Annotated in this window: 59 protein-coding genes (1 of these 59 running past the window's edge); 13 read left to right on the forward strand and 46 right to left on the reverse strand. The window is 31.3% G+C overall.

Features of this window, described 5'->3' with window-relative positions; translation table 11 throughout:
* Positions 1–684 precede the first annotated feature (684 nt).
* From G0Q09_RS04160 to G0Q09_RS04190, 7 genes are all read right to left on the reverse strand, one after another.
* Positions 685–1,692 (reverse strand): homoserine O-acetyltransferase family protein, encoded by a 1,008-nt coding sequence (locus G0Q09_RS04160; RefSeq protein WP_219034068.1) that lies wholly within the window; start codon positions 1,690–1,692, stop codon positions 685–687.
* A gap of 30 nt (positions 1,693–1,722) precedes the next feature.
* Positions 1,723–3,030, reverse strand: coding sequence for an O-acetylhomoserine aminocarboxypropyltransferase/cysteine synthase family protein (locus G0Q09_RS04165; protein WP_219034069.1), 1,308 nt, complete (start codon positions 3,028–3,030; stop codon positions 1,723–1,725).
* 446 nt (positions 3,031–3,476) lie between these two features.
* Positions 3,477–3,770, reverse strand: a complete 294-nt coding sequence (locus tag G0Q09_RS04170) for a F0F1 ATP synthase subunit delta/epsilon (RefSeq protein ID WP_038336143.1) — start codon at positions 3,768–3,770, stop codon at positions 3,477–3,479.
* 85 nt (positions 3,771–3,855) lie between these two features.
* Positions 3,856–5,364, reverse strand: coding sequence for a F0F1 ATP synthase subunit beta (gene atpD, locus G0Q09_RS04175; protein ID WP_114998651.1), 1,509 nt, complete (start codon positions 5,362–5,364; stop codon positions 3,856–3,858).
* 145 nt (positions 5,365–5,509) lie between these two features.
* Positions 5,510–6,226: a GLPGLI family protein gene (locus G0Q09_RS04180; protein ID WP_114998649.1), complete on the reverse strand. Its 717-nt coding sequence runs from the start codon at positions 6,224–6,226 to the stop codon at positions 5,510–5,512.
* Between the two features lie 5 nt (positions 6,227–6,231).
* Positions 6,232–6,987: a GLPGLI family protein gene (locus G0Q09_RS04185; protein ID WP_114998647.1), complete on the reverse strand. Its 756-nt coding sequence runs from the start codon at positions 6,985–6,987 to the stop codon at positions 6,232–6,234.
* A 69-nt stretch (positions 6,988–7,056) separates the two neighbouring features.
* Entirely contained in the window at positions 7,057–7,302 is a 246-nt protein-coding gene (locus G0Q09_RS04190) for a hypothetical protein (RefSeq protein ID WP_114998645.1), read from the reverse strand.
* A gap of 170 nt (positions 7,303–7,472) precedes the next feature.
* Here G0Q09_RS04190 and G0Q09_RS04195 point away from each other — a divergent pair, with 170 nt between their 5' ends.
* Positions 7,473–8,402, forward strand: coding sequence for a bifunctional riboflavin kinase/FAD synthetase (locus G0Q09_RS04195; protein ID WP_219034070.1), 930 nt, complete (start codon positions 7,473–7,475; stop codon positions 8,400–8,402).
* Between the two features lie 36 nt (positions 8,403–8,438).
* On the opposite strand, the gene G0Q09_RS04200 is transcribed toward G0Q09_RS04195, so the two are convergent.
* From G0Q09_RS04200 to G0Q09_RS04215, 4 genes are all read right to left on the reverse strand, one after another.
* Positions 8,439–9,476 (reverse strand): hypothetical protein, encoded by a 1,038-nt coding sequence (locus tag G0Q09_RS04200; RefSeq protein ID WP_219034071.1) that lies wholly within the window; start codon positions 9,474–9,476, stop codon positions 8,439–8,441.
* On the reverse strand, positions 9,473–10,015 hold the full coding sequence (locus G0Q09_RS04205) for an RNA polymerase sigma factor (RefSeq protein WP_038336150.1): 543 nt from the start codon (positions 10,013–10,015) through the stop codon (positions 9,473–9,475). The genes G0Q09_RS04200 and G0Q09_RS04205 overlap by 4 nt, the downstream gene beginning before the upstream one ends.
* A 153-nt stretch (positions 10,016–10,168) precedes the next feature.
* Complete coding sequence (locus G0Q09_RS04210; RefSeq protein WP_219034072.1) at positions 10,169–11,164, reverse strand: aspartate-semialdehyde dehydrogenase; 996 nt, start codon at positions 11,162–11,164, stop codon at positions 10,169–10,171.
* A gap of 257 nt (positions 11,165–11,421) precedes the next feature.
* Entirely contained in the window at positions 11,422–11,832 is a 411-nt protein-coding gene (locus tag G0Q09_RS04215) for a BrxA/BrxB family bacilliredoxin (protein ID WP_038336154.1), read from the reverse strand.
* A 112-nt stretch (positions 11,833–11,944) separates the two neighbouring features.
* Between G0Q09_RS04215 and rnpA the strand changes: the two genes are divergently transcribed.
* A complete protein-coding gene (gene rnpA / locus G0Q09_RS04220; RefSeq protein WP_125350577.1) occupies positions 11,945–12,325 on the forward strand; it encodes a ribonuclease P protein component in 381 nt (126 codons plus the stop codon).
* Between the two features lie 44 nt (positions 12,326–12,369).
* On the opposite strand, the gene G0Q09_RS04225 is transcribed toward rnpA, so the two are convergent.
* The 14 genes from G0Q09_RS04225 to G0Q09_RS04285 form a co-directional block, all read right to left on the reverse strand.
* A complete protein-coding gene (locus G0Q09_RS04225) occupies positions 12,370–12,570 on the reverse strand; it encodes a hypothetical protein (protein ID WP_125350576.1) in 201 nt (66 codons plus the stop codon).
* Between the two features lie 14 nt (positions 12,571–12,584).
* On the reverse strand, positions 12,585–13,199 hold the full coding sequence (locus G0Q09_RS04230) for a MarC family protein (RefSeq protein WP_125350575.1): 615 nt from the start codon (positions 13,197–13,199) through the stop codon (positions 12,585–12,587).
* An 84-nt stretch (positions 13,200–13,283) separates the two neighbouring features.
* Positions 13,284–14,036: a LytR/AlgR family response regulator transcription factor gene (locus tag G0Q09_RS04235; RefSeq protein ID WP_219034073.1), complete on the reverse strand. Its 753-nt coding sequence runs from the start codon at positions 14,034–14,036 to the stop codon at positions 13,284–13,286.
* 8 nt (positions 14,037–14,044) lie between these two features.
* Entirely contained in the window at positions 14,045–14,365 is a 321-nt protein-coding gene (locus G0Q09_RS14950; RefSeq protein WP_257468054.1) for a CPBP family glutamic-type intramembrane protease, read from the reverse strand.
* A 9-nt stretch (positions 14,366–14,374) separates the two neighbouring features.
* A complete protein-coding gene (locus G0Q09_RS14955; RefSeq protein ID WP_257468055.1) occupies positions 14,375–14,767 on the reverse strand; it encodes a hypothetical protein in 393 nt (130 codons plus the stop codon).
* Positions 14,768–16,237 carry a histidine kinase gene (locus G0Q09_RS04245; RefSeq protein ID WP_181816268.1) on the reverse strand — a complete coding sequence of 490 codons (1,470 nt, stop codon included), beginning with the start codon at positions 16,235–16,237 and terminating at the stop codon, positions 14,768–14,770.
* A 117-nt stretch (positions 16,238–16,354) separates the two neighbouring features.
* A complete protein-coding gene (locus G0Q09_RS04250; protein ID WP_052217862.1) occupies positions 16,355–16,984 on the reverse strand; it encodes a hypothetical protein in 630 nt (209 codons plus the stop codon).
* 162 nt (positions 16,985–17,146) lie between these two features.
* A complete protein-coding gene (locus G0Q09_RS04255) occupies positions 17,147–18,940 on the reverse strand; it encodes a BatD family protein (RefSeq protein WP_125350571.1) in 1,794 nt (597 codons plus the stop codon).
* Complete coding sequence (locus G0Q09_RS04260; protein ID WP_219034074.1) at positions 18,940–19,803, reverse strand: tetratricopeptide repeat protein; 864 nt, start codon at positions 19,801–19,803, stop codon at positions 18,940–18,942. Before G0Q09_RS04260 ends, G0Q09_RS04255 begins: the two co-directional genes overlap by 1 nt.
* A gap of 17 nt (positions 19,804–19,820) precedes the next feature.
* The gene (locus tag G0Q09_RS04265; RefSeq protein WP_219034075.1) at positions 19,821–20,831 is read right to left on the reverse strand and encodes a vWA domain-containing protein; all 1,011 of its coding nucleotides are present in this window, start codon (positions 20,829–20,831) and stop codon (positions 19,821–19,823) included.
* On the reverse strand, positions 20,831–21,847 hold the full coding sequence (locus G0Q09_RS04270; protein WP_219034076.1) for a vWA domain-containing protein: 1,017 nt from the start codon (positions 21,845–21,847) through the stop codon (positions 20,831–20,833). Before G0Q09_RS04270 ends, G0Q09_RS04265 begins: the two co-directional genes overlap by 1 nt.
* Before the next feature lie 2 nt (positions 21,848–21,849).
* On the reverse strand, positions 21,850–22,815 hold the full coding sequence (locus tag G0Q09_RS04275) for a BatD family protein (RefSeq protein WP_219034077.1): 966 nt from the start codon (positions 22,813–22,815) through the stop codon (positions 21,850–21,852).
* Positions 22,815–23,687, reverse strand: a complete 873-nt coding sequence (locus G0Q09_RS04280) for a DUF58 domain-containing protein (RefSeq protein WP_125350567.1) — start codon at positions 23,685–23,687, stop codon at positions 22,815–22,817. Before G0Q09_RS04280 ends, G0Q09_RS04275 begins: the two co-directional genes overlap by 1 nt.
* 25 nt (positions 23,688–23,712) lie before the next feature.
* Positions 23,713–24,714: an AAA family ATPase gene (locus G0Q09_RS04285; protein WP_038336178.1), complete on the reverse strand. Its 1,002-nt coding sequence runs from the start codon at positions 24,712–24,714 to the stop codon at positions 23,713–23,715.
* Positions 24,715–24,938: 224 nt separating this feature from the next.
* Between G0Q09_RS04285 and G0Q09_RS04290 the strand changes: the two genes are divergently transcribed.
* Together G0Q09_RS04290 and G0Q09_RS04295 are read left to right on the forward strand one after the other, a co-directional pair.
* Complete coding sequence (locus G0Q09_RS04290) at positions 24,939–25,544, forward strand: hypothetical protein (RefSeq protein ID WP_257468056.1); 606 nt, start codon at positions 24,939–24,941, stop codon at positions 25,542–25,544.
* Between the two features lie 225 nt (positions 25,545–25,769).
* The gene (locus G0Q09_RS04295) at positions 25,770–26,210 is read left to right on the forward strand and encodes a hypothetical protein (RefSeq protein ID WP_219034078.1); all 441 of its coding nucleotides are present in this window, start codon (positions 25,770–25,772) and stop codon (positions 26,208–26,210) included.
* Positions 26,211–26,433: 223 nt separating this feature from the next.
* Here G0Q09_RS04295 and G0Q09_RS04300 read toward each other — a convergent pair whose 3' ends face one another.
* The 5 genes from G0Q09_RS04300 to G0Q09_RS04320 form a co-directional block, all read right to left on the reverse strand.
* Positions 26,434–26,745: a hypothetical protein gene (locus G0Q09_RS04300; RefSeq protein WP_219034079.1), complete on the reverse strand. Its 312-nt coding sequence runs from the start codon at positions 26,743–26,745 to the stop codon at positions 26,434–26,436.
* Between the two features lie 12 nt (positions 26,746–26,757).
* Positions 26,758–27,843, reverse strand: coding sequence for a hypothetical protein (locus G0Q09_RS04305; RefSeq protein ID WP_219034080.1), 1,086 nt, complete (start codon positions 27,841–27,843; stop codon positions 26,758–26,760).
* A complete protein-coding gene (locus G0Q09_RS04310) occupies positions 27,806–28,180 on the reverse strand; it encodes a hypothetical protein (RefSeq protein ID WP_219034081.1) in 375 nt (124 codons plus the stop codon). Before G0Q09_RS04310 ends, G0Q09_RS04305 begins: the two co-directional genes overlap by 38 nt.
* A 12-nt stretch (positions 28,181–28,192) precedes the next feature.
* Complete coding sequence (locus tag G0Q09_RS04315; protein ID WP_219034082.1) at positions 28,193–29,344, reverse strand: ABC transporter ATP-binding protein; 1,152 nt, start codon at positions 29,342–29,344, stop codon at positions 28,193–28,195.
* A gap of 562 nt (positions 29,345–29,906) precedes the next feature.
* Positions 29,907–31,097, reverse strand: coding sequence for a phosphoglycerate kinase (locus tag G0Q09_RS04320; protein ID WP_219034083.1), 1,191 nt, complete (start codon positions 31,095–31,097; stop codon positions 29,907–29,909).
* Positions 31,098–31,639: 542 nt separating this feature from the next.
* Between G0Q09_RS04320 and rpiB the strand changes: the two genes are divergently transcribed.
* Both rpiB and asnA read left to right on the forward strand, forming a co-directional pair.
* A complete protein-coding gene (rpiB, locus tag G0Q09_RS04325) occupies positions 31,640–32,080 on the forward strand; it encodes a ribose 5-phosphate isomerase B (RefSeq protein WP_038336192.1) in 441 nt (146 codons plus the stop codon).
* Between the two features lie 233 nt (positions 32,081–32,313).
* Positions 32,314–33,318, forward strand: coding sequence for an aspartate--ammonia ligase (gene asnA, locus G0Q09_RS04330; protein ID WP_038336194.1), 1,005 nt, complete (start codon positions 32,314–32,316; stop codon positions 33,316–33,318).
* A 133-nt stretch (positions 33,319–33,451) separates the two neighbouring features.
* On the opposite strand, the gene G0Q09_RS04335 is transcribed toward asnA, so the two are convergent.
* Both G0Q09_RS04335 and G0Q09_RS04340 read right to left on the reverse strand, forming a co-directional pair.
* Positions 33,452–33,916: a glycosyltransferase family protein gene (locus tag G0Q09_RS04335; RefSeq protein ID WP_219034084.1), complete on the reverse strand. Its 465-nt coding sequence runs from the start codon at positions 33,914–33,916 to the stop codon at positions 33,452–33,454.
* Positions 33,870–34,250 (reverse strand): glycosyltransferase family 25 protein, encoded by a 381-nt coding sequence (locus G0Q09_RS04340; RefSeq protein WP_219034085.1) that lies wholly within the window; start codon positions 34,248–34,250, stop codon positions 33,870–33,872. The genes G0Q09_RS04335 and G0Q09_RS04340 overlap by 47 nt, the downstream gene beginning before the upstream one ends.
* A gap of 278 nt (positions 34,251–34,528) precedes the next feature.
* On the opposite strand from G0Q09_RS04340, the gene rnr reads away from it, so the two are divergent.
* Both rnr and G0Q09_RS04350 read left to right on the forward strand, forming a co-directional pair.
* Positions 34,529–36,688, forward strand: a complete 2,160-nt coding sequence (gene rnr / locus G0Q09_RS04345) for a ribonuclease R (RefSeq protein ID WP_219034086.1) — start codon at positions 34,529–34,531, stop codon at positions 36,686–36,688.
* A gap of 41 nt (positions 36,689–36,729) precedes the next feature.
* Positions 36,730–37,413, forward strand: a complete 684-nt coding sequence (locus G0Q09_RS04350) for a LysE family translocator (RefSeq protein ID WP_219034087.1) — start codon at positions 36,730–36,732, stop codon at positions 37,411–37,413.
* A gap of 153 nt (positions 37,414–37,566) precedes the next feature.
* On the opposite strand, the gene G0Q09_RS04355 is transcribed toward G0Q09_RS04350, so the two are convergent.
* From G0Q09_RS04355 to G0Q09_RS04375, 5 genes are all read right to left on the reverse strand, one after another.
* Entirely contained in the window at positions 37,567–37,866 is a 300-nt protein-coding gene (locus G0Q09_RS04355) for a hypothetical protein (RefSeq protein ID WP_219034088.1), read from the reverse strand.
* 123 nt (positions 37,867–37,989) lie between these two features.
* Entirely contained in the window at positions 37,990–39,042 is a 1,053-nt protein-coding gene (locus G0Q09_RS04360) for an alkaline phosphatase family protein (RefSeq protein ID WP_219034089.1), read from the reverse strand.
* Positions 39,043–39,099: 57 nt separating this feature from the next.
* Positions 39,100–40,131 carry a glycosyltransferase family 9 protein gene (locus G0Q09_RS04365; RefSeq protein ID WP_257468057.1) on the reverse strand — a complete coding sequence of 344 codons (1,032 nt, stop codon included), beginning with the start codon at positions 40,129–40,131 and terminating at the stop codon, positions 39,100–39,102.
* Positions 40,085–41,935: a monovalent cation:proton antiporter-2 (CPA2) family protein gene (locus G0Q09_RS04370; RefSeq protein WP_219034090.1), complete on the reverse strand. Its 1,851-nt coding sequence runs from the start codon at positions 41,933–41,935 to the stop codon at positions 40,085–40,087. Before G0Q09_RS04370 ends, G0Q09_RS04365 begins: the two co-directional genes overlap by 47 nt.
* A 29-nt stretch (positions 41,936–41,964) precedes the next feature.
* Positions 41,965–42,393, reverse strand: coding sequence for a SufE family protein (locus G0Q09_RS04375; protein ID WP_219034091.1), 429 nt, complete (start codon positions 42,391–42,393; stop codon positions 41,965–41,967).
* A gap of 111 nt (positions 42,394–42,504) precedes the next feature.
* Here G0Q09_RS04375 and G0Q09_RS04380 point away from each other — a divergent pair, with 111 nt between their 5' ends.
* The 4 genes from G0Q09_RS04380 (at position 42,505) to G0Q09_RS04395 (ending at position 46,787) form a co-directional block, all read left to right on the forward strand.
* Positions 42,505–43,377 (forward strand): diacylglycerol/lipid kinase family protein, encoded by an 873-nt coding sequence (locus G0Q09_RS04380; RefSeq protein ID WP_219034092.1) that lies wholly within the window; start codon positions 42,505–42,507, stop codon positions 43,375–43,377.
* A gap of 155 nt (positions 43,378–43,532) precedes the next feature.
* Positions 43,533–44,486 (forward strand): 2-hydroxyacid dehydrogenase, encoded by a 954-nt coding sequence (locus G0Q09_RS04385; protein WP_219034093.1) that lies wholly within the window; start codon positions 43,533–43,535, stop codon positions 44,484–44,486.
* Positions 44,487–44,826: 340 nt separating this feature from the next.
* Complete coding sequence (locus tag G0Q09_RS04390) at positions 44,827–45,540, forward strand: pirin family protein (RefSeq protein ID WP_114998600.1); 714 nt, start codon at positions 44,827–44,829, stop codon at positions 45,538–45,540.
* Between the two features lie 155 nt (positions 45,541–45,695).
* Positions 45,696–46,787: a hypothetical protein gene (locus G0Q09_RS04395; protein ID WP_219034094.1), complete on the forward strand. Its 1,092-nt coding sequence runs from the start codon at positions 45,696–45,698 to the stop codon at positions 46,785–46,787.
* Positions 46,788–46,858: 71 nt separating this feature from the next.
* Here the strand turns inward: G0Q09_RS04395 and G0Q09_RS04400 are convergent, their stop codons facing one another.
* The 9 genes from G0Q09_RS04400 to G0Q09_RS04440 form a co-directional block, all read right to left on the reverse strand.
* Positions 46,859–47,539 (reverse strand): YiaD family glycine zipper/OmpA-like lipoprotein, encoded by a 681-nt coding sequence (locus G0Q09_RS04400; RefSeq protein WP_125349117.1) that lies wholly within the window; start codon positions 47,537–47,539, stop codon positions 46,859–46,861.
* A gap of 26 nt (positions 47,540–47,565) precedes the next feature.
* Entirely contained in the window at positions 47,566–48,081 is a 516-nt protein-coding gene (locus G0Q09_RS04405) for a lipocalin family protein (RefSeq protein ID WP_038336217.1), read from the reverse strand.
* Between the two features lie 126 nt (positions 48,082–48,207).
* Complete coding sequence (locus tag G0Q09_RS04410; RefSeq protein ID WP_125349119.1) at positions 48,208–49,101, reverse strand: class I SAM-dependent methyltransferase; 894 nt, start codon at positions 49,099–49,101, stop codon at positions 48,208–48,210.
* A gap of 1 nt (position 49,102) precedes the next feature.
* Positions 49,103–50,974, reverse strand: coding sequence for a tRNA uridine-5-carboxymethylaminomethyl(34) synthesis enzyme MnmG (mnmG, locus tag G0Q09_RS04415; RefSeq protein ID WP_219034095.1), 1,872 nt, complete (start codon positions 50,972–50,974; stop codon positions 49,103–49,105).
* 54 nt (positions 50,975–51,028) lie between these two features.
* Entirely contained in the window at positions 51,029–51,454 is a 426-nt protein-coding gene (gene ybeY, locus G0Q09_RS04420) for an rRNA maturation RNase YbeY (protein ID WP_219034096.1), read from the reverse strand.
* 4 nt (positions 51,455–51,458) lie between these two features.
* Complete coding sequence (locus G0Q09_RS04425; protein ID WP_219034097.1) at positions 51,459–53,663, reverse strand: patatin-like phospholipase family protein; 2,205 nt, start codon at positions 53,661–53,663, stop codon at positions 51,459–51,461.
* Between the two features lie 66 nt (positions 53,664–53,729).
* The gene (locus tag G0Q09_RS04430; protein WP_114998585.1) at positions 53,730–54,008 is read right to left on the reverse strand and encodes a DUF7683 domain-containing protein; all 279 of its coding nucleotides are present in this window, start codon (positions 54,006–54,008) and stop codon (positions 53,730–53,732) included.
* A gap of 56 nt (positions 54,009–54,064) precedes the next feature.
* Complete coding sequence (locus G0Q09_RS04435) at positions 54,065–56,530, reverse strand: bifunctional UDP-N-acetylmuramoyl-tripeptide:D-alanyl-D-alanine ligase/alanine racemase (protein WP_219034098.1); 2,466 nt, start codon at positions 56,528–56,530, stop codon at positions 54,065–54,067.
* The gene (locus tag G0Q09_RS04440; protein ID WP_219034099.1) at positions 56,517–57,113 is read right to left on the reverse strand and encodes a thymidine kinase; all 597 of its coding nucleotides are present in this window, start codon (positions 57,111–57,113) and stop codon (positions 56,517–56,519) included. The genes G0Q09_RS04435 and G0Q09_RS04440 overlap by 14 nt, the downstream gene beginning before the upstream one ends.
* A 147-nt stretch (positions 57,114–57,260) precedes the next feature.
* Between G0Q09_RS04440 and G0Q09_RS04445 the strand changes: the two genes are divergently transcribed.
* Positions 57,261–57,671, forward strand: partial view of a hypothetical protein gene (locus G0Q09_RS04445; protein ID WP_219034100.1) — the 5' portion only. The gene runs 156 nt beyond the window's last position; 411 of the gene's 567 nt are visible here — the first part of the coding sequence; the start codon lies at positions 57,261–57,263; the stop codon falls past the right edge of the window.

Consider the following 57,671-nt stretch of genomic DNA (forward strand, 5'->3'; position numbering starts at 1 on the left):
GTAGTACCTGTTTTTTACAACTTCGAATTTCCTATAGCTCCATTATTCAAGGATTGACTTCGTTTTATTCGGCTATTTTTTCTTCTGTATATTTTATAATTTCAAATGAACTTCTCATCTTAGCAAAACCTCTCGGTATTTGCGGTTGCAAAGGTAATACTTATTTTTTAACTAACAAATTTTATTTCAAAATTTTTTAAAATTTTTATTTCAACAAGTCAATTTACTTTCACTTTCAAACTCCTTTCGGAATCGGTTTGCAAAGGTAAAACTTATTTCTAAACTCGCAAATTTATTTTAAATAAATTTTATCGCTATATAAGTCCTTATGTCAATTTCAATACTACTCGTCTTTCGTATTGAGATTGCAAATATACGCCTGCATTATTCGTTTTTCCAAACATAATTTACATTTATTTTACATTCTGTTCTTAAGTGATTGGTATGATGCAAAATATTTTTTGATTTTTTTTGATATGAGATGCTAGATAAGAGATTTTAGACGAGAAAAGCCCGTTTTTACCGCACAAAATGATTAGACGTTTTGCTTTTCTTGAACAAAAGAAAAGTAAAATGGATACTTTTGAAGGAACGACTCGGGAGAAATTCTACGAAGTAGAATCTATTTATAAATAAAAAAAGCTAGAATAAATCGAGCTTCATATAATTATTCATTTCATAATATTATACGAGATGTTCCAAAATTGTATTTAATTCTTGTAATTCTACCAAGAAACCATCGTGTCCAAAAATAGAATCTATTTCGATGAATTTTGCATTTGGAATATGATTCGCTATAAATTTTTGCTCACTTGGCGGAAATAATATATCCGAAGAAATTCCAATCACTAAAGTGTTCGAAGAAATCTGAGACAAAGATTTCTCTAAAGATTTTCTATTTCGAGCCAGATTTTGTGAATCCATGGCTTTCGAAAGTGTCCAATAAGAATGAGCATTGAATCTGTTTGCTAATTTTTCACCTTGATATTTTTGATAAGAAGACGCTTTGAAATCATTGTAAACAGAATCCTCGTCTTTTTGCTTCTGTTCATATATAATATAGGTACGATAAGACAACATCGCAATTGTACGAGCTGCAATCAATCCATTTCTTCCTCCAATCTCAGTTTTATCGTTAAAAGTTGCATCTGCCTCGATAGCTAAACGCTGCGATTCGTTGAACGCAATTCCCCATGGAGAATGTACCGCATTTGTCGCCAACAAAACCAAATTATCCACTTTAACTTGATCAAGTAACGTAAATTCTAACGCTTGTTGACCACCGAGTGAACCACCTATTAATAAATGAATAGTTGAAATTCCTAAATGATCTGCCAACAATTGGTGCGCATTTGCCATATCTTTTATCGTAATTGTAGGAAAATCTCGATAATAAGGCGAATTTGTTTCAGGATTTGTAGACAACGGATTTGTCGTTCCATAATTAGAACCAATCACATTGGCGCAAATAATAAAATGATCTTTTGGATTGAATAATTCATTTTCTCCAAAAAGACCAGCCCACCAATCAAAAACATCCGAGTTTGCCGTTAAAGCATGACAAACCCAGATGATATTATTTTTTTCGGGATTCAACGTTCCCGCTGTATGATAAGCAATGGTTAAATTTTCGAGAATTTGACCATTTTCTAATTGAAATGGCTTTGTATAATTATATTGATAAAAATTCACTGAATTAATTTATAGCTAATAATACTTTGTTTACTTAATTTTATCAAAAGCTCGTTGAAGATCATTTTTGATATCATCAATATATTCAATTCCGACAGAAAGACGCAATAAACCAGGAAAAACTCCAGCAGATTTTTGTTCATCATCGCTCAGTTGTTGATGAGTTGTTGCAGAAGGATGAATAATTAACGATTTTGCATCGCCAACATTTGCCAAATGACTAATCAATTCTAAACTATCAATAAATTGATTCGCTTTGTCTGCATCACCTTTAATTTGGAATGATAAAACAGCTCCGAAACCATTTTTCAAATATTTTTTTGCCAAATGATGACTTGGAGAAGTAATTAATCCAGGATAATTCACTTTTTCAACTTGCGGATGAAGTTCTAACCAACGCGCAATTTCTAACGTATTGTCCAAATGTTTCTGAACTCTTAACGACAACGTCTCTAAACCTTGTAACAATAAAAAAGAATTGAACGGTGAAATTGCTGGACCAAAATCGCGCAAACCTTCGACGCGGGCACGAATAATAAACTGAATATTACCAAAAGGACCATTCACTCCGAAAACATCGGAAAAAACTAAACCATGATAACCTTCTGATGGTTCAGAAAATTGTGGAAATCTACCATTACCCCAATCATAGTTTCCGCCATCCACGATAACTCCACCGATAGAAGTTCCGTGTCCTCCGATCCATTTTGTTGCAGATTCTACGACAACATTTGCTCCATGTTCTAAAGGTTTGAAAATATAACCGCCCGCACCAAACGTATTATCCACAATAAATGGAATGTTGTGTTTTTGTGCAATTGCAGCGATTGCTTCAAAATCTGGAACATTAAAACTCGGATTTCCTATCGTTTCTGCATAAATCGCTTTTGTATTTTCATCAATTAATGATTCAATTTTTGCTGGATCTGCATCTTCAGCAAAGCGAACATCAACACCTAAACGCTTAAAACCAACTCTGAATTGATTATATGTTCCGCCATAAAGATTAGAAGCCGAAACAAAATTATCTCCTGATTCTAAAATATTATTTAAAGCAATAAATTGTGCCGCTTGTCCCGATGAAACAGCTAATGCCGCAACACCACCTTCCAGCGCAGCAATACGTTTTTCGAAAACGTCGGTTGTTGGATTTTGAATTCTTGTGTAAATGTTACCAAATTCTTTCAAAGCAAATAAATTTGCTCCGTGTTCGGCATCATTAAATACATAAGAAGATGTTTGATAAATTGGAACAGCTCGAGAGCCTGTTGTTGGGTCTACTTCTTGACCTGCGTGTACTTGTAAAGTATCGAAATGTAATTGTTTTTCTGTTGACATAATAAAATTGTTTTGAATGTGACTACGATTAATAAATAGTAGGTAGGTTAGTTAGCTAAAATTAGCAGCTGCACATTCGAATTTTACTATTGATACAATTATAGATGCTGTGAAGCAGGACGCCGTGTCCAAAAGAATGTTTTTTAGAATTGTACTTCATCTTTAAAAATTATTCATTTCTAACTACACTTTGTAGTTTTATATTTTATGTGAAATTAGAATAATTTTCTAAATAATAAAATTTATAATTAGTTTTTAGAAAATAAATCTATAAAATTGATTTAAAAAGAATATTCATGCCAAAAAGTTAAAAATATTTCTTTCGAAATCTATAAAAAGGATTTAAACAGAATAAAATTTGAAGTAAAAAAGAGAATATTAAGTAGAAAACATAAAAAAAGGAGATCAAAATTGATCTCCTTTTAAGTTTTATGATAAAAAAGTAATTAGTTTGCTAAAACGATTACTTTATTATTGTTCATTTCTATTGTTCCTCCTTTGATATCTAACAATAATGTAGATTCATTAGATGGAGAACTATAAACTTTTCCAGATTGATTATCGAAATCTTCGAAAGTTTTTGTGTGAACTTTAATTTTGATTGTTCCTTCACCTAAAGTTGCAACGATAGGAGCGTGGTTATTTAATAACTGAAATTCACCATCTTTACCTGGTAAAGTAACAGCATCTACTTCTGCATCGAAAACTACGAATTCTGGCGTAATAATTTGTAAGTGCATAATCCTATTGTTTTTAAAAAAAAGAGTACTTAGCAACTTTCAAAAAGAAAAGAAACGTAAGCACTCTTTATATGGTTAAATTATATTATTTAGCTTCTGCTAACATTTTTTCTCCAGCTTCAATCGCTTCTTCGATTGTACCACGTAAGTTGAATGCAGCCTCAGGATATTGGTCAACTTCACCATCTAAGATCATGTTGAATCCTTTGATTGTATCTTTGATGTCTACTAAAACACCTGGGATACCTGTAAACTGTTCTGCAACGTGGAATGGTTGAGATAAGAAACGTTGGATACGACGTGCACGGTGTACAACTAATTTATCCTCTTCTGATAACTCTTCCATACCTAGAATCGCGATGATATCTTGTAAAGCATTGTAACGTTGTAAGATTTCTTTTACACGTTGTGCTGTTTCGTAATGTTCTTTACCAATAATTGCTGGTGATAAGATACGAGATGTAGAGTTCAATGGATCTACCGCTGGGTAAATACCTAATGAAGCAATTTTACGATCTAATACCGTTGTAGCATCTAAGTGCGCGAAAGTCGTAGCTGGCGCAGGGTCAGTTAAATCATCGGCAGGTACATATACTGCTTGTACAGATGTAATAGATCCGTTTTTAGTAGATGTAATACGCTCTTGCATAGCACCCATTTCAGTTGCTAATGTTGGCTGATAACCTACGGCTGATGGCATACGTCCTAATAAGGCAGAAACCTCAGAACCTGCTTGTGTAAAACGGAAGATATTATCTACGAAGAATAATACGTCACGTCCTTGACCTTGTCCATCTCCGTCACGGAAATATTCAGCTAATGTTAAACCTGTTAAAGCAACACGAGCACGTGCACCTGGAGGTTCATTCATTTGTCCGAAAACGAAAGCTGCTTTAGACTCTTTCATGTTTTCACTGTTTACTTTAGATAAATCCCAAGATCCACCTTCCATAGAGTGCATGAAATCTTCACCGTAATTAATTAATCCAGCTTCAATCATCTCACGCATTAAGTCATTACCTTCACGAGTACGCTCACCAACACCAGCGAATACAGATAAACCTCCGTGTCCTTTTGCGATGTTGTTCATCAACTCCTGAATTAATACTGTTTTACCTACTCCGGCACCACCAAATAAACCAATTTTACCACCTTTTACGTATGGCTCTACTAAGTCAATTACTTTAATACCTGTAAATAAAACTTCTGCAGATGTTGATAATTCTTCGAATTTTGGAGCTGGACGGTGAATTGGTAAACCGTTTTCTTTGTCTAAATTCCCTAAACCATCAATAGCATCTCCAACTACATTAAATACACGTCCTTTGATGTTTTCTCCGATAGGAACCATAATTGGTTTTCCTAAAGCGATAACTTCTTGACCTCTTTGTAAACCATCAGAACTATCCATTGCGATACAACGTACAGTATCTTCACCGATGTGTTGCTCGACTTCAAGAATTAATGTTTCTTTTCCTTGACGAGGAACCTCTAATGCATCATAAATATTTGGAAGGCCTTCTGCGTTATCAAAAATAACGTCAATTACAGGTCCAATAACCTGTGCAATCTTACCTTTCTTTTGATTTGCCATTATATGAAATGATTTAGTTTATTTTATTTGGGTGCAAAGGTAAGTTAAAAACATTGTATAATTTATATACTTTTTAAGATTTTTGTCATAATATTTTGATTAGTAATCAGAATATTATAAACAACGAACTTCTAAAACAAAAATATCAATCCTTATCAACTCCATTTCCGCCATACATTTCTTGTACTTTTTTCTGATAATCTTCATAAATCTTATCAAATTGTCCTCTCGAAATTGTTTTATCAGAAATATTATTGAAATAAGATTTTATTATTGAATCATCTTTAAGTGTTTCAATACTTTTCATTCTAACAATTCCTGTTGCTTCATTTTCATCTTTAGGTTTTATCAATATTTCTAATACTAATCCAGGAAAACCTACAAAATTACTAGGTCCGCATTTTGATTTTATACTTTTGGCAAACCACACTTCTGTATTATTTTTAGAAGTCTCCATCGTTGCTTTTGTCGCTTCAATACCATTTATCATTTTAGTTTCTCTATGCATCACCCATCTTTCACTTAACTTCAAAGGAGATTTTACTTTGTAATTTCTATTTTCGATATTCATATCTTGATAGACAGTCTTCTCTTTAGGATTCGTAACCACAAAATTTTGAATATAATTACCTATAGTCTCCACATTAGAATTACGCAAATTTTCTTTTTGTTTATAAACACACAAATCTTCTGTATTGATGAATAAATCATATAATTTTGGAGATTCGTAATCTTCTATAATCATCTCTGATAAATTTTTCTTATATTTTTCTGGTAAAAAACTTCTATTTTCATATTCAACTTTATAATTTTGACTGAAAACAGATGAAATCGGAATTAACAACATTAAGAGAGTCTTCATAATTATTAAAATATTTCTAAACTTTTATTACATGTATCACAGTTTTTGTCTAACTTAATATTTGGATTAGTTTTTCTAAGTTGATTTAGGATTTCTTCACTCTTCTGATTCTGTTTTACTTTATATTCTTGCATTGTAATACTTGAATTTAAATTAGTATTTTTAACAAAATCATCAAAATCAAAATGATCTTTTGATATTTTAACTGCATCTATTTTGAAAAAATTCTGATCATCATATACTTCTAAAATTATACCTGGTAAACCATTCATTTTCCATGGTCCAAAAGGATATTTTATTTTAGTAGAAAACCATGCTGTATAATTTCGTCCTCTAAAACTTGTTGATGCTTTTTGACATTTTTGATTTAAAATCATTTTTGTTTCATTTTCAATCTTCCAATTATGTTCAAAAACATCTCTAACTAAATAATTATCTTCATTGCTAATATAACTATTGATATAAAAATCTGTATTATTTTTATTAAAATAAAAAAGTTTTTGAGTTGCAGTTCTTTCCTTTGTAAGATTTATTTCACCATCAACTTTTTTAAGTTTAATAGTATCTTTTAATTCTTTATTTTCAATATATAGAGACTCTTTGTTATTAACATACAAATCATAATACTTAGCATTTACATTTTCAAAATTAAAGTTATCAAAATTTATTTTTTGAGTATATATAACATGATAATTCTGAGCATTTATCAAACTAAAACCTAAAAGAAAAATCAGAAAAAAATTATTTAATTTATTATTCATTTTTATTTTTTTTTATAAAAAAAACTCATTTTTAAAATGAGTTTTTTATTTTAAAATTTTATTTGATATCTAATGTTCTTCTTTTATTTCAACTATAACTTTTACAGCATCACATGGAATTTCTTGCCATTCAGTACATTCTTTTCTTTCATCAGAAACTAACCAACAAGTTCTTGTATAACAAGTTTTGTCTACAAGTTTATACTCAATTATATAAGTTTTTTCAAAAGTTTCGCTTGACTCTTTCTTTTCTAAATTATTTGCCAGAGTAAAAGAGCTTACTAATAAAGTAGCTAATAAGAATAAGTTTTTCATAATTAATGTTTTTAATGTTAATACTTACTCGAATTTAATAATTGAATTTAATAATTCCAAATTTATTTTAATCTTTTTATCTAATAATCAATAAATTAGAACTAACCTTGTTAAAAAATAAAATTGTCAATCGATTTGAAAGCCTTAAATTTGTAGCAAATCATATATTAGTGAACGTTTATCAATCCTTAGAAGAAATCAAACCTATCAAACGTCCCGTCCTTACTTTGGGCATGTTTGATGGTGTACACATTGGACATCAATCTATTCTAAAACAACTCAATACAATTGCAAAGGAAATTGATGGAGAAAGCGTTTTGATTACTTTTAATCCACATCCCAGAATGGTTTTACAGCCAAATTGTGATCTTAAATTTTTGAACACTTTAGAGGAAAAAGAAAATGTTTTACGTCAATTTGGATTAGAACATTTGATTATTCAAGCGTTTACAAAAGATTTTTCACAAGTAACTTCTGTCGAATTTGTCAAGAATTTATTGGTTGATAAAATCAATATTGATACGTTAGTCATTGGTTACGATCATCATTTCGGGAAAAATAGAGAAGGAAATTTCGAGCAATTACAAGTTTTTTCGAAAGAATATGGTTTCAATTTGATTCAATTGCAAGCTGTCGAAGAAAATGATGTGGCGGTGAGTTCTACAAAAATTAGAAATGCACTTATCGAAGGAAATATCGCATATGCGAACAAAGCGTTAAACTATCATTATCCACTTTCTGGAGAAGTTGTTCATGGTGATAAAATTGGGCGTACACTTGGTTTTCCTACCGCTAATTTACAAGTTGATCCTAATAAATTGATTCCAAAAGATGGCGTTTATGCGGTTGATGTTTTTGTAGATAATCAAAAATATTTAGGTTTATTAAGTATCGGATTTCGAGAAACGGTTACCAATTCTCGCGAACATCGAGTAGAAGTGAATATATTGGATTTTGATCGAGAAATTTATGGAGAAACAATTTGCCTTGAATTTTTAGGACATTTGCGAGATGAAAAGAAATTTGACTCGTTAGATGATTTAATCATCGCGATGAATCAAGACAAAGAAAATGCAATAAAATTATATGGAAATAATTAAAAAAAGGTTCGCTAAAAGCGAACCTTTTTTTAATCTCTATTTATTATAATATTTAAATATTTCTTTTTTATTTTTTTCCAAAACTCCCAAAAGCGTTGCATCAACCTTTGGTTCGTTTGTTGTTAAAACAATTTTATCATTTACTTTTTCGAATGTAATGACAAGATTATTCGTTGTACTTTCAAACGAAATTTTATTTTTTGATTTCTTTTGTAATTTAAAATTAGTACGTAGAATATCCGATTTTACTGTAAACTTTAAAGGTTTATAAACAATTGCATATTTGTCAATTTCAGATTTTTTTGGCGAAACTTCCACCACTGAAGCTGTTTCTAATGATGCATTCGCAGTACGTTCTTCTGCAACAACTTTCATTTTCATCACATCAGAAGTGTCTTTTAATTTAGCATTTTGTCTACTTACACCATTTGTCACCACCACTCCATAAGTTTTTCCAGCTAACTTATCCGAAATGACTGAATCTTTTGTATAGCCAAAATTTTGACTACTTGCTTTAGTATATTGTCCTTCTTTTTCTATCGAATCTAAAACCTTAGAACGAGCTTCCATGGCTTGCGGTGCTGATAAAGTAACTGGAGCATTTGGAGCAGAAGCTTTAGATAGTTGAGGAAAATATCCTTCGTCATCAATTGCGCCAGCAGAATGTCCTTCAATTACTTTATAAACAGGCTCTTTTTTAACTTTATCATTCTTTACTATTTCTAGAGGTTTTTCCAAATCTTTATCTTTCGATTCTAAAATAACTATTTCTTCTTGTTCAGTAGGTGATTGCTCAATAACTGGGGCATTTGTTTTGACAATTTCAAGTAAATTTTCTCTATTTTCAGTATTAATATTCTCGATAAAAAGTACAAAGTAAGGAATCGCAATCAACGCGAAAACTGCAGCAGAAAACCATACACTTGAAACAAATTCGCGAATAGGTTTCTTTTTCTTTTCCTCGTTCTGCAAACCAGATTCAATACGTTTCCACACCAAATCTCTCGGCTTTTCGCCGACAGTTTCGGTACTTCTTGATCGAAATAAATCTTCTATTGGATCGTTTGTGTTCACGATAAACTTGATTTTATATTTTCATTCTTACTTAACATTTCCTTCAATTTCGTCTTCGCTAAATTAAGTTGCGATTTCGATGTTCCTTCTGTAATGCCCAAGCTTTCGGCAATTTCTTTGTGTTTATACCCCTCAATAACGTAGAGGGTAAACACGAGACGACAGCCTTCGGGTAAATAATCGAGGAGTTTCATCACATCATCTTCTTCGATTTGTTGTGAAGCTTCTTGGTTAGATGAAATGGAAGAGGAGTAATCGTCAACATTGAGATGAAAAATTTTATTTTTCCGCAACTCCATCAAACATTCATTAATCATAATTCTTCGCATCCATCCTTCAAAACTTCCTTCGAACGAATAATTCTCAAGATTCTGAAAAATTTTCAAGAATCCTTTTACCAACGCATCTTCCGCTTGTTGTATATCGGTAAAATAACGTTTACAAACCGCAAAAAATCGCGCATCATATTTTTCATAAAGCAGCCGCTGTGCTTTCGAATCATTGCTGATACAAGCTTTTATGAGTTGTTTTTCGTCCAAAATACTTTTTCTTTCTTATTATTTAGATGCGAAAATTACGCTTATGGTTGCTTTGATAGCGTAAAATATTTGTTAAAGTTCTGAAAACTTATTCATTAAACATAAAAAAAGTCGCTACAAGAGCGACTTTATATTCATTTTTAATTGAATTTTTTATCCTACTAAATTATGTTTTACTAGATATTCAGCAATTTGAACTGCATTTGTAGCTGCACCTTTGCGTAAATTATCTGCAACAATCCAACAATTTAATGCATTTTGTTGAGACAAATCACGACGTATACGTCCTACAAAAACATCGTCTTTTCCTTCTGAATAGAAAGCCATTGGATAAGTATTTGTGTCTGGATTATCTTGTACTGTTACACCTTCCTGTTCTGCTAATAATTTGCGAACTTCGGCTAAATCAAAATCATTCTCAAATTCAATATTCACCGACTCCGAATGTCCTCCTTGCACAGGAACACGAACCGCAGTAGCAGTGATATTCATTTCGTCCACACGCATAATTTTACGAGGCTCACGCGTTAATTTCAATTCTTCTTTTGTATAACCTGTTTCTTCATCAAAAACATCACAATGAGGCAATGCATTTTTGAAGATTTGATATGGATAAACTTTCGCAACATCACGTCCTTCAATTTCTCCATTCAATTGTTCAACTGCATCTTTACCAGTTCCTGTAACCGATTGATACGTAGAAACAACAACACGTTTAATTCCATATTTTTTATGCAAAGGATTTAACACCATTACCAACTGAATTGTAGAACAGTTAGGATTTGCGATAATTTTATCATTTGTTGTTAAAATATCTGCATTGATTTCTGGTACAATCAACGGACGATCTGGATCCATTCTCCAAGCCGATGAATTGTCAATTACAGTTGTTCCGACTTCTGCAAACTTAGGCGCCCACTGTTTGGAAGTTTCTCCACCTGCTGAAAAGATTGCGATATCAGCTCGCATTTCTACAGCATCCTGCATTGATACAATTTTGTATTCTTTTCCTTTGTATTCAATAGTTTTTCCTATTGATCTTTCTGATGCTACTGGTATAATTTCAGTGATTGGAAAATTTCTTTCTTCCAAAACTTGGAGCATAACTCTGCCGACCATTCCGGTAGCGCCTACGACTGCTATTCTCATTTGTTTATTAAATAATATATTAAAAAATTTCGAATTGCTAATTTACAGATTATTTTGATACATTTTTCTCTATTTCATAGGTTTAGCAATCAATTTGATATGATATATTTTATGTTATGATGTTAATTCAGGTTTTTAAACTTTTCCTCGAATTAAAATTTATAAAACTCTTTTTTATAAGAATTTTGAACACAAAAAAAGTGGAACAAATTGCTCCACTTTTTAAAATATTTTTGAAATAACCTTCAAATTTAGTCTTAAGCAAACTCGTTGTAAGCTGCTTTTAAGTTTTCTGCGATAGCTGCTGCAGAGTGTCCTTCGATGTGGTGACGCTCTAACATATGTACTAATTCACCATCTTTGAATAAAGCAACAGCTGGAGAACTTGGAGGAAATGGAGCAAAAAACTCACGTGCTTTTGCTACAGCATCTTTATCAAATCCTGCGAAAACTGTTGTTAAATGTGTAGGAACTTTATCATTATCTAATGACATTACAACTCCTGGTCTTGCAGCACCTGCAGCACAACCACAAACACTATTTACCATTACCAAAGTTGTTCCTTCTTGTTTGATTGCTGCTTCTACTTGTTCTGGAGTAGTTAAATCTTCAAAACCATTAGAAGTCAACTGAGCCTTCATCGGCATTACTATTTCTGCTGGATACATATTGTTCTTTTTTTGTTTTAAATAAAAATAAATTATTTTCAAAGTTACATAATTCTAAAACTTTTTAGAATACTTACTTTTGCAGTTACAAATTTACGTAGAATTTAGCAATATGAAATTGACTTTTGGTAAGAATGAGAAACTTAAAAGCAGAAAAGCATTCGATGAATTGTTTTCTGATGGAAAAACATTTGTTTCTCATCCGATTAGATTTGTCTACAAAATCAAACCGAAAGCGGATTACAATATAAGAGTAGGAGTAAGTGTTGGAAAGAAAAAATTCAAACACGCGGTTGATCGAAATTTATTGAAACGTCGTGCTAAAGAAGCTTACAGATTGAATAAATTGTTACTTGAACCTAATGAAAATTATTCGGTTGATTTGGTGATGATTTATACTTCTACAAAACATCAACCTTTTGAGGTGATAGAACAATCTGTCAAAACTTTATTAGAAAAATTAAACGAAGCGATACAAACAAAAAAAGATTAATCCTAGGATTAATCTTTTTCATTTATTATAAGTTGTAAAACTGTTTATTTCTTAAGATTTGCTTGCAATCTGAAAAAACTAAAGTATACAGATACTAAAATTAATCCACAAACTGATGCTCCAATTCCTAAAACGCTACGAAAGTTTTCTTCAGCCATAAAACCAGCTTTATAATCCATCTCATATAGGTTGTAACCTAAACCTATCAACAAAACGATTGTCGCGATATAAATATATGTTTTCATTAGATAATGAATTTTTAAATTTTAATTTCATTCATAAACAATGCACCGATATTTGACGTAAATAATTTGATTGCGATTGACAATAAAATTACTCCAAATACTTTTTTCAGTACCGATAAAACGCCAGGTCCCATCCATTTTTCGAGTTTTCCTGCGAATTTCAGCACCAAATATACGATTAACATATTTAATATAATCGCTATCACAATGTTAATATCTGCAAACTGCGAACGAAGCGAAAGTACAGTTGTCAACGATCCCGCACCCGCAACTAACGGAAACGCAATAGGAACGATGGATGCAGAGTTAGATTCGACTCCTTTCTGGATCTCAATTCCTAAAATCATTTCAATAGCGATGATAAAAATCACAAATGCACCAGCCACAGCAAATGACTGAACATCAACACCAACTAATTTCAAAATTTTTGTTCCGAAAAACAAAAACGAAATCATCATAATTCCTGCTGCAATCGAGGCTTTTTCGGACTGAATATGTCCAACTTTGCTCCGAATTCCTACAATAATTGGAATACTTCCTAAAATATCGATAACTGCAAAAAGTACGGCGAAAGTTGTTCCGATTTGATTGAAAGAGAATTTCTGAAAAAATGATATTATATTTTCCATTCGTATTTAGTTATAATTAATTGGTTGATGCAAAAATAGAAGTTTTTATGAACAATTTTTCATAAAAAAGCAATAAATCAATTCTTAATCCAACCAATTCTTAAAATCTGCCACTTTTTCGCGACTCACAATCATATCTTGTTCGTTGTAAGTATTTAAAATTATTTTTAATCTAGAATTAGAATACATTGTAATTTCTTTAATCGAATCGATTTGGATGATTTGACTACGATTAATTCTAAAAAACTTTTTCGGGTCGATTTGTTCTTCCACTTTATCCAACGAAAAATCTACCAAATAATTTCGGTTTTCTTTTGTATGAATATACGTTGCTTTGTTTTCGCTAAAAAAACATTCGATATTATCGATTTCTATAATTTTGATTGATGTTCCTATTTTAATCGAAAAACGTTCTTTAAATTTTTCTGTTTGATTATTCGAAAAAAGACTTTTCAATTCATTTAGATTGAAACTTGAAGATGCTTGCTGAAATTGTCTTTCAAATTTTTCAATAGCAAACTTCAATTCCTCTTCATCAACAGGTTTCAACAAATAATCAACCGAGTTTAGTTTAAACGCTTTCAATACATATTCGTCATAAGCAGTCGTAAAAATAATCGCAGACGAAACATCTACTTGATTAAAAATCTCAAATGATAACCCATCTGATAACTGAATATCCAGAAAAATTAAATCAGGATTTGGATTCGTTTTCAACCACGCTACACTTTCTTCTACAGAGTGCAACATTTCGTGTATTTGATAACCCAATTTTTCTACACGTCGCTTTAATAAACGCGCTGCAGGCTTTTCATCTTCTATAATTAGTATTTTCATAGTTTTTTTTAAGTTAATTCACGAATCGGTTTTCTTTCAAAAATTTTGTTCCAAACAAATAATAAAGCAAGTATAATGACAAAAATGATCAATGTTGCAAGATTTGTCTTAGCCATTAAAGCGTGAATTGTAGCTGGAACGATAATCGATTTTGTTCGAATTGTTGAAAAAGTTAATACAAAAGAAAAAACAATGCACAATAACATAAAAATTCCAAAACCTCCAAACTGATCGAAATCTTTAAAAATAAATAAGTGCCAAACTGCCCAAAATATTCCCGTTATAATGCTTTTTATTATCCAAAATATATTGCCTAAAGCATCATTCAAATAACCTCGTCAAGTATATTCTTCCATTATATCATAAAGCAACGTCACAGAAATAAAAATCGCTGCCCACAAATGTTTATTAATTCCATAATCATTACTTATCCCATAAATTGAATAACCAATGATTAGTATAAATGGAAAAATCAATGTTTTTAAACTTTCTTTTCCCAAAAGAGAAACTTCTTTTTTAATCTTAGAGAATTTATAGAAAAGTAAACTAATCAAAAAAATAATCAACCCATGATTCATATTCCAAGGCAGTTGAAAATCTACTAAACCTCCAAAAATCAATTGTAAAAAATTAGGACATTTACGAATCAGAAAAGTTCCTATCAATATCAATCCATAAAAAATGATTATTCTAATCCAATTTGTTTGCTTTATTTGACTTATAAAATTCATTTACTGCCACTTTTTATTTTGCTCTTTTTCCAAGATTTCTTTGGCTTTATTTTCTTCCCAACCAGAACCATACGCAAAAACTTTGACAGCATTTAATGCAACTCCCAATCCCCAACCTAAAACTGGCCAATAAAACCACCAATGTCCATTACTTGTAACTAAATTCAGAATAAAAAAGAATAAACTCATTACAACATAAGTTCCTAAATGTGCATAAAACTTTTTCAATTCTTTTGCGCGTTCTATTGCACGTAAATAAGCCTGTTGTTCGTCAAAATTTTGTGTGTTCATAGTTGTATTTTTTTGTGTTAATATGGGAAGTTCTACACGAAATAGTTGTTCATTTTTTTCGATGTTCACTTCTCGGTTAGAAATTAATTGATAACGATTAATAATATTTTTCAGCCCAATTCCTATCGAATCTTTAATGGTTTCTTTTGGTTGGAAAGAATTTTCAATTATCAAATAATTATCTTTTTTATAAATTTTAATTTTCAAAGGTTTTTGATCAGATACAATATTGTGTTTAATCGTATTTTCTAATAAAATCTGCAAAGAAAGTGGTACAATAAATTCGGTTTCAGAGAAAGTTATTTGTTCAATTTCGAAATCGATGCTATTTTCAAATCTTAATTTTAGAAGGTTGACATAGGTTTTTGCAAAATTTATTTCTTCTTGAATCGACACAACTTCTTTGTCTTTTTGTTCTAAAACATATCGATAAATCTTAGAAAGCGATGTTGTAAAATCTATCGCATTATCTGGATTTTCTTCAATCAAACCAGTTAAAACATTCAAACTATTGAATAAAAAATGTGGGTCTAATTGATTTTTTAAAGTTTCGAATTGTGCCGTTGCTGTTTCTGCTTTTGTTGATTCTATGACAATTTTACGTTCTAATTTATTTTTTTTTCGATCGATAATAAAGAATAAAAACAAAAAGAAAACCGTGATAACTGCAACTAAAAGATAATTGATCGATTGATCGTAAAAAATATATTTCTGCAAAAGGAGATTCGCAAACTCCACGAATACATAATACAATACCAACGTATAAATAATAGAACGTAAAAAATACTTTCTTAAAACTTTTTCTGGTTTAGGCGAATCTGGTACATCTGTTCTATATTCATTAAAAACGCTTGTATTCACAAAAGATGCTGCAACACTGAACGAAAAATATCCGATAAAATATTTGATAGCTTCTGGATGAAAAAATTGATTGAATGATACATTTGGAGATGTAAAAAATATCACGCTATAAATCAAAACATTGATTACAAATAGAATCAAAATATTACGAACAATTAACTTTTTGTCAGAAACAATAATTCCCTCAATGAATTTGTAAACAATAAATCCTAAGGCTATAAATTTCGTAGAATGACCAACTAATTTACCTAACTCAAAAGATGATGTTATAGGATATACCGATTCACTTTCATTTAAAATATATATAAATAATATCAATGAAATTAGAATAGAAAAAATTGTTATTAATCTTTTATTATATGGTTCCATATCAAGCAATCAAATTAATTAACCAAAAAATAATTTCGTGAATAAATTGTGCAACTAAAGCTATCATTATAGTACGTTTTTACATTCGTTATTCAACAAGGCTTCGGCACGATCTTTTCCCCATATCGGTTCATTATTCTTTGGCTTTTCAGTATCGAATAAAGCTAAAGATTTTTTTACATTTTTACAATCTTGTGTAATATCCATTCCGCTATATTTTGCAGCATTGATATTGAACTCAGCCAAACCTAAAACAGAACGCGGATTAGTAGGGTTTAACATCAACGATTTTTGATAGATTTGTACTACTTCTGGATAATAAATTGCTCCATTTTGCATTGGATTCTGCACAATTTCTGCTGTTAAATACAAGGCTTTTAAATTGAGAATTTCTACATTTAATGGATTATTTCTGACTAAATCATCGATTTGAGTTTTTACATTCAAAAGAATTTCTTCATTTTTAGTAATATCTTTTGATTCGAACGTTTTCAAAACTTCAGAAAAAGTCAAGTAATATTTAGGCAACCATTCATTTGGATAATCATTTATTAATTGCTTAAAATTAGCTTCAGAAGAATGATTTCCTTTGTTCCATTCCGTTAAAGTTTTATTCATATCTGATTCAAAATTCTTTTGTGCAAAAGTTGATACAGTGAATAAAATTGCGATTGTTAAGAAAACTGTTTTTATCATTTATGTTTTTTTATTTGTTGAGTCAAAGTTCTTACAAACACTTCTTGTTTGAAATTATATGTTACCGAATTGTCAATTTTTGAGGATGAGTTGTAAGAGCAAAAATAAAAGGGACAACTCAAAACTGAGATTGTCCCTTTTACTATCTAAAAAACTTGAAATTTATTTTCGTAATAATTCTTCGGAAATATTTTGCGTAGCTTCGAAAACTTCTTCTAAATTTTGATGCAAACCACCAAAGGCATATTTAGCTTGTCGTGCGTTGTTCAGCAACAATTTCCATTGTTCTACGGCTAATTCACTCACACCATTTTCAATCAATTTATTTGCAATCACCTCGTCAGAAAAATGAGCTAAATCTGTATTCGTTTTTAATAGCGCGGCATTACACAAAATATTTTCTTGTAATTGATAAAAATCTTTTTGGTCTTCAACGTTTATTTTTTGCTTCAACTCATCTAATTCAGCAGAAATTTGACTCGAATTTATCGTTGGTTTTTCAACCAAAGTAAACTTTTGGGTTTCTGTTTTTGGTTGGTATGATTCAAAATTATTTTGCTCGTTAAGAGGTTTTATTTTTGGTTCAATTTTTTGTTTTTGTGTCGGGTTATTTTTCTTTCTCATCAAAAATAAACTTCCAGCACTCAATGCAATTACACCACCAGTTAACCACAACCAACCGCTTTTTCCTTCTTTCACATCGTTCGTCATTTCTTCTATTTTATCAGAAATTGTCGAATCTGGTGAATTAGAAGCCACAGCCGTTGCAGAAGAAGTTTTAGAACCTGAAACAGACAAATTAATCGAATCTGATTTCAAGGTTACATATTTCTCTTTAACAGGATCGAAATAACAAAATTCTACAGGCGAAATCGTATATTCTCCTCCAAAATTTGGGACAAGAACTGTTTGCTCAGCAACTTTTCCTTTCATTCCTGTATCATAGGTTTTATATGCATCGCGTTTTTTCGGTGCGAATTTTTCTAAATTTTTTGGCGTCGTAATTTCAGGTAAATTAATCGTATTAAAGTTTCCTGTTCCAATAATTTCAACATCAAAATTTACACTTTCATTGGTTGTAACTTCTTTTTTATCAACCGAAGCGTTCATTTTAAATTGACCAACTGCACCGCTAAAATTCTTTGGCTTTCCTTCTTCTGGAAGTGCTTTTGCATTAATCACAACTGGATTACTACGCACTTCTACAGGCTCCGCTCCATACGTTGTTGGCAACACCACATCTACCGAAAACGGATCGATTTCTATCTTTCCTGGTTTTTGAGGAAAAACATAATAACGTGCAATTTCTTCGGAGAAATATTGTTTTCCTCCAACAATTTCTTGCTTGATATTTTCGGGAGAGCTTTTTACAATTTTTGGGCTTAATCCGTCTAAATTTCCTTGACGAAAGTTTTGTTTACGATTAAGATAAGATAAATCTTTTACGTATAATTTTACTGATAAACCAACTTGTTCGTTTACATAAGGATTCGTTTTCGAAACTTTACTTTGTAGAAAAACAGGCTGCGAAGTATTACTTCTAAAATTATTGTGCGTCAATCCTGTTCCTTTCACTACAACATCGACAGGTTTTGATGTATAGGTTTTTCCATTAATCACAATCTTAGCAGCTCCAATGCGATATTTACCCTCTTTTTCAGCAACAAAAGCAAGGATAATTCCTTCTTCTATCACTCCTTTTCCATTCACATAAGAAACATTTTGCGAGTGTTGTTCACCTACAATTTGTAATCCATTATGTGGAGGATATTTCATTGGTTGATCAATCGAATAACTATCTGTATTAGATTCGATAAAAAAGCCCACGCTAAATGCTTCTCCTAAACTGACCTGTGTTTTATCTGCATCAGATTTAAAAGAAATTTGTTGTGCTAACGCTGTGATAGACGTTAAGGCAAACACTAAAAAGCTATTTAAAACGCTTGTCGTTGTCATTACCAATCCTTAGATGTTGTTGTTCGTTGTTTTTCTGCTTTTTGTTGAATAATTTTTCGTTGGGTTTTGGCTTCCTGATTTTGCAATGCTTTTAGCAAACCGTCTCCCAAATTATTCTTTGCATTATCTTGTTCTTTTCCGTCTCCATTATTTCCTTGTTTGATTTCTGGAGATTGATTATTTCCTTGTCCTTTATTGTTTCCATTTTCACCACCAACTTTCGGGTTTCCTCCTTGATTTTGCTGTTTCTGCTGATCAGATTGTTGTTGTTGAGATTGATTCTGATTCTGATTTTGCTTTTGGTTATTTTGGTTTTGTTGATTCTGTTTATTTTGCTGCTGTTGTTGTTTTTGCTGATTATTTTGATCTTGTTTGTTTTGATCTTTATTATCCTTATTATTTTGATCTTTTTGTTTCTCACGTTCTTTTTCTAACATTTTTTTTGCTAATGCATAGTTGTAACGTGTTGCATCATCTTTTGGATCATTTCGTAAGGCTTGTTTGTAATTATCAACAGCATTTTGATAATCTTTTTCCTGCATAAAAGCATTTCCTAAATTGTGATAAGCCAAATGTTTATCATTATTCGTTTTAGATACTTCAGCAGAACGTTTGTAATGCGCTATACTTTCTTTGTAACGTTTTTGTTGAAATAAAGCATTTCCTAAATTGTAATTTGCTTTGACAGAAGTTGGATCTTCCATGGTAGCTTTCTTGTAGGCAACTTCTGCATTATCAAATTTTCCTTTTTGATAATACTCGTTTCCTTCAATAATGTAGCTTTTCGCTTTCGATTGACTATAACCAAAAACGGATAAAAGCATTATTCCTAAAAATCCTATTTGTTTTAAAAAGTACATCATTTTACCATACAAACTTACTATTTCTTTTTGTTAAAAATCTTATATTCAGATGTTAATAATTCCACAAAAAGTAAACAAACCGCAACCGCTAAAAACCACTGATAAATATGATTCATATCTCTTGTTGTAGAGTTAGCAATTTCGTTTTTATCTAATCGGGCTTTATACATTGATAATGCGGATAATGCATCTTGCGTATTATCCAAATGAATGTAAGTTCCGTTTGTATCTTGTGCCAATTTGCGAAGATTTTTATCTTCTAATTTTGTAATAACTATAGAACCTGTTTCGTCCTTTTTATAGTCTTCGGCGTAGCCATTGTAATACATCGGAATTGGAGCTCCTTTATCTGTTCCAACACCAACTGATACAATATGAATTCCGTTATCTTTTGCTATTTTAGAAGCTTGATTAACTGTATTTTCGTTGTCTTCTCCATCCGAAATTAACACAATTAATCTACTTGTATTCGCCGATCCTTTGAATGTTTTTGCAGCTTCCTGAATCGCATTTAAGTAATTTGTTCCTTGACTCGAAATTAACTCAGTATTAACATTTTGCAAATAACTTTCGATTGCAGCATAATCATTTGTCAATGGAGAAATCGTGTAAGCATTCGCTGCAAACGCAACCAAAGAAGCTCTATCTCCTCCTAATTGATGTAATGTTTCTGTAATTAATTTTGTTGCTTTTTCTAATCGCGAAGGAGCAACATCTTGTGCATTCATCGAACTTGATAAATCTAACAAGAAAACCATATCAATTCCTTCGCGCTTTACTTGCACATCTCGTTCACCATAAAGTGGATCCATCAATGCAATTACCATTAAAAATAAAGCCACACAAAATGCAATGATTTTGAAACCATAACGCTTTGAAGAAGTGATTGGAAAAACAAATGGAAACAGTTCTTTATCTGCAAATGTTTTCTTTACACGTTCGCGCCATTGAAATACTGTTATCGATAGAAAAATAACGACAAACAATAAAATCATCAACCAAATATTATGTAATTCTCCCCACTGCATTAGATTAATTCTTTAAAAACGGTTCTTCGTAAAATGGCTTCTAATACCAAAATAATGAATGCAGGCAATAAGAATCGTGCAAACAATTCGGTATAATTATAATATTTGACTTCGTTAATCTCTGTTTTTTCAAGTTTATCAATTTCGTTATAAATGTTTTTCAAACTTTCATTGTTTGTTGCACGGAAATATAAACCTCCCGTTTTATCAGCAATTTGTTCTAACAATTTTTCATCAATTTGTACAGGACGCATATCAAAAACATAATCACCTAACATATCGTAACCATAAGGCATAGGTGCCATTCCGTTTGTCCCAATACCGATTGTATATACTTTAATTCCCTTTTCAGCTGCAATATCAGCAGCTTGTCTTGGCGAAACATACATTAAATCTCCAGAAGGATTTACACTTTCAACACCATCTGTAATCAAAATAACTACTTTAGATTTTGCCTTACTATTTTTGAGATGATTAACAGCTGTTGCTAAACCAACTCCAATTGCTGTTCCATCAGCTAAACTACCTGAATGTAACATTTCGATTTCTTGCGTCAAAACATCACGATCTGTTGTTAATGGAACACGTGTCAAAGCTTCTCCAGAATATTCGACCAAACCAACTCTGTCCGTTTTTCTTCCAATTGAAAAGTCTTTTGCAACTTCTTTTAACGCTGTTAAACGATCTGGTTTCAAATCGCGTGCTAACATACTCAACGAAGTATCTACAGTCAATAAAATATCAACTCCTTCGTCCGATTTTACTTTTGTTGTAACATCTACATAACGTGGACGAGCCAAGGCAACAATGCACAAAGCCATTGCGATAATTCGCATCAAAAATAAAAGTGGTTTGTACGTCGCTAACGAACTTTTTGCACCTCCAAATGCTTTGAGCGAAGGTAATTTTAAGGATGCTTTTTTCTGGCTCGTTTTGCGAATTTCTCTGAAAATAAAGAAAGGCAAAGCAAGCAATAAGAGTAAGATCCAAGGATTTTGAAACTCAAAATTTAGCATTCCTAATTGTTATTAAACTGTTTATATTTTTCTCCCGTCACTTGATCTTTTTTCAAATCTTCGTTCTCCGGAATTTCTAATGGTTTTACACGATCTACAAATTCATCTACCCAATTTCGATGCGAAATATTTGTTGGTTCATCAAATTCTTGTTTGGCGAATTTTACCAAATCAGCATCGAACAAAAATTGTTTAAATTTCTGTACATCTTCTGGTAAAACATCTGGTTTTGTCGCAACATATTTTACTAAATCATCCGACAAAATTTCTAATGCAGAAAAGTTATAAATACGTCCTAAATATCGTCTTACAATAAATGATAATTGCGTGTAATATTCTTTTTGTTCGCCTCGTTTCAAATATTTCTTGGCATCCAACGCTTTTAAACTTGCTTTCGCTTCGTCATAAGGCGTTTTGTACGAATCTTTGCCAGATAATTTCGATTTTGCGCGAACATATAATACAACCAAAACAATTCCGATGATAAATAAAATCAACGCAATAATGCCGTACAACCAATATTTATTCCAATAATCTCCAATAGAATATTCTTCTTCCATCACAGGTTTTATCTGGAAAATTGCATTTTTCGTTGTATCAATTGCAATATCTTGAATATCAATTTCGAGTTGTTTTGTTGTTAAATCTTTTCCATTTTTCTGAATGATAAATGATGGAATATTAAATTTCCCTGCATCATATCCAGTCAATTCTAAATGTTGAACAATTTCAGATTTTCCATCCGTTTTTACAGTGTCAATTTTTTGACCTAAAACTTCGATGTGATGATTAATTGAATCTGAAATCGTAGGAAAAACAACTTTATCTCCTTCTTTGTAATCAATTTTTACTTCATATTGGATTGGCTCGCCAATTTTGATTGTCGTGCGATCCAATTTTGGCGTAATTTCTTGCGCAAACGAAAATTGAAGGATAAAAAAACTTACTAAAAGCAATAAATTCTTCATTAGGCTTTATGACTTTTAAAGTAGTTTAACAATGGGCGAACATAATCTTCGTCGGTACGAATACTGATTGCGCCTGAATGATTTTTTTTGAAAATAGATTGATAACGTTGATCTAAATCGCGATAATATTGCGCATATTGTTGACGCAATTTCTTCGATGAAGTATCAATCAAGCGGATTTCACCTGTTTCGTTATCTTGCACATGAACCAAACCTACATCTGGAAAAGATTGTTCTTTTTCATCATAAACTCTAATTCCAGTCACATCATGTTTTTTTGCCACGATTCGCAATGCTTTTTCATAATCAGACGAATCAATAAAATCTGAAAGAATAAAAACATTTGATTTTCGGCGAACCAAATTCATAAATGTTTCCAAAGTCTCTGCTAAATCAGTTTTCTTACTTTTTGGCTCATACGAAACAATTTCTCTCACCAAACGCAACACATGTTGTTTTCCTTTTTTGGGTGGAATAAATTTCTCCACTTGATCCGAATATAATATCAAACCAACTTTATCATTATAGGTAATTGCCGAAAAAGCCAATGTAGCGCTCAATTCAGCAATCGTTTCCATTTTAATTTGTTTTCGTGTTCCAAAGTTTTCAGAATTCGAAACATCAACCAATAAAAACATGGTTAATTCTCGTTCTTCTTCAAAAACTTTTACATAAGGTTCGCTATATCGAGCCGTTTTATTCCAATCGATATTACGAACGTCATCACCGTATTGATAAGGACGAATTTCACTAAAAATCATACCTCTTCCTTTGAATGAACTGTGATATTCACCCATAAAAAGGTTGCTCGCTTTACGCTTGCTTTTTAGCTCAATACGTTTTACACGTTTGATGATTTCTTTTGCATCCAAAGTTTAAATGATTTTGAATAGTGGTTTAAGGAACTGGAACAACATTAAGAATATTGTCTATAATTTCTTCTGGCGTAACATTTTCTGCTTCTGCTTCGTAGCTAATTCCGATACGGTGACGCAACACATCTTTTGCCATTGCACGTACATCGTCTGGAATAACATAAGCGCGTTTACGTAAAAATGCATACACTTTAGAAGCTTGTGCCAAATTGATTGATCCACGAGGTGAAGAACCAAACGAAATCATTGGAACCAATTTTTCTAATCCAACTTTTTCTGGAAAACGAGTTGCGAAAATAATATCCAAAATATATTTTTCAATTTTTTCGTCCATATAAACTTGTTTCACCATTTCGCGCGCATCCAACAATTCTTGAATAGAAATTACTTTCTCAATTTTTGGAAAAGATTGATTAATCGAATTTCTTAAAATCAAACGTTCTGCTTCAAATTCCGGATAAGTAATTACAGTTTTCAACATAAAACGGTCAACTTGCGCTTCTGGCAAAGGATAAGTTCCTTCTTGTTCCACTGGATTTTGAGTTGCCAAAACCAAGAAAGGTTTTTGTAACGGATACGTTTCATCACCAATTGTTACTTGACGCTCTTGCATTGCTTCTAACAAGGCAGATTGTACTTTTGCAGGCGAACGGTTAATCTCATCAGCTAAAACAAAATTGGCGAATATTGGTCCTTTTTTGATTCTAAAATCGTTTTCTTTTACATTATAAATAAGTGTTCCCACAACATCGGCAGGTAACAAATCTGGTGTAAATTGTATACGAGAAAAAGATCCATCAACAGCATCAGATAATGTTTTAATCGCCAATGTTTTTGCTAATCCAGGAACACCTTCTAATAAAACGTGTCCATTTCCAAGTAATCCGATTAATAGACTTTCAATCATTTTTTCTTGTCCAATAATCGCTTTATTTATTTCCGATGTCAACCTTGCAATGCTTTCGCTTTTTGCTTCTATTTGTTGGTTTAGTTGTTGTATATCCAAAATTTCGTTGAAATTAATGTTTATATTATTGATTCAAATTTCCTCTAAAATTAACAAATACAATTGATTTAGAAATTAAAACTTTCATACAATATTGTTAAACTTTGTTAAGACAAAAGTAGTGTACCAAACGTTTTGATTATTATTTTCAGTAAAATTTTTCCAAGACTTACAAACTATTTATAAACAATAAACGTTTCCAAATAATATTTATATTTTTACTGAAATCTATTAAAACTATTATGAAAAACTATTTATTATTAATCATTATTGTATTCGGTTCTAACATTTATGCTCAAAAAGAGAAAGTAAAATCTGGTACTGTTGATTTCTTAAAAGGACAATCTAAAATGAAAGTTATTTTTGACTATTCAAATCTAAAAATTAATGCAGATAGCATTACAGAAGCAGAATATGTTAAAAAAAAGATTGTTGATCTAAATGGCAAAAATGCTGGAAATGGAGATATTTGGAATGATAAATGGACTGGTGCAAAAGAGTCTATCTGGGAACCAAAATTTATGGAGTTATTAACTAAATATGGTGCAAAATCTACTGGAATTTCATTCTCTGAAAACGCTACAAATGCTCCTTACACAATGATTGTTAAAGTTGATTGGATTTATCCAGGTTGGGATGCATTTGTAATGAAACAAGCTGCAAAAGTATCTACTACTATTTCTATTGTTGATTCTAATAATTTTGAAGATAAAAAATTTGTTGTCAATTATAAAGAAGCTCCAGGAACTCAATTCGGTAATAATTATAGTGATGAATCGAGAATTGGAGAAGGATTCGCAAAAACTGCTAAAACTTTTTCTAAAATGTTAGAGAAAAAAATAAAATAATCTTTCAAAAAAAATACATCAAAATCCATTCTTTATCGAATGGATTTTTTTATTCAATAAATTTGACAATTTTGTTAAAAATTTTAATAAATCTTTTATTTCACCGCTACTTAACACTCGTTTACCTCAATATTTTTGACGTCTTTTTTTTGTGTTGCAACTTTGTTTCAAGAAAAATGAAAAGAATATAATTCTAACATTTAGTTGTAAACAAAAACATAGATTATGAAAAAAGCATTTTTATTAGCAAATATAATGATGGTTATGGCAGTTTCTGCTCAACAAAGACCACAACAAGGTGAACGATCTGGAAATAGAAAAGAGCAAAGAGAACGCCCAACTGTAGATCAACAATTGAAAGAATTTGATCAATATAATTTGAGTTCTGCTCAAAAGAAAAAAGTAAAATCGTTGTTAGAGAGTAGAGATTCTGACATGAAAAAAGAGTTTACAAACAGAGACAAAAATTCTACTCAAAAAGGAGAAAGAGGCTCTCGACCAGAAAAAGGTACAAACGATTTTGATACTAAATTAGAGAAAATTTTAGACAAAAATCAGTTCAATCAATACAAACAAGATCGTGAAAAGCGTATGAAATCTAATAAATTTAGTATGCACAAAAAACGTGATGCGAAAGGAAATAGACCTTCGTCTAAATGTGCATAAAATCATAAAAATTAGGGTTAACCTACAAATTTTGATGGTTAACCTCTATTAATTTAAATTTTGAAAGAATATTTTAAAATTTGTGTGAGTTTAAAAATTATTATTGATTAACACAATGTGTTATTTCATTTCATAAGTAAGTTTTTTTTAAAGTAGTTTTTAAAATTCATTTTCATTCAATTATCAAGTGAAAAGCGAGCCGATTTAGCTCGCTTTTCTTTTTTTATTCTTCTGGCATTGCTTGCCATTTTTTGTAAAGATTGATGATGAAATAAAAACTTATTAAATATAAAATTGGATTGATGTAAAGAAAAATTTCTGCAAATTCTTGTAACAGCAATAATTCTTTATTTGTTTGTCTAAACTCATAAATATTCATATGTTTATTTGCTTCATATAACATTTCTTCACGCAAATCTGTGTAAAAACTAAGCATCACAATTCCAATAAAAATATTGGTCGCAACAAACCAATTAAGATTAACACCTGTCAAAACTTTATATTTTTTGGAACGTAAGCCAATTAGTGTAGTCACTATAAATGCAATTTAAAAAACAAATAAAATAATATAAGGTGTGAATTGTGTATAACCAATACTTGCATCGATAGAAATTCCGAAAACGCTTCCTAAAATTGCCAAAATTCCTGCGCCAATCAATGAAATTAACCAAACTTTGAACGAACTAAATCTGAATGTAATAATAAGAACGGTAATAACTAAAGCGATTAGTAAATAGTACTGAATATGTTCTAACCAAGTGGAACTATATTTCGAAAACTCAATATTTTCATACACTTTGTTTAAACTATCTTGGTGGATATAATCATTCAGTTTTTTATCTACAGTTTGATAAGGATCAATATAATTCAATTTATGATCAATGAAATAATACGGATATTGAGGCAAATAATCAATCCACTTTTTATGTTTGAACTGATACCCAATTTCTTGCTTTTTTAATAAATCGGTATAATTATTCAATAAATTTTCAATTACTTTTCGATCATTTTTTTGCAACAAAGCAATCCATTGTCCATCATAAAATTGATGATTTAAAGTAGAATCTTTCGGATTGTTAAAAGCCAAAACACTATAATTATACAAACTTGCTAAGTTGTAATAAACATCTGGTTTTCCACCAGAATTTAATGTTACTGCAGCAGAATCGACAACAGCATAAGTTGAATCTACAGCTACTGTAGTAGGATAGTCCATTTCTTCTTGAAATGAATCTGTAGATGAATTATTCTTTTTAAGAGGTTGATACGTTTGATTAAAATTAATTTTAGAATAACTAAATCGATCCGGAAAATAATCTCTTAATAAGGTTTCAAATTCAGGATTTCTGAAATACGGATCCAAAAAAGCATCATATGAGTATGTTGGATTTTTTCTTAAATATTCTCTCTTATTTTTTTCATATAATTCTCTTGTTTCTTTTTCCGAAACCAACGAATCAAAAGCTGGAACAGGCAAATTTCTCGAATAATTATCGTACCCAAAATTTGGTTGCAACGTAAAACCTTGCGCTCTATTGATAATATCGATATCTTTCAAATATTGCTCTTCAGTTATATAATTTGAAACACGAAATTTAAGACCAGTTTTGAACGAATTTGGTACATAAAACATCAAAAATATAATGAAGAAAACGGCCAAAAAATTTTTTGAATAAATAATTTCTTGAGGTTGGATAATTTGATTTGAAACGATTATTTTTTATATAGAAATACAACCAAATAACGCCGATAATGTCACCAATTAATAGGTAATAAATTGCAATTCCTGAGTTGAAAAACACTTCATAAAGTCCAGTTACTTGCAGTTGAGATTTTTTAGTAAAAAACAAAAAACCATTGATAAATGCAATCAAGTTGAAAACTAAAACCGTCAACAAAATCCAAATAAATTTCAGATTCCAAATCAATGGATATTTGGTAATTAAAGTTTGATTTATTTTTTTGAACATAGTTGGTTGGTTTTAATTGACAAAAAAGCGACGACTTGATTTCGAAATATCTCGAATGTATTTTACTTTCAATAATGATTTTCCGATTTCAGACAAAATCATATTCATCGAAATTTCATCATCAAAATATGCGATATATGATCCTCCATTGAATTTTATCTGTTTAATTTCGATGTTAGATAAAGCTGTTAATAACTCTTCTTTGGTATTTTCAACATCAATTTCAACAATCGTAAAATCACCTTCCAAATCATTTGTATCTCCTTGTATTTTAAGCTTTCCTTGCTCTAAAAAGAGAACTTCTGTCGATACTTTTTCAACTTCGTACAATTGTTGAGAACTCAAAATAACACCAAAAGGATTTCGGATTGATTGTGATAAAAATTTCAAATCTTCAAGAATAATTTGTTGTGCCAAAATATCTAAATTAGCCAAAGGCTCATCTAACAACAATACTTTTGGACGACGCAATAACGTTCGCGCGAGCTCGAATCGCATTTTATAACCAGACGACAATTGTCGCCATTGCAAATCCTTGTAAGGCCAAAGCCCCAAACGCGCCAACATAACATTCGCTAATAACCTATTTTCTTCGTTGTAAATATCATAACATGTCAAGGTAAATTGCAGATTTTCCATCAACGAACCATATAAAACTTCGATTCGTTGCGGCACATAAACTAATTTTGTTTTCAGCTCAAAACTAAACGGTTTTGCTTTAGAAAAATGATAAATTATTTCGCCAGAAGTTGGTTTCAATTCACCACAAATTAAACGTAATAAAGTCGTTTTTCCATTTCCATTCTCTCCAACTAATCCAACAACTTCTCGTGATTTCAAATCAAAAGTAATGGGATGGAGTTTAAAATTTCGACGATGATAAGCTTTTTCAACATTGTTGGTTGATATCAATGTTTCTTCTTTCTGAAAGGGAGGAGGAGAAGCTTGTTTTAACTTTTCCACCAATTGTAAAGCCTGCGTTATTTTATTTTCGTTCGTAGAATTTTCGGTGTAATAAAGATCCGAATAGGAGATAATCTCTTTGTAAAAAGATTTCTCACCCAAATCCAACACGCAATCAATTAATCGGCGATAGCCCAAATCAAGATCATTGTGCTGCAAATGATTTTCTACTTCGTTTAGTCGTTGGTTAAATTCATTCATAGATTGATTATTAAATCATTACGAATATAACAATCCTTTTCTATAAATAAAATGGCTAATTGTAGGGAGATTTCAGTTTCAACAATTTTTGATAAACTTTCTTAATTACTTTTTAATTCATTATTTATCAAGTTTTTATAATTAACAATTTTAACTTTATTAAATCAATTTAGTTCTAAAATCATCATTATTCACAAGTTTTAATAAAGTTTATTCATAACTTTTTAATTCATTTATATTGAATAGTTTACTATTAACAATTTGAGTAATTAATCAAGCTATAAACATTCTTTTTATAACTCAGTTGAAAAGTAGTTAATTTATTAAATAACAAGTGATTACTATTAACAATTTTAGAATCATTGAGATTCCTCCTAACGTTGGAATGGCAGAAAATTTGATGCTAAAAAAAAATGTCATTCTGAACGAAACGACAGCAAAGTGAAGAACCTAATCATTAAGATGAGAAGTTGAAATAAATTCAGCTTAACAATTAAGACAAAAAAAGTCGAGCAAATGCTCGACTTAATTTTTTACTATTTTAAGTATTTTTTTCCTTTTCTTATTTTAAAATCGCAACAACTCCTGGTAATTCTTTACCTTCCAACGATTCTAACATTGCACCACCTCCTGTAGAAACGTAGCTTACTTTGTCGTCGTAACCAAATTGTTTTACGAAAGCAACAGAATCTCCACCACCAACAAGCGAGAAAGCGCCGTTTGCCGTAGCTTCAGCAATTGCATCACCTAAAGCAATAGTTCCTTTTGCAAAATTTGACATTTCAAAAACACCTAAAGGACCATTCCAAAGAATTGTTTTCGAATTGTTAATTACATCTGCAAAAACTTTTGACGATTCTTCACCAACATCCATTCCCATCCATCCATCAGGAATTTGATCCGAAGGAACTGTTTGTGTATTTGCATCATTACTGAAATTATCAGCAATTACATTGTCAACCGGTAAATAAACTTTTACATTATGTTTTTCACATTCAGCCAAAATTTCTTTCGCTAAATCTAATTTATCATCTTCTACCAACGAATTTCCAATATTTCCGCCATTTGCTTTTACAAATGTATACGTCATTCCACCACCAATAATCAAGTTATCAATAACGGGTAAAATATTGTTGATAATCGTAATTTTAGAAGATACTTTAGCTCCTCCAAGTACCGCTGTTACAGGTTTTTCTCCGTCTGATAACACTTTGTTAATAGCTGTTAATTCTTGTTCCATTAACAAACCAAAACATTTATTTCCCGGGAAAAATTCAGCAATAATTGCAGTCGAAGCATGTGCGCGGTGTGCTGTTCCGAAAGCGTCATTCACATAAATATCTCCAAATTGAGCCAATGATTTTGCAAAGTCTTTATCTCCAGCTTCTTCCTCATTATGGAAACGAACATTCTCCAATAATAAAACTTGGCCTGGTTTTAGATTACTAACTTTTTGTTTCGCATCATCGCCAATAACATCATTCGCAACGATCACATCAACACCAAGAATTTCTGAAACTTTTGATGCAATATGTTTTAATGAATATTTATCATTGAATTCGCCTTTAGGACGTCCCAAATGACTCATTAATACAACAGCGCCACCATCTTTCAATATTTTGTCGATCGTTGGTTTTGCAGCTCTAATACGTGTATCATCTGTCACATTTAAATTTTCGTCTTGCGGAACATTGAAGTCAACACGAATCAATGCTTTCTTGTTTTCGAAATTGTAGTCGTTGATTGTTTTCATATTTTGATTTGAAATTTTGAACTACACAAAAGTAATCAAACTTTCATTTTGAGACTTAAAATCATTCAATACAATTTTCAACTATTAACAATTCATAATAATATATATAGTTTAATTAATTTTTAAATTTTAAAAAAAGAAAAAAATGTTACTATTATTAGCACTGTTAATATGTGGATAACTAAAGTGAGATAAATTTTATTTAATAGCAATTAACAAGCTATTATTTGTAATTTTGTTTTGTAATGAAAGAGTTAGATATTCTATCAACAATTTATCATTTTGGTTGATAAACAACTTTTGTTAAAAAGAAGTTTTGTGAAAACTATTCATAACGGTGTGTAAATCTTTTATGCCAAAATGAAAACTTTTACTTGACTTGTATTGATTTATTTCTAATTGATTTTTTGAATCAGATTTCCAAATTTTTCTCTCGAAAAGTTATTAGTTTTATTCAATCATCTTTTAACAAGTTGTTACTTTTACTTAACATTTGATTTACAATTATTTAAACAAAAACAACAAAAACACCTGTTAATTAAATGAAAATTGCAATCGGAGCGGACCATGCTGGGTTCGATTATAAGGAGAAATTAGTACCCTTTTTAACAAGTCAAGGATTTGAGGTTGAGGATTTTGGTACGTTCTCAACAGCGAGTGTTGATTACCCTGATTTTGCACACCCAACGGCACAAGCTGTGGAAGATGGAAAAGCAGATTTCGGAATTTTGATTTGTGGTAGTGCGCAAGGCGTTACAATGACTGCAAATAAACACCAAGGAATTCGTGCTGCATTATGTTGGATGATGGATATTGCCAAGTTAGCTCGTCAACACAATAATGCAAATGTGTTAACTTTACCTGCACGCTTTATTGCGTATGAATATGCAGAAGAAATTGTGAATACATTTTTAGCAACAGAATTTGAAGGTGGTCGTCACCAAGGACGCGTAGATAAAATTGCTTGTTCATACAACGGATAATTTTATACATCTATTATAAGATATAAAATCGGTCAATTCGTTAGAGTTTACCGATTTTTATTTTAAAAATTAAATTTAAAACTATTATAAAGTTTAAATAGTTAAGTATAAACAATATTTTATATTTAAAATTAAATATTTTTAAACCAATTTAAGTCAATAGTATATTTATTGATTTTAGCTGTTCTACTTTTACATCAGTTAAAAAAACAAATCATTTAAAGATTAAAAAGATGAGCAGAGCATTATTACGTAGAGAACAAGCAATCTCTTTTGTAAAAGAAGAATTTTCGAAAGGATTACAAAAAGAATTAAACATTATTCCAGTTTCTGGACCATTGGTAGTTTTGGATGGAACAGGTATTAATGATGATTTGAATAGTATCGAAAGACCTGTAAAATTCCCTATAAAATCTTTGAATGATAAAAATGCGGTAGTTGTACATTCTTTGGCAAAATGGAAACGTATTCGTTTGAAAGAATTAGAAATTGAGCCAGGCGAAGGAATTATAACAGATATGCGCGCTTTGCGTCCAGACGAAGATTATTCGCCAATTCACTCTATTTATGTGGATCAATGGGATTGGGAAAAAGTAATTGTGCCGCAAGATCGCCAATTGGATTATCTTTTTTCGACAGTAAAATCGATTTATGAAGTTATTAAAAAAACGGAGCAAAATGTAGAAGCAAAATATCCACAATTGAAAGCTGTTTTACCAGAACAAATTACATTTATTTCGTCTGAAGATTTATTACAGAAATATCCAACTCTTACGCCGAAAGAAAGAGAAAATGCAATTTGTAAAGAATTTGGAGCTGTTTTTATTTACGGAATTGGAGGAGAATTGAGTAATGGAGAATTACACGATGCACGTGCTGCTGATTATGACGATTGGAGTACAGAAAACAGTGCTGGTTTTAGAGGTCTTAATGGTGATATTTTAGTTTGGAACCCTGTTTTAGAATCTGCTTTCGAGTTATCCTCGATGGGAATTCGTGTAGATAAAGAAGCTTTGACCAAACAATTAGAAATTAGAGATTTTTCGGATCGTAAAAATTTATTATTTCACTCGATGTTGTTAGATGATCAGTTAACAGAATCAATTGGAGGTGGAATTGGACAATCTCGTATGTGTATGTTTATGTTGAAATCTCGACATATTGGCGAAGTACAAGCGAGTATTTGGGACGGAAAAGTAAAAGAAAAATTAAAAGAAGAAAGCATCGAATTATTATAAATGAAAAAGCAGTTTCAAAGTCTTGAAACTGCTATTTTTGTATTTTATATAGAAATTAACAATGTTTATAACTGTTGATAAAGGTTGTTAATTTATTTTAATTCAGTAACTTAATAAGTGTAATAATTGTTGATTAAGAAATTCTTTCATTTTTCTTCACAATAAAACTATCATAGAATTTTTTGAAACCATAATGATTAATTAAATAGAAATATTTAGGAAATAATCGATTCAATTCGTATTGAATTTGTTTTGGAAATTTAGACTTTCTTAAACTGCGATTAATCTGAATTTGCGTTTCTACTGGAGCTGGTTTAACAAGCGATGGAAGAAGGTTGTAAATTCTTAAATCAAATTCCCAAGCATGCTGCAAATCACAATCAATTGGACGTTGAATCATAGGTAGTGGCATTTTAATTTTATTCAAAAATTTTTCGGCGGCCTTTCTTGTCCAAATGGCTGCAATTGTTGTGATTGGAATACTTGTTCCACAAGCACCAATAATGTATTTATTATCCACATCAGCAATTTTTATATGTTTTCGTTTTCCATTAAATAACTTCAAAATATCCCAATGATCCTTCACTTCTAAATTCATTATATTGATTCATGGCTTTTTCGATAGCAGATTTAAAATCATCAACCAAAATTGCATCATCTTCTATAATCAAAGCAAAATCATTTTCAGAAGTCAAAAAAGTTTCTAGCGTTTTCACATGACTCAAATAACAACCAATTTCTCCAGGAACTAAATCTCGGTCATATTTATTTTTTACTTTATAGGTTGGCGAATCCAAAGTTTTGGCATCTACAGCAGAAATTCTTTCGTAAGTAATCTCACATTTTTCGAATTCTTTTTGCATCAATTCAAGCCGATCCGTAGCTCGATCAAGATTAATCAAGTAGGTCTGGTATAATGATTTAGTTTTCATTCAATTAATTATCAATGCAAAAATAGCTTTTTTGGCTCAATTTTCGCAATAAATCAAAACATTACAAGTAATCTTATCCTTTCCGTAACATAGAATTGGCTGTAAATTGTTATTTTAGAAAAAGGATATATTACCTTTGCAGTGGATATGTTGTTTATTAACATCTTATCAATAGTTATTAAAAACAATTTGATAATCAAATAATTAAGATGTTTATTTATTAACTATTTTAAAATAAATCTCGAAAAAACAAGAAGAGATTTTACAGAAAACAAATTATGCCAAGAAGAAATTTTAAAAATACAAAGGCGAAAAAAGACAAAAACATAACAAAGTTTACGAAGTCTATCATCGAAGTTTTATTTCAAAATCCGAATAAACCTTTAAATTATAAACAAATTGCAGCAGCTTTAAACCTAACAAATCGAATTGATACAGAATTATTGATTAAGAATTTGAATGTTTTATTAGCTGACAAAAAGATTTCTGAAGTAGAAAGAGGAAAATACAAAATCAATGCAACCAATGATTATATGGTTGGGATTGCGGATTTGACTTCTTCGGGAAGCGCTTATATTATGATTGATGGTCTTGAACAAGATGTCTTTGTACAAAAAGGAAAAACGCGAAATGCTTTAATGGGCGATACGGTTCGCGTATATGTTTATCCAAAAAAACATGCCAATCAATCGAGAGCAGACGGAGAAATTGTAGAAATTATCGAGCGTAATAAAACTGAATTTACAGGAATTTTCGAGTTAGGAAAGAACGGAAATTTTGGTTTTGTAACGATGCAAAATGGTAACCACGATTTCTTTATTCCGAAAGAGAAAATTAAAAATGCTCAACCAGGAGAAAAAGTTGTGGTTCGATTAACAAATTGGCCAGAAGGATCTAATTCACCATTTGGTGAAATCACGCAAGTTTTGGGTAGTCCAGACGATACGGATGTAGAAATTCATGCAATTTTGTTAGAATACGATTTGCCAGCTCAATTTCCAGAGGAAGTTGAAGAAGAAGCAAATCAGTTGGATACTTCGATAGATGAAGCCGAGGCAGCTCGTCGTAGAGATATGCGAAATATAACGACATTTACAATCGATCCGAAAGATGCAAAAGATTTTGATGATGCTTTATCAATACGAAAATTAGAGAACGGTAACTGGGAAATTGGTGTTCACATTGCTGATGTTACGCATTATGTTCGTCCAGGTTCGTTGATCGAGCAAGAAGCATACAAGCGTGCAACTTCTGTTTATTTGGTGGATAGAGTAGTGCCAATGTTGCCAGAAGTGTTGTCGAATGTTGCGTGTTCTTTGCGTCCAAACGAAGATAAATATACGTTTTCGGGAGTTTTTGAAATGGATGATAATGCGAAGATTGTAAAAACATGGTTTGGTCGGACAGTAACGCATTCGGACAGACGTTTTACTTATGAAGAAGCGCAAGAAATTATCGAAGGAAAAGATGGAGATTTTAAAGATGAAATTTTGACTTTAGATCGTTTAGCAAAAACAATGCGTCAAAAGCGTATGAAATATGGAGCGGTTAATTTTGATAAAGTTGAAGTAAAATTCGATTTAGATCAAACGCATAATCCGCAAGGAATTTTCTTCAAAATTTCGAAAGATTCGAATAAATTGATTGAAGAATTCATGTTATTATGTAACAAAAAAGTTTCTGAATTCATTAGTTTAGATAAACATGGAAAAGAGAATGCGAACACTTATATTTATCGTGTTCACGATGATCCAAATCCAGATAAATTATTAGACTTAAAGAATTTTATTCGCCAATTTGGGTATGAATTAGAGATTGGAGATCGTAAAACAACTATCAATTCTATGAATAAGTTGTTAGCAGAAGTGAAAGGAAAACCAGAAGAAAATATGGTTGAAACTTTGGCAATGCGAACAATGGCGAAAGCAAAATATACAACAGAGAATATAGGACATTACGGTTTAGCGTTCGATTATTACACGCATTTTACATCGCCGATTCGTCGTTATCCAGATATGATTGCGCACCGTTTGTTGCAAGATTATTTAGATGGTAAAAAATCTCCTGCAGCGGCTGTTTACGAAGATAAAGCAAAACATTGTTCATCTCGCGAAAAAATTGCTGCAGAAGCAGAGCGAGAGTCAATAAAATATATGCAAGTAAAATACATGGAGCAATTTGTTGGCGAAACTTTTGATGCTTTTATTACAGGTGTACAAGATTATGGAATCTTTGTTGAAATTCCAGAAACGCGTTGCGAAGGTTTGATTCGTTCTCGTGCTATGAAAGGTGATCATTTTGTTTTTGACGAAAAAAATCATGCTTTAATAGGTAAACGCACACGTGTTAAATATCAGTTAGGAAGTCCGGTTAGAATCAAAGTTTTAAATGCTGATTTAATCAAGAAGCAATTAGATTTTGAATTAGTTGATGCTTAAGTTTCATATTTTAGACTTATCTTGCAGACCTTAATTATGTTATGGAAATAATATTTTCGGCCATACTAATAGGTTTTTTGTTAAGTACAATTCTTATTGGACCTGTATTTTTCTTACTTATTGAAACCAGTTTGCGTAGAAGTTGGAAAACCGCTGTAGTCCTAGATTTAGGGGTTATTGCAGCTGATATTTTATGTATTGCAGCAGCCTATTATGGAAGTAAAGATTTTACAGATTATGTGACCAATCATCCAAAGTTTTACCGCATTTATATCATTGCAGGTTTCTTTGTATTGATTTACGGAATTTTCATGTATTTCTCTAAACCAAAGCTACATATAGAAGGCGAAGCTGGATTTGTAAGCAACAATTATTTGAGAACGTTTATCAATGGATTTATTATGAATTTGTTGAATATCGGTGTCATTGTTTTTTGGTTTGTAATTGTCTCTTCAATTATGATTCAATATCCAAATCCAAGCGATTTTATGCTGTATATGGGCGTTGTTTTGACGACCTATTTTGTAATAGATTTGGGTAAAATATTTTTGGCAGGGAAGCTACAGAAACGTTTTACCGATCAAAAAGTATTTATGGTGCGAAAAGGAGTTGGTATTTGTCTTTTAGTCTTTGGATTAATCATTATCTTAAAAGGTTTCGGATTCTTTAAAGAAATCGATCAAAGGATAGAGCATCAGCTCATTAATCAAGAACAAACAAGTTAGAAATATAAACTCCCATCAAATTTTTTGATGGGAGTTTTTTTATTTCTACTTTATAAAAATAATCTAATTGATTATTGATATCATGAAAAATAAAATAAATAATTAAGTACAAAATAAGGTTGATAATGATGTAATAAAATATGTATTTTAGCATTAATTACAATTCATAAAACCTGTTTTTTTTATTTCTTCTATCAATTTATCAGGATTAGAAACTCTGAAAATTATTTTTGAATCATATTTAGGATTTTTATGAAGAATTTTAATTCCTTTTTCAAAAAAATCGTTAGATGGAATTATATCTATAATATCTTTTTTTAAAAGGATTATTTTAAAGAAAAACAAATAATTTATTATTAACTTATCTTCATAAATATTTATTTGAGCAAGTAAACTTGACATTCTAATAGAGCCTATTATAAGACCTCCCGATTTTGTATAAAGATTGTTCATATTTTTTTAGGTTAAATTATTGATATTGTGAGAGTGAAGTTTTGAATAAATAATTTTACAGTTAGGAATGCTCTGAAAGGCATATTTTATCGTTTTAAACTGCATATCCAAAGCAGACAAATCTTACTTCAATAACGACTTCCCAGAATCCTTATAATTCCATGTTTTTACTTTCATCAAATCAGCAATTGTAGAGGCAATTTGATTGAGATAAGTTTGTTTCTGTTTGAATTTTTTAGGATTAATCCCATTTCCAATCATCAAAATAAAACCTTCGTCTGATCCAGGAATTTCATCATAATGTTCTGGCCATTGTCTTCCATTTCCACGTCCGTGATCAGTTGTTACAATAATAGTTGTTTGATCTTTATAGAATGGATCGCTTTGTACATAATTCCATAATTCCTCAATCATTCTATCATTGCGATTTATTGAAGTAATATATTGATCGTAATCTTCATCATGTCCGTAATCATCAGCTTCTCCATAACCAATAAAAAGTAATTTTGGCTTTTGATTTTTCATCGCTTCTAACGCAAATTCGTGCGTAAAAATATCAAATCTAGTTGCCCACCATTGTTTTGGTGTTTCTAATTGAAAACGTTCGATAAGCAATTCTCGTTCAGATTTGTTTTGATTAAAACTATCTTGATATCCAGCATTTACAAACAATTTAGAACGTTCTTGATTGAAAATATTTGTATACATTCTCCAGCTTCCAAAAGCCATTACCTTATTGTTTAAATTCTTTTGTTGATTTGCAATTTCAAAAACTGAAACATTAGGATTCGGAATATCTTTGTTATTTTTAATTCGCTCATCATCAGCTTTTCCTGTAATAATTTCGTTGTATCCAGGATAAGACCATAATCTTTTGTTGGTCAAATTAACAAAGTTTTGTTCATCACGATTTCCTAAAATAACTCCTTTGTCTTTAATCGTTTTCCACGTAAATGGCATCAATAATTCGCGACGTTTTATAGAATCTTCTGTCCAATATTTTTCATTAGTTTGAACAATAAGTGAGTTGTATTTTTTATCATTTAAAATTGATTTTTCAACTCCTCGGAAAACTTCTTTCCAACGAACACCATCCAGCGTAACCAAAATAACTTTCGGTTCTTGAGCAAATAAAAAATTTGAGAATAAGGCAAGAATAAGAAATGTATACTTCATGTGATTATAATTTCTTATAAAAATAGGAAAAGCATCGATATGATGCTTTTAAAAGTATTATTTTTCTAATTTATCGACGATTTGTTCATAAATATCTTCGGCACTCAAATTTTGAAAATAATCATAATTTTGAAACTTTTTTGGATCTTTTCCAAAGATAGAAGTTGGACGAATTTTCATCGTTTCGTCTTGTATCACATCATTCATAGATTGACCATAACCTAAAAATCCAGCAAATGGATGCGTTCCACCCCAAATAGAAATTGTGCGTGTTCCCATCAACGAAGCTAAATGCATGTTTGCGCTATCCATAGAAATCATTACTTCTAATTTAGCAATTGCTTGTAATTCTTCTTCAAAAGAGATTGTTCCAGCTAAAGATTTGATGTTAGGATTAAAACTTTCCCACGTTTTTAATTCATCAATTTCAATTTTTCCACCGCCAAATAAATAAATTTTGTACCCATTTTCAGCTAATTTCTTCGCAACGATTTTCATCTTTTCGATGGGATACATTTTACTTGTAAAGGCTGCAAAAGGCGCAATTCCAATTGATTTAGATTCTTTAATCGATTTTGGTTCGATTTTATGCTTTAAATTGACGTTAAAACTAAATTGACGCAAAACATCAGCATAGCGCTCAGTTGTTAATTTTAATTGCTTAAAAACGCGATTTTTTTGATTGACTAAAGCTTTTTTCTCCTCACGACCTTTATCTAAAGTAGCCGTTTCTGTTCCGTTAAGTTTGAATAGAGTTGTAATGACTTTTGATCGGATTACGTTGTGAAAATCAGCTACATAATCAAAATTATATTGTTTTAATTCTTTGTATAATTTGAACAAGCTAAAAAAGCTTTTGTAGTCTTTGTTCAAATCAACCGAAATAAATTTGATTTGAGGAAATTGCTTGAAAATATTTCCCATAAAAGGGCGCGAAGCAACATAAACTTCGATGTTAGGATTTTGTTCAATAAACTCTTGTAAAACAGGAGCAATCATTGTAACATCCCCCAAAGCAGAAAAACGTAAAACTAATAGTTTTTTATGATTCGTTTTCTCCATTATTCCTATTGTTAATTTCTTTTGCAACCATTTTCATTTGCTTTTCAAATTCTTGCTTAGATGCTTCAAAATATTGATCAGAATTTTCGGCATGTTTTGCAATTTTACGCAACGATTTTCGGTCACTTTTTATGAAAATTTCTCCAATTTTAGACGCTTCTTCAGGTGAAAAACCATATTTTATAAGGATTTGTCTACCAACGTAAACAGATGAGAAAAAGTTTTCTCGATAAACTTCGTCTATACCATCTTTCAAATAATTATACGCATAACTACGATTTTTTGCACGAACAATAATTTCTAAATTCGGAAAGTTTTTACGAACAATATAAACTAATTTTTGATTAATTTCTGGCGGATCCAAAGCAGCTACAAAATATTTTGCATGTTCAGCACCAGCCGATTTTAGTAAGTTAACATTTGTTGCATCGCCATAAAAAACATTAAAACCCTGCTTGCGCATTTTCTCTACACGCTCACTATCATTATCCAAAACAATCGATTTTATTCCAGTGCTTTTCAAGACACGACTAATTGTGTTTCCAAAATCACCAAAACCAGCAATAATTATTTCACCTTCTGCTGAATGTGGATTTATTTTATCGTTTTCAATGATTGTTTTTACTTTTGTTTTTACACCAAAATATTTTAGAATTAATTTTTCATTTAAGACTAAAAGTAATGGTGTTATTACCATTGTTATCGCAGTTGTAGCTAACATCAAATCGTACCATTCTTTATTTAGAATATCTAAATTTCGAGTCAATGATAAGATAACGAAAGCAAATTCTCCGACTTGTGATAAAAGCAAAATGAACAACCATTTTTGATCAAAATCAAATTTATGTTTGATTCCAATAAACCATAAAACCAATGATTTTATTAACATTATTCCAAATGTTAATCCAAGAATCATAAAAGGTTTATCTGCAATTAATTTGAAGTTAATCGTTGATCCAACAGCAATAAAAAAGATTCCTAATAATAATGATTTGAATGGCTCAATGTCACTTTCTAATTGATGTTTATATTCGTTATTCGCCAAAACAACACCAGCAATAAATGCTCCCAAGGCAGGAGAAATTCCAACTTTTTGCATCAAAATTGAAACTCCAATGACTAAAAGTAGGGCAGAAGCGGTGTAAATTTCTCGAACTTGTAATTGTCCAACATACTTGAAATAAGGTGTAATAATGTATTTTGCAATCACATAAATAAATGTAATTGCACCAAGAATAACCAAGGTTTTCATGAACGCTGGTCCACCAACTAACAAACTTTTAGAATCATCTCCAATGGACTGAATCAAGGAATCTCCAACTAAAAGTGGAATAATTGCTAAGATTGGAATTACCATAATATCTTGAAACAACAAAACTGAAAAAGTTGATTTACCTATGTTTGTTTTGGTCAATCCTTTTTCGCTAAGCGTTTGCATAATAATGGCTGTTGAAGACATGGTTATTGCAAAAGCTATAGAAAGAGCCAAAGAAAAATCCATTTTCAAGGCAAATATTCCGACTAAAGTTGCAATAATTATTGTTCCCAAAACTTGCATTCCACCAAGGTTGATGATTTTATTTTTCATCTTCCAGAATTCCTTTGGATCAAGTTCTAATCCGACCAAAAAAAGCATCATAACTACACCAAATTCTGTGGCGTGCATAATGTCTGTACCGTCATTGCCAACAAATTTCAGCAGATAAGGTCCAATTAAAACTCCGGCAATTAAATATCCCAAAACCGAACCCATTCCTAATTTTTTGGAAATAGGAACGCAGATTACAGCGGAAAATAGAAAAATAAATGCTTGGCCTAAAAAGTCGTTCATTATTTTATAAGGTTGATTAGATGATGTGTCTAACTATTATTTTGTTTTGATTGAAATGCAATCGCATAAAATTTGAATTGTTTTATCATCGCTAATAATCCATTTGCACGAGTTGGTGATAAAAATTCTGATAAACCAATTTCGTTGATAAAATCTGTATCCGATTCTAAAATATCTTTTGGCGTTTGATGATTATACATTCTCACCAATAGTGCGGCAATTCCTTTTGGTAAAATAGCATTAGAATCAGCTTTAAATTCGATTGTATTACCATCCAATTCTGCATCTAACCAAACAGAAGATTGACAACCTTTTATGATTTTATCATCTGTTTTTGCTTCTTCTGGTAAATTATTTAAGCTTTTTCCTAACTCGATCAAATATTCGTAGCGTTGTTCCCAATCATCAAAAAATGAGAATTCGTCTACTATTTCGTTTTGAATTTCTTTAATTTTCATACTACAAAGTTAGAAAGTTTTTGATAGTTTTTCCTCAAAAAAAGACGTTAAATAGCTTGATTCTTTTAGATTTCTTATTTTTGTGTTTTGATAAATTTCAATTCCCAAAAAATGAAGTACACTTTCATTGTTAATCCAAATTCTGGAAACGCAAAACACGATATTTCGCTCGATTTTTTACAATCTAAATTTGATTCTTCAGACGAAATCGTTTTGAAAGAAACTGCTTATCAATTTCATGCAAAAGAATTGGTGAAGGAGGCGATTGCAGAAAATTCGGATGTTATTGTAGCATGTGGTGGTGATGGGACAATCAATGAAGTGGCGAGTGCTTTGGTGAAAAAAAATATTCCGTTGGGAATAATTCCTGCTGGATCTGGAAATGGTTTGGCAACAAATCTTAATATTCCGAAAGATGCTAACAAAGCGATTGAAATTATCAAATCAAATGCTATTCACAAAATTGATGTTGGTAGAGTAGAGGACAAGTATTTTTTTAGCAATTTAGGTTTTGGGATTGATGCAGAAGTCATCAAAACGTATGAAGAAAATCAAAAGCGTACGATTACTGGATATGTTGATGCTTCTGTGAAAACCTTGTTGAATTATCAATCTAAATTGTTTCGTCTTTATATAGATGATGTAATTATCGAGAAGAGTTTTTATTATCTTTTCTGTTCTAATTCTAACATTGCTGGTTATGGGATCTCTTTTACACCCAAAGCTGATTTGTCTGATGGTGAATTGGATTTATTGATGATAGAAGATTTAGATGTTTTCGAGCAGTTTTATTTTTCGGTATTGGTTTTAGCCAAAAAGATTGATTTTTTGAACAAAGCAAAGTATCGAAAAGTTAAGAAATTTAAGATTGAAAGTTTAGATCATAATCCGATTACGTATCAGCTTGATGGAGAGATTCATAATACCGATTCACTTCAAGTAAAAGTTAAGGTATTACCAAATGCTTTAAAAATCATTTTTTAAACTTCAATTATTATTTAATTAGCAATATAAATTATACATTTTCAATAAATTAAAATATTATTAACGTAGTTATAAACGATTTGTTTGTAACCAATTTTATCTTCAATTTTATAATAATACTTGCATTCGTTGTAACTTTGATTAAAATTTTTGCAATGAATACGCCTTATAAAATTTTAGCAATCGATTCTAATCATGAATGTCTGAATAATGGACTTCGCGAAGCGGGTTTTATTGTTGATGAAGATTATACTTCGCCCAAAGAAATCATCGAACAAAAGATCAATGAATATGATGGAATGATTGTAAGGAGTAGATTTCCAATTGATAAAGATTTTTTGGCAAAAGCAACGAATTTAAAGTTTATTGGTAGAGTAGGGGCAGGCTTGGAGAATATTGACGAAGAGTTTGCAGCAGAAAATAACATTGTTTTATTTAATTCACCCGAAGGAAACCGTGATTCTGTTGGTGAACATGCGATTGGTATGTTGTTGATGTTGATGCATCATTTGCGTAGAGCTGATAACGAAGTTCGTAATGGAATTTGGAAACGCGAAGAAAATCGTGGAGATGAATTGAAAGGAAAAACGGTTGGAATTATTGGTTACGGAAACATGGGAAATGCTTTTGCGAGACGCTTACAAGGCTTTGAAGTCAATGTGATTTGCTATGATATTTTGCCAAACAAAGGAAATGAATTTGCGAAACAAGTTTCGTTAGAAGAATTTTTTGAGCAAGCTGATGTTGTAAGTTTACATACGCCACAAACGCCGGAAACGATGCAAATGATTAATGCAGAATTTATTTCTAACTTCAAAAAACCATTTTATTTTGTGAATACAGCTCGTGGAAAATCTGTTGTAACAAAAGATTTGGTCGAAGCAATGAAAACAGGAAAAATTTTAGGCGCTGCTTTAGATGTTTTAGAATTTGAAAAATCGAGTTTCGAGAAATTAGTTGCATCTGAATTACCAGAAGAATTTCAGTATTTAATTCAAGCGGATAATGTTGTCTTGGCACCACATATTGCTGGTTGGACACATCAAAGTAAAGTGAAATTAGCAGAATTTATCCGTGATAAAATAATTGATTGGAAGAATAATCAGTAAAATGATTAATTGATATAAACTAAAAAGGTTCCGAAACTTCGGAACCTTTTTTCATTTTGTAAGTTTTTTGTAAACTTTATACAAAATAACTGCTACTATAATAACAAGAACGATTTGGAGTAGAATCCAAAGTATAACATTAAATGTTGATTCGCCTGAAATTGATAGCATATATATGTCTCATGTGTTAACTGAATGCTAAAATATAAATTATTTTTAACATTTTGTTAATAATTTAAAAAAAGTTTTATTCATCTTCTAGGTGTGTTAATTGATAACTTATCACATGTCAATAGATAAGTTTTTTTTGCACCCTAAATTTGTATAAAAATAAATTACTATGAATTACCAAATATTTAAATCAGAATCAAGAGGTGGAGGAAATCACGGATGGTTAGACTCTAAACATTCTTACAGTTTTGCAAATTATTACGATCCAGCTCGTATTCATTTTGGAGCTTTGCGTGTCGTAAATGATGATATAATTACCGGAGGAATGGGATTTGGAAAACATCCTCATGATAATATGGAGATTATTACAATTCCTACAAAAGGAGGAATTTCTCACGAAGATTCAATGGGAACTGGTTCTGTAATTGAGTCTGGGGATGTACAAGTAATGAGCGCTGGTACGGGAGTTTTTCATAGTGAAATGAATGCTTATGAAAACCAAGAAGGACATTTTTTTCAGATTTGGATTATTCCAAATAAAATGAATGTTGAGCCTCGTTATCAACAAATTTCTGTTCGTGAAGTAGCAAAAGAAAATGAATTATATCAAGTTCTTTCTCCAAATGCAGATGATCAAGGAGTTTGGATTCATCAAGATGCATGGATTTTTTTAGGAAATTATACAGAAGATAAACAAGAAACATACAAAGTACAAAAAGAAGGAAATGGTGTTTTCTTTATGGTTGTGGAAGGAGAAGTTGAATTTGATGGAAACAAATTAGGACGAAGAGATGTCATCGAGATTAAAGATACAAACGAGTTTTCGTTTAATGTAGCAAAAGATTCTCGCTTGATGTTAATCGAAGTTCCTATGGATATTTAGAATTTTTTTCAAGTTTTAGTTGTTTTATATATAGAGCAGATTTCAGAAATGGAATTTGCTTTTTTTTTGTTAAAAAAATACCATTATCAACACAAGTATTTAGTATATTTACTGCTTATATAACTTTAACTCAAAACGTACTTAATCTAAACTATATGAAACGTTTATTCATCATTGCTTCTTTCGCTTTAATGATTATCAGTTGTAAAAATGATAACATTGAAATTGATTCTACATCTGTACAAACTTTTAGTGAAACGGTAGACAAAATTTCGAAGGCTTTGCCTGTTATGCAACAAGATAAATTTAAGGAAGCTTTACAGATTATTTTCGAGTACAACACAAGTCAATCAATGGATAATGAAGCGCGTTGGGGAATTGTGCGTACGTTGTTAGATGGAAAAACGGTAGATGAGGTTTTTGATATTGCTGAAAAAGTCGCGTTACAAAATAAATTTACATGGAATAGAAATCAAGTTCCTTTGGTGAATGGAATTCCAAAATCAGGTGCAATTGAAACTGTAGAAACGCCTGCTGAACCGACTTCTAATGTACAACGTTTCGATTTTAGTTTAAAACAAGATGATACAGGAATCTCAATTTCTCCTTTTTTCTACAATGCACAAGGAGAGGAAATTCAGTTGGATAAAGCTGTAACGGCAACGATAGAAGTGTTTAATTCAGGTAGTATTGTGTACACATTTCGTTCTACAATTGATCCAAATTCTATGGATGATTTGTACAGAAAAAATACAATTAATATTAAATATTCGTCATTAGATGCTTCTAAAATTAAGAGTGATCGATTAGATATTTTGGTTCGAATTCCGAATTCTGAACGATATTTAACGAATCGTAAAGCGATAAAAGTTCCGTTGAATTTAGTTGGTGCTGCTGAGGTTGTAGATTCTCTTTTGGTTGAAAGTACGCCTGCACATGTAAGTAAAGAAGCTGGAATGGTAAAATCTCTTTCGAATCGTTTTATGACAAATTTATCAAAGAAAAATTATTCTGGTGCTTTTGCGTTGACAAGAAGTGGCGAATGGAATACTTTCCAAAAATTTTCTTCTGATGAATCAATTAAGAATTTAGAGCAAGCAACAATTAATGATGCAAAAGTTTTGGATGCGGATGAAAAAGTAGCTTTGGTAGAAGTGCAAGCGAACTTAAAAGATCAATCATCTAAGACGTATCAAGTGACTTTAGAAAAGATCAATAATAAATGGTTTGTGGTTAATTTTAAATAATTCTCAAACTTATTAAACATAAAAAAAGCGTTCAGATTCTGAACGCTTTTCTTGTTTTATATTGAAATGAATTATTGTCCGTTAGCTTCTTTAGCAGCGTCCGCTTTCATTTTTTCGTTAGCTGTAATAGTAACTTCTACACGTCTATTTTTAGCACGACCTTCAGCAGTACTATTATCTGCAATTGGATCTTCTATACCTTTTCCAGTAGATGTTAGACGAGAAGATGCAATTCCTTTCGAAATTAAATAATCTTTTACAGATTGTGCTCTTTGTTCAGAAAGTGGTTTATTATAAGATTGAGAACCTACATTATCTGTATACCCAATAACTAAAAGATCTGTATCAGGATATTCTTTAAAAACTTCAATTAATTTATCTAAGTTTGCTTTTGCAGTACTTGTTAATGAAGATTTATTGTAATCAAAAGTAACTTTAGAGTTTTCATCTAAAATTAAATTAATTCCTTCTTCAGTTCTTACAACTTCTGCACCTGGTAAAACTTGCTCAATTTTTTGCGCTTGTTTATCCATGTTGTTACCAATAACACCACCAGCAGCTCCACCAACAGCAGCACCAATTAACGCACCTCCAGCACCTTTACCAATAAGCCCTCCTAAAACTCCACCGGCAACAACTCCAATTCCTGCACCTTTTTGTGTGTTATTAGCATTTTGTACAGCTGTACATGAAGAAAACATAAAAGATCCTCCTAAAACTATAGCTGCTACTTTAGTATTTATTTTTTTCATAATTTCTAAGTTTTTTAAATTGTTGATTAACGTACGAAGTTATAAATCACTTGAGCAATTTTTCCGTTTGCATTGATATCTTGTACCAATTTCATCGAATTTGCATCAACATAATCTACACGCATTTTATATCCTGCTGTATTTTGTTTCGCTTTGATTCCTGTAACATCTTTGAAGATGAAATAAGTTGTAGAACCATCTTGTTGTAAATCCCAAATAATGTTAGCCGTTCCTGAAGGACAATCTCCACCTGCATTATTGAAAGTGTAAGTTCCTTTTTTGTTGTTTTGAACCAAGTTCCAAGTAGAACCTTCATAACATTCTGGATTTGCTGTGTCAAAAACTTTCGCAACTGCATCAGTAATTTTTACATTACCTTGTACCTCGTTTGTTGTTAAACCTTGGTAGTCTACATTTGTCAAAGTCCATGCACCTCTTACTTCTTTACCTGTTTGTATTTCTTGTTTTGCAACGGTTGTAGATGCACAAGAAGTTAAAAATGCTGAAGCGCATATCCCAAATAATAAAATACTTTTTTTCATAGCTATTTATTTTATCTATTATTAATCTTAAAAAACGGCTTTTATAAATTAGATTTAATAAAGTTTTAGAAAAAAAACGATTCCTAATACGTCTGATTAGATAATCATTCTTTAAAAACGCTTATTTTAATTTTCAGCTTTAATAATATAGATTAAAGACGAATATTGACCTGTTTTTTTAGCTTGAGTATTAGACTTCAAACCAATTCTAAGCGCATTGATAAAACCTAACTTATTACCTTTATATTTTTCAGATAGTAGACTCACATAAAATGAATCTAATTTCATCGGGTGGATAGATTCAATTTTCATGCCAAAGTTGCTAAATAACTTTCGCATGCTGGTTTCTGTGAAATGCCATAAATGACGAGGTACATCATAAGCTGCCCAATGTTCACCATAATATTTAGCATCATACGATTGGTGGTTTGGAACAGCTATTACTAAGATACCACTTTTTGTTAAATGTTTCTTTAGTTCTGTAATTATTTCTTTAAGATTAGGAATGTGTTCTAAAACATGCCACAAGGTAATCACATCATACTTTTCTGTATTCTGTTCTAATTCTGTAGAAGTAACTTTTTCGATTCCTACTTTTGATTGAGCAATTCGTCTTGCCGAATCATTTGGCTCCATTCCCAAAACATCGTAACCATTTTTTTGTAGATGCTCTAAAAAATCTCCAACGCCGCAACCATAATCTAGAATCTTTTTACCATTGCCAATTTTATTAATCAATTCTAATTTATTATTTAGATTGATTGATTTTGCCATTTGATAAAAACGTTCGAAAATAGATTTCTTTCCATCGGTATGGGAAATGTAATTTTTACTTTCGTAATACTTTCCCAAATTTTCGATAGGTTGGGGGAGAGTATACAAAACTTCAGTTTCTGAATCTTCGTAAATTTCGAACTTTTCTTTTGTTAAAAAATAATCTTTTAAATCTAATTTCTTAATACCAGAAAATCCTTCTTTTGAAGGATTTTCTTGAGATGTTTCACGTGGAACATTTTCCATATTATCTTCCCATGTAAATTAATAATACACTAATATCTGCTGGTGATACACCACTAATTCTTGATGCTTGTGCTACCGTTGCAGGTTTTATTTTTGTTAATTTTTGACGAGCTTCTATCGACATCGAACCAAAGACATGATAATCGATGTCAGCCGGAATTTTTAGATTTTCCAAACGATGCAATTTATCTGCATTCTGTTGTTCTTTCTTAATATAACCTTTGTATTTGATCTGAATTTCTGTTTGTTCTAATTCTTCTTGATCGTATTCATTTGTTTCAATAAATTCTTTTACACGATCTAATTTCGTAAAATCAGAAAGTTTTAACTCAGGACGAGAAATAACCGAAATCATTTTGTTTGGTTGTTTCAAAGGTGTTCCTTCGCGCTCTTCAATTACATCATTTATTTCTTGTGGCTTGATGGAATTTTCTTCGAAATAATTAACAAGTTTTTCAGCTTTGTCAAATTTTTCTTCCATTCTTCTCAAACGATCTTCTGAAGCTAAACCAAGTTCAAAACTTTTTCTTGTCAAACGTTCATCCGCATTATCTTGTCTCAATAAGATACGATATTCTGCACGAGACGTAAACATACGATAAGGTTCTTCTGTACCTTTTGTAATCAAATCGTCGATTAAAACTCCTATATAAGCTTCGTTACGATTTAAGATAAATGGATCTTTTCCTTGAATTTTTAACACAGCATTTATACCCGCCATTAAACCTTGAGAAGCAGCTTCTTCATAACCTGTTGTTCCGTTAATTTGACCAGCGCAATATAAGTTATCAATTAACTTAGTTTCTAGCGTATGTTTTAACTGTGTTGGTGGAAAATAATCGTATTCGATGGCGTAACCTGGACGTAAAATTTTTGCATTTTCAAAACCAGGAACAGAACGTAAAGCTCTTGCTTGAATATCATCTGGCAAAGATGTTGAGAATCCATTTATGTAGAATTCCATCGTGTGCCAACCTTCCGGTTCAGCAAAAATCTGATGACGATCTTTGTCTGCAAAACGATTAATTTTATCTTCGATAGATGGACAATATCTTGGTCCTGTCGATTTAATTGTTCCGTTAAACATTGGAGAACGATCAAAGCCTTCACGCAATAAATCATGAACTTCTTGATTGGTATAAGTAATCCAACAAGAACGTTGTTTCGTTAATTTTTGTGTATTTGTATATGAGAATTTTGAAGGATTTTTATCACCTGGTTGCTCAACCATTTTCGTATAATCGATAGAACGACCATCTACACGTGGAGGAGTTCCTGTTTTCATTCGTCCAGCTTCGAAACCTAAATCAACTAATTGTTCCGTAATTCCGAAAGCAGCAGATTCTCCCATGCGTCCACCTCCAAATTGTTTTTCTCCAATATGAATTAAACCATTCAAAAAAGTACCATTTGTAAGTACAACAGACTTAGAACGAATTTTCATTCCCATGGCTGTAATTACTCCGCAAACTTTACCATTTTCGATGATTAAATTTTTTACCATATCTTGAAAGAAGTCAACATTCTCTGTTCTCTCTAAAGATAAACGCCATTCTTCTGCAAAACGCATACGGTCTGATTGCGCACGTGGCGACCACATCGCTGGACCTTTTGATTGATTCAACATTTTGAATTGAATCGCAGTTTTGTCGGTAATAATACCTGAGTATCCGCCTAAAGCGTCAATCTCGCGAACAATTTGCCCTTTCGCAATTCCACCCATAGCAGGATTACAAGACATTTGTCCGATTGTTTGTAAGTTCATTGTAACAAGAAGCGTTTTTGCTCCTAAATTGGCTGCTGCCGCTGTTGCTTCTGCACCTGCGTGACCACCACCAACTACAATTACATCATATTCTGATTGAAATATCATTTGATTTGTAAACTTATTTTTCTTGTTAAAATAATAAATGTTCCACGTGGAACATTATTGATTTAGATAGCTACTAAACGTTTCTAAATATTGATTTTCTTTAGCAGTCATTAATTCTTTGTCATCTGGTTCTTTGTCCATATAACCAGCAAAATGTAATATCCCATGGATAACAACGCGAGCTAATTCGTTTTCAAAAGAAACATTATTTTGCTCAGCATTATCTTTGATTCGTTCGACGCTAATAAAAATATCACCCATCAATTTATCTTCAATAGAATTATCGAAACCAATAACATCTGTGTAATAATCGTGTTCTAAATATTGTCGATTAATTTGAAGTAAGTATTCATCATCACAGAAAATATAGTTTAAATCTTCTATTGTTTTCCTTTCATTCTTCATACTCTCTACGATCCAATCTATCCAAGTTTGAGCATCTTTTAGCTCAAAATCTGTTTCGTAAAATAATTCTATCATTGTTCTAAAACCAGTAACCTAAACTTAAATTAAATAATCCTTTTTTTGTGTAAGGCGAATAACTCCAAATAAAATTTAAAGGACCTAATGGACTATCGTAGCCATAGGTAATGCCGTACCCAAGATATTTGTAATCTGTTAAACTCAATTGCTCAAATCTATCTGTGATATTTGCTATATTCATAAATAGACTTGTGTAATGATTTTTCAAAATTCTAGCTTGAATATGGGATCCAAACATTAATTGATTATCACCAATCGCAGAACCAAAAGGAAGCCCATAAAACTTAGTGTAATTGAAAAAATCTTGTTCAACATAACCTCCGATATAAAACTTCTGAGGCATTGTTACATTATCGTTGAAAAAGGTTCCAAAGTTAGCAGTAAATCTGTAACTTAGGAAATTATTTAACGGAAAATTTGCCTCTAAACTTGATTCTAACAAATAGTTATTTTCAAACCCAGTTACATTAGAATCAAATAAATACTTGAAACTTCCATCAAATTTTAAACCACTACGCGCAAAATTTGCATTATTTCGATTATCTGCTTTGATATATCCATACGCTTTCCAATAATAACCTTCGGATTTTGCTGGAAATTCCTCATTAGAAGCAATAAAATTATTCGTGAAAACTTTTGTGTATTGATGCTCTAATCCAACGCCAATAGCAAATTTTTCTTTGATAGTCGATTGAATGTAGATTTGATTGATGTATTCTCTAAAGTTATAATTTACTTTTTTGTAGATATTATCCTGGCCAAAGAAGTTTCTTAGATCAATTTCTTTATCAAAATAATGTGAAAAAGAGTTGAAGCCGATACTTGGAAGATATCCATTATCAATGAAAAAATTGATGTTATATCGCGCATAATCACCAACCACAACATCAGCAGAAAGCACCGAGTTTTTGACAAATAAATTCTTTGAAGTGAAGTTTAAAAGTAATCCTGTTTTAAATAAATCATCGTAATGTAATCCAAATCGGATAGATTGTTTGGTCTTATTTTCTTGAACTTTTAACGTTAATAAATTTTCTTCATCGTTAATTTCTGAGATTTTATACGTGATATTATTGAAGTTTCCAGAAGCATATAGTTTCGAAATTCCAGCTTTTAAATCATCATATTTTATAATTTCAGGAGTACGAATTCTTAGCTTACCTTCGATATAATTTGTGTTGAAATTTTTCAATCCTTCAACTTCGATTTCTTTGACCAAAACATAATCATCAAGTTTGATTTCGTTTCGAGTTTTGTTCGAAGCATGCTGTTTTTTTGCAATTTCTTTGAGTTGATCATACACTTTTTCTGAAGCAATAAGTCCGCGATTATAAATAGAATCTACTTCGTCAAAACTCGTGACAGCATATTCTTTTAACTCTGGTTTAATCAATAAATCGACTAATTTCTTTTGTTCATTTGTTTTTTTAACGATGCTCATCGTCATAATTTGACTCAAAATATCAATCGCTGAATTGAGGTCTTCACCCTTTTGCAAACCATCTCCAAGCTCAACTCCGATAATGATATCGGCACCCATTTCTTTTACTTCTTTGACAGGGAAATTATTGACAACGCCGCCATCAACATAAATTTTTCCGTCAATTGTAACAGGATCCAACATGGTAGGATAAGCGCCAGAAGCTAAAATTACGCGAGGTAAAAATCCTGAACGAAACACTTTTTCTTCACCAGTTTCGAGATTTGTTCCAATGCAAACAAATGGTGTGGGAAGTTGATTGAAATCGTCGATATTGTGAACTGGGCGTAGTAGATATGTTAATAAATCTAATGGACCTTGCCCTTTAGAAAAAGCATTTGGAATGGTTAGTTTGAACTTATCAAAAGGTAATTCTAAGATATACTTTTCTTTGTATGCTTTTTCAAAAAAAGGAATTTCTGCACGTTCTTTATTTTGTGAAATCAAAGAAGAAATATCCAGTTGATACATGATTTTTTGAAGTTCATCGGGAGTATAACCAGCCGCATATAACCCGCCGATAATCGCTCCCATACTTGTTCCTCCAACATAGTCAATCTTAATTCCAGCTTCTTCTATTTTCTTTAAAGCACCAACATGTGCATAACCTTTTGCGCCACCACCACTCAATACAACACCAACTTTTAATCGTGTGGAATCATTCTTCGTTTCTTGTGCAAAAGAAATCGATGAAAAGAGTATTACGAAAGTGAAAAATCTACGCATGAATTGATCTAAATTGAGGAATAAAGATAGCAATTTTGAATCTAAGTTGTAGAATTGATACTTTAACTATTCAACATTATTTTCATAACAACTTAAATGATATGAAAATTTCGAAAAGTCGGGAAAAAAAGCTTTATTTACTTTTAGAAAAGGCTTTAATTTTTCTATTTGTGAAGCAGAAAGTGGATATGAATCATAAATTTCTGTTGGATAATCGTCGTCATATAAGATGAAATTATCTAAATGGTTTAAGATTTGTTCAGTAGATATCTCTAATTCAAATTCATTGTTTAATGAATCATCAGAATTATTATACTCTTCAATTAATCTAATTATTTTATCCATTTATTTTTTTGAAAAATACAAAAAAAGAGCTACTTTTCAGTAACTCTTTCTGTATATTATTCTTTGTAATAAACGCGTTTTATTCGTTGGGAAACCGAAGTCAAGACTTCATAAGGAATTGTTCCTAACCATTCGGTAACGTCAGCAATTGTTGGTGAATCACCAAAAATAGTCACTTCATCACCTTCTTTACATGGAATATCGGTAACATCAACCATCATCATATCCATACAAATGGTTCCGGTAATTGTAGCTAAATGTCCATTGATACCAACTTTTCCTATTCCATAACCAAGCGAACGACGAATACCGTCTGCATAACCAACAGGTAATGTTGCAATTTTGGTATGACGCTCCGCTGTAAAACGACGACCATAACTTACAGTTTCGCCTTTTTCAATCTCAGAAATCTGAGAAATTACCGTTTTGAAACGCACAACAGGTTTCAAATATTTCTCCATAAAATCGGTATATTCAGAGTAGCCATACATCCCGATTCCTAAGCGAACCATGTCATATTGATGCTCTCCATATGCTACAATTCCAGGAGAATTTAACGCATGTTTGATTGGTTTTATGTTTAATGCAGTTGTAATTGCCGCATAACTGTTATCAAAACGATTCAATTGGTATCTTGCATAATCTTCCTCCTCAGGCATATCAGCAGTTGCTAAATGCGTGAAAATTGAACGAACATAGACATGTGAATTATCTTTTAGAATGGCAATTAGCTCTTCGAAATCATCTTCATGAAAACCAAGACGATTCATACCTGTTTCCATTTTTAGGTGAATTGGATAAGGCGAAGAAATCTGTTTTTCTTGTAGTTTCTGAATAAATAGTTTCAAGACGCGCAAACTATAGATCTCCGGCTCCAACTGATAATCGATAACCGTAGAATAACTACTTTGTTCCGGATTCATCACGATGATTGGAACGGTAATTCCAGCTTCGCGCAATTCTTTTCCTTCATCTGCAATCGCTACGCCCAAGAAATCGACACCGTTATTTTGTAAGGTATTTGCCACCTCAAAACTTCCCGTTCCATAACTGTTCGCTTTCACCATGCACATCAATTTTGTGGTAGGTTTTAGCAACGAACGGTACACATTTATATTCTCGATAAGGTGTTGTAAATTAATTTCGAGAACAGAATCGTTGGAACGTGTTTCTAATTCATTCGAGATTTTTTCTAATTTGAACGGACGAGCACCTTTTAATAAAATAGCTTCGTTGTCGACATTTTGATGTTTGAACTGTTCTAAGAATTCTTCAGTCGAATTAAATGAACGAACATACGATTGAAACAAATTTTTGAACTGCGAAATTTTTTCACCAATCAAAACGATTTCATCAAAATGATAAGGATTCACTAAATCGGCAGCTTGTTGATATAAATCGTGGTCAGATAAGTTACTTTGTAAAATATCTGTCAACACTAACGATTTTTTGTCGCGTGGTTGTTGATTTAACACATTTAAACCAATTTTTAATGAATTTAGATCAGAATTGAAGGTATCATTAATTAAAATTGAATGATTAATCGCTTCTTTAATTTCCAAACGCATTTCGATTGGTAGAAGTTGACTAAATTCGTTTTTAAGTTGTTTATAATCAATATTTAAACTAATTAAAGTTGTTAAGCAAATTAAACTATTTTTAATCGAAGCATCATCGATAAAAGGAATCGAATAGGTGAATTCTTCTTGATTATGTAAAATAGAAATTTGTGTATTAGTTTGATTACTTTGTATTTGCTTGATTTGTACAGTGGCAGAATTGGAGTAACCATATGTATATTTATCTATTTGTGCTAAATGAGCGTTTTCAAGAATAGCTTGATGTACTTTTTCATTTTCGATATTGAAAACTAATTTATCAACATGAGAAAATAGTTTCAGTTTTTCTTGAATCAATTCATCTTGATTTTTGAAATTCTCTAAATGCGCTTCTCCGATTTTTGTCAACACACCAATTGTAGGTTGAATAATTTCTTCGAGATTTTGCATTTCATTTGGCATCGAAATTCCAGCTTCGAAAATACCCAAATCGTTTTTCTCTTCCATTTGCAAAACAGAAAGTGCTGCTCCGAATTGAGAATTGTAACTTTTTGGACTACGAACAATCGAGAATTTTTTCCATAACAATTGATTCAACCATTCTTTAACAATCGTTTTTCCATTGGAACCGGTAATTCCGATCACAGGAAAATGAAATTGTTTGCGATGAATTTTTGCCCAATTTTGTAAAGCAAGTAGTGGATTTTCGACCTCGATAAAATTTGCATGAGGCAAATTTGTCAACGCTTTTTCCACGACAAAATTTCGAATTCCTCTTTGATAAGCGTCTTGCAAATACAAATGCCCGTCTTTTTGGTTTCCGTGAAAAGCAAAGAAAATTCCGTGAGTTGGATTGACAATCATGCGCGAATCAAAGAAAATTTGATCGATGATTTCGTCTCCATTTCCAATCAAAGTACCGTTGATGATACTTGCAATTTGATTTAGATTATAAGTTTTCAACTTTGTGTTTGTTATGTTCTTCCCAGAAAGCAACTCGGCTTAATGGTTCGTATTCTAGTACTTCGCCAAGCTCTACAAGGCGATCACTGTCAATTTTTCGGTGCGAATAATTGGCTAAATTTCCTGTACGAACGCAGATTGCATGCACTTTTGTTACATACTCGGCAGTCGCCATTAAATTGGGCATTGGACCAAAAGGACGACCTTTGAAATCCATATCCAAACCAGCAACAATAACGCGTTTGCCTTCATTCGCCAATTGATTGGCTACGTCTACAATACCGTCATCAAAAAATTGTGCCTCATCAATTCCTACCACATCGCAATCATCAGCCAATAATAAAATTGCTGAAGAATATTCAACCGGCGTTGATGTAATAGAATTTTGATTGTGCGAAACGACTTCTCGGTCAGCATAACGCGTATCTACCGTAGGTTTGAAGATTTCGACACGTTGCTTGGCAAATTCGGCACGTTTTAGACGGCGTATAAGTTCTTCGGTTTTACCAGAAAACATTGAGCCACAGATGACTTCTATCCATCCACTTTTTTTGTTATGATTAAAGGTATTTTCGAGGAACATAGTTCAAATAATTTAGATTAAAATATGAGAACAAATTTACGGAATAAATTAGTTGGGAAATGTAAAAAATATAAATAAAGCTGATTGTATAACAAATGGAAAAGTTTTGCGTTTTATCAACAAAACAATCCAATTATTGTATTAAGTATGAAAAAAATTTTATTAAGCACTTTATTAATTTCTTTGTTTTTAACATTATCTTCTTGTGGTGACAAAAAAGGAGGAAGAAATGATTTGTCAGAAACTGAAGAAGTAGAAAAAGATTCGACAAAAGGTTTAGTAGTAACATTAGAAGGGGTATTTCCTACAAATGATACTTATCAATTGTTTTATTCTAATTCTGATCAATTTGATGAGAAAAAATCTCTTCATATTCCAGTTTTTGGTCAACAAGTGTTACAGAAAATTGTTTTTGAAATTCCAGATGGAGCAAAACCAAGTTTTATTCGCATTGATTTAGGATCAAATCCAGCACAAACTTCAGCTACTATTAAAGAAGTTAATTTTAGATTTAATGAAAATGAATTTAAAATAGAGAATAAAGATGTAGTTGGAAAG

Origin of the sequence: Empedobacter falsenii, from assembly GCF_019308355.1 — a bacterium.
Taxonomy (GTDB): Bacteria; Bacteroidota; Bacteroidia; order Flavobacteriales; family Weeksellaceae; genus Empedobacter; species Empedobacter falsenii_B.

Excerpts from the sequence above, each read along its gene's own strand:
- G0Q09_RS04165 (WP_219034069.1), bottom strand. The coding sequence starts at position 3,030 with ATGTCAACAGAAAAACAATTACATTTCGATACTTTACAAGTACACGCA.
- G0Q09_RS04170 (WP_038336143.1), bottom strand. The coding sequence starts at position 3,770 with ATGCACTTACAAATTATTACGCCAGAATTCGTAGTTTTCGATGCAGAA.
- atpD (WP_114998651.1), bottom strand. The coding sequence starts at position 5,364 with ATGGCAAATCAAAAGAAAGGTAAGATTGCACAGGTTATTGGACCTGTA.
- G0Q09_RS04180 (WP_114998649.1), bottom strand. The coding sequence starts at position 6,226 with ATGAAGACTCTCTTAATGTTGTTAATTCCGATTTCATCTGTTTTCAGT.
- G0Q09_RS04185 (WP_114998647.1), bottom strand. The coding sequence starts at position 6,987 with ATGAATAATAAATTAAATAATTTTTTTCTGATTTTTCTTTTAGGTTTT.
- G0Q09_RS04190 (WP_114998645.1), bottom strand. The coding sequence starts at position 7,302 with ATGAAAAACTTATTCTTATTAGCTACTTTATTAGTAAGCTCTTTTACT.
- G0Q09_RS04210 (WP_219034072.1), bottom strand. The coding sequence starts at position 11,164 with ATGAGAATAGCAGTCGTAGGCGCTACCGGAATGGTCGGCAGAGTTATG.
- G0Q09_RS04215 (WP_038336154.1), bottom strand. The coding sequence starts at position 11,832 with ATGTATCCAGCAGAAATAGTAATGCCGATGAAGGCTCAGTTGACTTCT.
- rnpA (WP_125350577.1), top strand. The coding sequence starts at position 11,945 with ATGAAATTGACTTTTGGTAAGAATGAGAAACTTAAAAGCAGAAAAGCA.
- G0Q09_RS04225 (WP_125350576.1), bottom strand. The coding sequence starts at position 12,570 with ATGAAAACATATATTTATATCGCGACAATCGTTTTGTTGATAGGTTTA.
- G0Q09_RS04230 (WP_125350575.1), bottom strand. The coding sequence starts at position 13,199 with ATGGAAAATATAATATCATTTTTTCAGAAATTCTCTTTCAATCAAATC.
- G0Q09_RS04235 (WP_219034073.1), bottom strand. The coding sequence starts at position 14,036 with ATGAAAATACTAATTATAGAAGATGAAAAGCCTGCAGCGCGTTTATTA.
- G0Q09_RS14955 (WP_257468055.1), bottom strand. The coding sequence starts at position 14,767 with ATGAATTTTATAAGTCAAATAAAGCAAACAAATTGGATTAGAATAATC.
- G0Q09_RS04250 (WP_052217862.1), bottom strand. The coding sequence starts at position 16,984 with ATGATAAAAACAGTTTTCTTAACAATCGCAATTTTATTCACTGTATCA.
- G0Q09_RS04255 (WP_125350571.1), bottom strand. The coding sequence starts at position 18,940 with ATGACAACGACAAGCGTTTTAAATAGCTTTTTAGTGTTTGCCTTAACG.
- G0Q09_RS04260 (WP_219034074.1), bottom strand. The coding sequence starts at position 19,803 with ATGATGTACTTTTTAAAACAAATAGGATTTTTAGGAATAATGCTTTTA.
- G0Q09_RS04265 (WP_219034075.1), bottom strand. The coding sequence starts at position 20,831 with ATGCAGTGGGGAGAATTACATAATATTTGGTTGATGATTTTATTGTTT.
- G0Q09_RS04270 (WP_219034076.1), bottom strand. The coding sequence starts at position 21,847 with ATGCTAAATTTTGAGTTTCAAAATCCTTGGATCTTACTCTTATTGCTT.
- G0Q09_RS04275 (WP_219034077.1), bottom strand. The coding sequence starts at position 22,815 with ATGAAGAATTTATTGCTTTTAGTAAGTTTTTTTATCCTTCAATTTTCG.
- G0Q09_RS04290 (WP_257468056.1), top strand. The coding sequence starts at position 24,939 with ATGAAAAACTATTTATTATTAATCATTATTGTATTCGGTTCTAACATT.
- G0Q09_RS04295 (WP_219034078.1), top strand. The coding sequence starts at position 25,770 with ATGAAAAAAGCATTTTTATTAGCAAATATAATGATGGTTATGGCAGTT.
- G0Q09_RS04305 (WP_219034080.1), bottom strand. The coding sequence starts at position 27,843 with ATGTTTTATGTACCAAATTCGTTCAAAACTGGTCTTAAATTTCGTGTT.
- G0Q09_RS04310 (WP_219034081.1), bottom strand. The coding sequence starts at position 28,180 with ATGTTCAAAAAAATAAATCAAACTTTAATTACCAAATATCCATTGATT.
- G0Q09_RS04315 (WP_219034082.1), bottom strand. The coding sequence starts at position 29,344 with ATGAATGAATTTAACCAACGACTAAACGAAGTAGAAAATCATTTGCAG.
- G0Q09_RS04320 (WP_219034083.1), bottom strand. The coding sequence starts at position 31,097 with ATGAAAACAATCAACGACTACAATTTCGAAAACAAGAAAGCATTGATT.
- rpiB (WP_038336192.1), top strand. The coding sequence starts at position 31,640 with ATGAAAATTGCAATCGGAGCGGACCATGCTGGGTTCGATTATAAGGAG.
- asnA (WP_038336194.1), top strand. The coding sequence starts at position 32,314 with ATGAGCAGAGCATTATTACGTAGAGAACAAGCAATCTCTTTTGTAAAA.
- G0Q09_RS04335 (WP_219034084.1), bottom strand. The coding sequence starts at position 33,916 with ATGAATTTAGAAGTGAAGGATCATTGGGATATTTTGAAGTTATTTAAT.
- G0Q09_RS04340 (WP_219034085.1), bottom strand. The coding sequence starts at position 34,250 with ATGAAAACTAAATCATTATACCAGACCTACTTGATTAATCTTGATCGA.
- rnr (WP_219034086.1), top strand. The coding sequence starts at position 34,529 with ATGCCAAGAAGAAATTTTAAAAATACAAAGGCGAAAAAAGACAAAAAC.
- G0Q09_RS04350 (WP_219034087.1), top strand. The coding sequence starts at position 36,730 with ATGGAAATAATATTTTCGGCCATACTAATAGGTTTTTTGTTAAGTACA.
- G0Q09_RS04355 (WP_219034088.1), bottom strand. The coding sequence starts at position 37,866 with ATGAACAATCTTTATACAAAATCGGGAGGTCTTATAATAGGCTCTATT.
- G0Q09_RS04360 (WP_219034089.1), bottom strand. The coding sequence starts at position 39,042 with ATGAAGTATACATTTCTTATTCTTGCCTTATTCTCAAATTTTTTATTT.
- G0Q09_RS04370 (WP_219034090.1), bottom strand. The coding sequence starts at position 41,935 with ATGAACGACTTTTTAGGCCAAGCATTTATTTTTCTATTTTCCGCTGTA.
- G0Q09_RS04375 (WP_219034091.1), bottom strand. The coding sequence starts at position 42,393 with ATGAAAATTAAAGAAATTCAAAACGAAATAGTAGACGAATTCTCATTT.
- G0Q09_RS04380 (WP_219034092.1), top strand. The coding sequence starts at position 42,505 with ATGAAGTACACTTTCATTGTTAATCCAAATTCTGGAAACGCAAAACAC.
- G0Q09_RS04385 (WP_219034093.1), top strand. The coding sequence starts at position 43,533 with ATGAATACGCCTTATAAAATTTTAGCAATCGATTCTAATCATGAATGT.
- G0Q09_RS04390 (WP_114998600.1), top strand. The coding sequence starts at position 44,827 with ATGAATTACCAAATATTTAAATCAGAATCAAGAGGTGGAGGAAATCAC.
- G0Q09_RS04395 (WP_219034094.1), top strand. The coding sequence starts at position 45,696 with ATGAAACGTTTATTCATCATTGCTTCTTTCGCTTTAATGATTATCAGT.
- G0Q09_RS04400 (WP_125349117.1), bottom strand. The coding sequence starts at position 47,539 with ATGAAAAAAATAAATACTAAAGTAGCAGCTATAGTTTTAGGAGGATCT.
- G0Q09_RS04405 (WP_038336217.1), bottom strand. The coding sequence starts at position 48,081 with ATGAAAAAAAGTATTTTATTATTTGGGATATGCGCTTCAGCATTTTTA.
- G0Q09_RS04410 (WP_125349119.1), bottom strand. The coding sequence starts at position 49,101 with ATGGAAAATGTTCCACGTGAAACATCTCAAGAAAATCCTTCAAAAGAA.
- mnmG (WP_219034095.1), bottom strand. The coding sequence starts at position 50,974 with ATGATATTTCAATCAGAATATGATGTAATTGTAGTTGGTGGTGGTCAC.
- ybeY (WP_219034096.1), bottom strand. The coding sequence starts at position 51,454 with ATGATAGAATTATTTTACGAAACAGATTTTGAGCTAAAAGATGCTCAA.
- G0Q09_RS04425 (WP_219034097.1), bottom strand. The coding sequence starts at position 53,663 with ATGCGTAGATTTTTCACTTTCGTAATACTCTTTTCATCGATTTCTTTT.
- G0Q09_RS04430 (WP_114998585.1), bottom strand. The coding sequence starts at position 54,008 with ATGGATAAAATAATTAGATTAATTGAAGAGTATAATAATTCTGATGAT.
- G0Q09_RS04440 (WP_219034099.1), bottom strand. The coding sequence starts at position 57,113 with ATGTTCCTCGAAAATACCTTTAATCATAACAAAAAAAGTGGATGGATA.